General features: G+C 50.9%; 39 protein-coding genes and 1 tRNA gene (2 of these 40 running past the window's edge). 8 read left to right on the forward strand and 32 right to left on the reverse strand.

Features of this window, described 5'->3' with window-relative positions; translation table 11 throughout:
• The 5 genes from LC084_RS17885 to LC084_RS17905 form a co-directional block, all read right to left on the reverse strand.
• Window positions 1–1,360 carry the 5' portion of a sucrose-6-phosphate hydrolase gene (locus LC084_RS17885; protein WP_226572556.1) on the reverse strand. Its footprint begins 59 nt before the window's first position, so the window shows 1,360 of its 1,419 coding nt (coding positions 1–1,360); it begins with the start codon at window positions 1,358–1,360; its stop codon lies off the left edge, out of view.
• Window positions 1,360–2,730, reverse strand: a complete 1,371-nt coding sequence (locus tag LC084_RS17890) for a sucrose-specific PTS transporter subunit IIBC (protein ID WP_226572558.1) — start codon at window positions 2,728–2,730, stop codon at window positions 1,360–1,362. The genes LC084_RS17885 and LC084_RS17890 overlap by 1 nt, the downstream gene beginning before the upstream one ends.
• A 77-nt stretch (window positions 2,731–2,807) precedes the next feature.
• Window positions 2,808–4,343 carry a carbohydrate porin gene (locus LC084_RS17895; RefSeq protein WP_226572690.1) on the reverse strand — a complete coding sequence of 512 codons (1,536 nt, stop codon included), beginning with the start codon at window positions 4,341–4,343 and terminating at the stop codon, window positions 2,808–2,810.
• 188 nt (window positions 4,344–4,531) lie between these two features.
• Window positions 4,532–5,443 carry an aminoimidazole riboside kinase gene (locus LC084_RS17900; RefSeq protein ID WP_226572560.1) on the reverse strand — a complete coding sequence of 304 codons (912 nt, stop codon included), beginning with the start codon at window positions 5,441–5,443 and terminating at the stop codon, window positions 4,532–4,534.
• Between the two features lie 175 nt (window positions 5,444–5,618).
• A complete protein-coding gene (locus LC084_RS17905; protein ID WP_226572562.1) occupies window positions 5,619–7,199 on the reverse strand; it encodes an STY4199 family HEPN domain-containing protein in 1,581 nt (526 codons plus the stop codon).
• Window positions 7,200–7,411: 212 nt separating this feature from the next.
• Here LC084_RS17905 and LC084_RS17910 point away from each other — a divergent pair, with 212 nt between their 5' ends.
• Window positions 7,412–7,963 (forward strand): GNAT family N-acetyltransferase, encoded by a 552-nt coding sequence (locus tag LC084_RS17910; protein WP_226572691.1) that lies wholly within the window; start codon window positions 7,412–7,414, stop codon window positions 7,961–7,963.
• Window positions 7,964–7,991: 28 nt separating this feature from the next.
• On the opposite strand, the gene LC084_RS17915 is transcribed toward LC084_RS17910, so the two are convergent.
• Complete coding sequence (locus LC084_RS17915; protein WP_226572693.1) at window positions 7,992–8,750, reverse strand: SDR family NAD(P)-dependent oxidoreductase; 759 nt, start codon at window positions 8,748–8,750, stop codon at window positions 7,992–7,994.
• Window positions 8,751–8,869: 119 nt separating this feature from the next.
• On the opposite strand from LC084_RS17915, the gene LC084_RS17920 reads away from it, so the two are divergent.
• From LC084_RS17920 to LC084_RS17930, 3 genes are all read left to right on the forward strand, one after another.
• Window positions 8,870–9,775, forward strand: a complete 906-nt coding sequence (locus LC084_RS17920; RefSeq protein ID WP_226572564.1) for a LysR family transcriptional regulator — start codon at window positions 8,870–8,872, stop codon at window positions 9,773–9,775.
• Between the two features lie 158 nt (window positions 9,776–9,933).
• A complete protein-coding gene (gene yhjD, locus LC084_RS17925) occupies window positions 9,934–10,833 on the forward strand; it encodes an inner membrane protein YhjD (RefSeq protein WP_319004415.1) in 900 nt (299 codons plus the stop codon).
• A 270-nt stretch (window positions 10,834–11,103) separates the two neighbouring features.
• Window positions 11,104–12,429: an MFS transporter gene (locus tag LC084_RS17930; RefSeq protein WP_226572566.1), complete on the forward strand. Its 1,326-nt coding sequence runs from the start codon at window positions 11,104–11,106 to the stop codon at window positions 12,427–12,429.
• A gap of 40 nt (window positions 12,430–12,469) precedes the next feature.
• Here LC084_RS17930 and pdeH read toward each other — a convergent pair whose 3' ends face one another.
• Window positions 12,470–13,243, reverse strand: coding sequence for a cyclic-guanylate-specific phosphodiesterase (gene pdeH, locus LC084_RS17935; RefSeq protein WP_226572568.1), 774 nt, complete (start codon window positions 13,241–13,243; stop codon window positions 12,470–12,472).
• A gap of 236 nt (window positions 13,244–13,479) precedes the next feature.
• Between pdeH and LC084_RS17940 the strand changes: the two genes are divergently transcribed.
• Window positions 13,480–14,412 carry a 2-dehydro-3-deoxygluconokinase gene (locus LC084_RS17940; RefSeq protein ID WP_226572569.1) on the forward strand — a complete coding sequence of 311 codons (933 nt, stop codon included), beginning with the start codon at window positions 13,480–13,482 and terminating at the stop codon, window positions 14,410–14,412.
• Window positions 14,413–14,514: 102 nt separating this feature from the next.
• Here LC084_RS17940 and LC084_RS17945 read toward each other — a convergent pair whose 3' ends face one another.
• The 9 genes from LC084_RS17945 to bcsR all read right to left on the reverse strand — a co-directional run bounded on the left by LC084_RS17945 (window position 14,515) and on the right by bcsR (window position 31,286).
• A complete protein-coding gene (locus LC084_RS17945) occupies window positions 14,515–16,005 on the reverse strand; it encodes a M16 family metallopeptidase (protein ID WP_226572570.1) in 1,491 nt (496 codons plus the stop codon).
• A gap of 182 nt (window positions 16,006–16,187) precedes the next feature.
• The gene (locus LC084_RS17950) at window positions 16,188–17,474 is read right to left on the reverse strand and encodes a dicarboxylate/amino acid:cation symporter (protein WP_226572571.1); all 1,287 of its coding nucleotides are present in this window, start codon (window positions 17,472–17,474) and stop codon (window positions 16,188–16,190) included.
• A gap of 275 nt (window positions 17,475–17,749) precedes the next feature.
• On the reverse strand, window positions 17,750–19,750 hold the full coding sequence (gene hmsP / locus LC084_RS17955) for a biofilm formation regulator HmsP (RefSeq protein WP_226572694.1): 2,001 nt from the start codon (window positions 19,748–19,750) through the stop codon (window positions 17,750–17,752).
• A 1,032-nt stretch (window positions 19,751–20,782) separates the two neighbouring features.
• Window positions 20,783–24,289, reverse strand: coding sequence for a cellulose synthase complex outer membrane protein BcsC (bcsC, locus tag LC084_RS17960; RefSeq protein WP_226572572.1), 3,507 nt, complete (start codon window positions 24,287–24,289; stop codon window positions 20,783–20,785).
• Window positions 24,271–25,350, reverse strand: a complete 1,080-nt coding sequence (gene bcsZ / locus LC084_RS17965; protein WP_226572573.1) for a cellulose synthase complex periplasmic endoglucanase BcsZ — start codon at window positions 25,348–25,350, stop codon at window positions 24,271–24,273. The genes bcsC and bcsZ overlap by 19 nt, the downstream gene beginning before the upstream one ends.
• A gap of 29 nt (window positions 25,351–25,379) precedes the next feature.
• Window positions 25,380–27,728, reverse strand: coding sequence for a cellulose biosynthesis cyclic di-GMP-binding regulatory protein BcsB (bcsB, locus tag LC084_RS17970; RefSeq protein ID WP_226572574.1), 2,349 nt, complete (start codon window positions 27,726–27,728; stop codon window positions 25,380–25,382).
• Window positions 27,725–30,355, reverse strand: a complete 2,631-nt coding sequence (gene bcsA / locus LC084_RS17975; RefSeq protein WP_226572575.1) for a UDP-forming cellulose synthase catalytic subunit — start codon at window positions 30,353–30,355, stop codon at window positions 27,725–27,727. The genes bcsB (LC084_RS17970) and bcsA (LC084_RS17975) overlap by 4 nt, the downstream gene beginning before the upstream one ends.
• Window positions 30,355–31,086 carry a cellulose biosynthesis protein BcsQ gene (bcsQ, locus tag LC084_RS17980; protein WP_226572577.1) on the reverse strand — a complete coding sequence of 244 codons (732 nt, stop codon included), beginning with the start codon at window positions 31,084–31,086 and terminating at the stop codon, window positions 30,355–30,357. Before bcsQ (LC084_RS17980) ends, bcsA (LC084_RS17975) begins: the two co-directional genes overlap by 1 nt.
• Window positions 31,086–31,286, reverse strand: coding sequence for a cellulose biosynthesis protein BcsR (gene bcsR / locus LC084_RS17985; RefSeq protein ID WP_226572579.1), 201 nt, complete (start codon window positions 31,284–31,286; stop codon window positions 31,086–31,088). The genes bcsQ (LC084_RS17980) and bcsR overlap by 1 nt, the downstream gene beginning before the upstream one ends.
• A gap of 169 nt (window positions 31,287–31,455) precedes the next feature.
• Here bcsR and bcsE point away from each other — a divergent pair, with 169 nt between their 5' ends.
• From bcsE to bcsG, 3 genes are read left to right on the forward strand one after another with little or no spacing between them, the layout of a single operon-like run.
• Window positions 31,456–33,018, forward strand: coding sequence for a cellulose biosynthesis protein BcsE (gene bcsE, locus LC084_RS17990; RefSeq protein WP_226572581.1), 1,563 nt, complete (start codon window positions 31,456–31,458; stop codon window positions 33,016–33,018).
• On the forward strand, window positions 33,015–33,212 hold the full coding sequence (gene bcsF / locus LC084_RS17995) for a cellulose biosynthesis protein BcsF (protein ID WP_226572583.1): 198 nt from the start codon (window positions 33,015–33,017) through the stop codon (window positions 33,210–33,212). Before bcsE ends, bcsF begins: the two co-directional genes overlap by 4 nt.
• Window positions 33,202–34,869 carry a cellulose biosynthesis protein BcsG gene (gene bcsG / locus LC084_RS18000; RefSeq protein ID WP_226572585.1) on the forward strand — a complete coding sequence of 556 codons (1,668 nt, stop codon included), beginning with the start codon at window positions 33,202–33,204 and terminating at the stop codon, window positions 34,867–34,869. Before bcsF ends, bcsG begins: the two co-directional genes overlap by 11 nt.
• A gap of 256 nt (window positions 34,870–35,125) precedes the next feature.
• Here the strand turns inward: bcsG and LC084_RS23245 are convergent, their stop codons facing one another.
• From LC084_RS23245 to LC084_RS18075, 16 genes are all read right to left on the reverse strand, one after another.
• Window positions 35,126–35,251 (reverse strand): hypothetical protein, encoded by a 126-nt coding sequence (locus LC084_RS23245; RefSeq protein ID WP_264193566.1) that lies wholly within the window; start codon window positions 35,249–35,251, stop codon window positions 35,126–35,128.
• Between the two features lie 490 nt (window positions 35,252–35,741).
• Window positions 35,742–36,743, reverse strand: coding sequence for a glycosyl hydrolase family 8 (locus LC084_RS18005; RefSeq protein WP_404808687.1), 1,002 nt, complete (start codon window positions 36,741–36,743; stop codon window positions 35,742–35,744).
• Window positions 36,744–36,751: 8 nt separating this feature from the next.
• Window positions 36,752–37,231 carry a cellulose biosynthesis protein BcsD gene (gene bcsD, locus LC084_RS18010; RefSeq protein ID WP_226572587.1) on the reverse strand — a complete coding sequence of 160 codons (480 nt, stop codon included), beginning with the start codon at window positions 37,229–37,231 and terminating at the stop codon, window positions 36,752–36,754.
• 2 nt (window positions 37,232–37,233) lie between these two features.
• Entirely contained in the window at window positions 37,234–41,070 is a 3,837-nt protein-coding gene (locus tag LC084_RS18015) for a cellulose biosynthesis protein BcsC (protein ID WP_226572589.1), read from the reverse strand.
• A gap of 17 nt (window positions 41,071–41,087) precedes the next feature.
• Window positions 41,088–43,469, reverse strand: a complete 2,382-nt coding sequence (gene bcsB, locus LC084_RS18020) for a cellulose biosynthesis cyclic di-GMP-binding regulatory protein BcsB (protein WP_226572591.1) — start codon at window positions 43,467–43,469, stop codon at window positions 41,088–41,090.
• Window positions 43,466–45,592, reverse strand: coding sequence for a UDP-forming cellulose synthase catalytic subunit (gene bcsA / locus LC084_RS18025; protein WP_226572593.1), 2,127 nt, complete (start codon window positions 45,590–45,592; stop codon window positions 43,466–43,468). Before bcsA (LC084_RS18025) ends, bcsB (LC084_RS18020) begins: the two co-directional genes overlap by 4 nt.
• A gap of 18 nt (window positions 45,593–45,610) precedes the next feature.
• The gene (gene bcsQ, locus LC084_RS18030; RefSeq protein ID WP_226572594.1) at window positions 45,611–46,414 is read right to left on the reverse strand and encodes a cellulose biosynthesis protein BcsQ; all 804 of its coding nucleotides are present in this window, start codon (window positions 46,412–46,414) and stop codon (window positions 45,611–45,613) included.
• A complete protein-coding gene (locus LC084_RS18035) occupies window positions 46,405–47,154 on the reverse strand; it encodes a cellulose biosynthesis protein BcsO (RefSeq protein WP_226572596.1) in 750 nt (249 codons plus the stop codon). The genes bcsQ (LC084_RS18030) and LC084_RS18035 overlap by 10 nt, the downstream gene beginning before the upstream one ends.
• A 746-nt stretch (window positions 47,155–47,900) precedes the next feature.
• Entirely contained in the window at window positions 47,901–48,908 is a 1,008-nt protein-coding gene (gene dppF / locus LC084_RS18040) for a dipeptide ABC transporter ATP-binding subunit DppF (protein WP_226572599.1), read from the reverse strand.
• Window positions 48,905–49,888: a dipeptide ABC transporter ATP-binding protein gene (gene dppD, locus LC084_RS18045; protein WP_036107130.1), complete on the reverse strand. Its 984-nt coding sequence runs from the start codon at window positions 49,886–49,888 to the stop codon at window positions 48,905–48,907. The genes dppF and dppD overlap by 4 nt, the downstream gene beginning before the upstream one ends.
• A gap of 9 nt (window positions 49,889–49,897) precedes the next feature.
• Window positions 49,898–50,800: a dipeptide ABC transporter permease DppC gene (gene dppC / locus LC084_RS18050; protein ID WP_226572601.1), complete on the reverse strand. Its 903-nt coding sequence runs from the start codon at window positions 50,798–50,800 to the stop codon at window positions 49,898–49,900.
• A gap of 9 nt (window positions 50,801–50,809) precedes the next feature.
• Entirely contained in the window at window positions 50,810–51,829 is a 1,020-nt protein-coding gene (gene dppB / locus LC084_RS18055) for a dipeptide ABC transporter permease DppB (RefSeq protein ID WP_036107125.1), read from the reverse strand.
• A 324-nt stretch (window positions 51,830–52,153) separates the two neighbouring features.
• On the reverse strand, window positions 52,154–53,761 hold the full coding sequence (dppA, locus tag LC084_RS18060) for a dipeptide ABC transporter periplasmic-binding protein DppA (RefSeq protein WP_226572602.1): 1,608 nt from the start codon (window positions 53,759–53,761) through the stop codon (window positions 52,154–52,156).
• A gap of 619 nt (window positions 53,762–54,380) precedes the next feature.
• Window positions 54,381–54,457, reverse strand: a tRNA-Pro gene (locus tag LC084_RS18065).
• Window positions 54,458–54,550: 93 nt separating this feature from the next.
• Window positions 54,551–56,239 (reverse strand): kdo(2)-lipid A phosphoethanolamine 7''-transferase, encoded by a 1,689-nt coding sequence (eptB, locus tag LC084_RS18070; protein ID WP_226572603.1) that lies wholly within the window; start codon window positions 56,237–56,239, stop codon window positions 54,551–54,553.
• A 280-nt stretch (window positions 56,240–56,519) separates the two neighbouring features.
• A protein-coding gene (locus LC084_RS18075) for an L-lactate MFS transporter (protein ID WP_226572605.1) crosses the window boundary here: on the reverse strand, window positions 56,520–57,671 show its 3' portion. 63 nt of this gene lie beyond the right edge of the window; 1,152 of the gene's 1,215 nt are visible here — the last part of the coding sequence; its start codon lies beyond the right edge, outside the window; the stop codon is at window positions 56,520–56,522.

The raw sequence follows: 57,671 nt of genomic DNA on the forward strand, positions 1-57,671 counted from the left end.
AAAAAGAGAGTGTGGCAGGCTGTGCAGGGAAATAACGGCTACTCATTACGCCTTCACCCTGGTTAATAAAAATCTCAATGCTTGAATGGTCACACAGAATCTGCAACCCGGTGGCTGCGCCATTCCAGTAACGGTACTGCCACTCACCATTTTCCAGGCTACGCCGGGCCAGGCGCAATTCAACATCATTCCAGCTCAGCACCAGGTCGTCATTGCCAAAATGCAGGGTGGCACTCTTCCCTGGGGCACGGGCCAACAACATTTCCAGCCGCTCTGCAGGAATTTCTGGGGCCTGCGACGCCTGCCCGTGCCAGTTATGTTCCGTTTCACGCAGCATCTGCAATTCAGTGACTGGCTGTTGGTATAACCGCCCCTGCTTCAGAGAAAGCTGGCGCAGGCAGGTCATCTGGTGGATCCACCCTTGTTTTATGGTGGGCTGGCGCATTTCTTCACCGTCCGGCACGCCCATCCAGCCAATTAACAACCGCCGCCCGTCTTCCGCCAGTGCAGTTTGTGGGGCATAGAACTCAAAACCAGCATCCAGCTCTTCCAGCGGGCCATGCTGGAAAGATGCACTGCCAGCATGCAACGTACCGCACAACCATGCGGCTGGGTACGTATTCAGAAAGCGCTTTTCCTGCTTTGCGACACCCTGTGGACAGGCGATTAACACATCCTGCCCATCGAGGTGAAACAGATCCGGGCATTCCCACATATAACCCGCTTCGCCCAGGCCACCCAGGCCACTGCCAGCAATTTCACCGGCCAGAGCCCAGTCAGTGAGGTTACAGGAGCGGAATAACAACACTTTGCCTTGCTTGTGTTTATCCTGGGCCCCCAGCACCATGAACCAGGTTTCCCCCTGACGCCAAACTTTAGGGTCTCGCACATGGCCGGTGTACCCTTCAGGCAACGACAGTACCGGGCCGGTTTTATCAAACCCACCCTGGGCATTTTCTACCGCCAGGCACTGCCAGGCAGTACGGCTGCCGTCGTCAAACTTCACGTTACCGGTGTAGCACAGGGTTAACTTGCCTTGGTTATCCACAGCACTGCCGGAATAACAGCCACTGCGGTCATAGTCTTCACCTGGCATCAGCGCGATGGGAGCATGCTGCCAGTGCAGCAAATCCGGTGAACGCCAGTGCCCCCAGCTTTTATTCTGGTGGCTGCAACCCAGAGGGTTCCACTGGTAGAACAGGTGGTATTCACCCTGAAAATGGATAAACCCGTTTGGGTCGTTCATCAGCCCGGTGACTGGCGCAAGGTGCCAGCCCGGGTAATGCGGGTCTTTCAGTGCCCGGGGCTGGCCCTGCATAACTGCCTGCAAAAATGCAGGCAGCAGAGAAGAAGAGGTCATTATTTTGAGTCCGTTTTGTATTTCAGTAACAAGGACACCAGGAATGCACTAACAAATGCGATAGCCATCCCAATAATGTAATTGAGCAAAGAACCAGCCTGCACAATTGCCATCCCCGGCAGCCCGGTCAGGCCTACAGCGGTCATATAAACATGCACGGAGACTACCCAGGCACCACCCAGCGCACCGCCAATTAACCCGGCAATAAACGGCTTCACAAAACGCAGGTTAATACCAAAGATAGCCGCTTCGGTAATCCCCAGGATAGCGGAAAAAGCAGAAGGAAGTGTGATGGCTTTAATTTTTGCATCGCGGGTTTTAAACCACACTGCAAGGCACGCCCCGCCCTGAGCTACATTGGACATCGCCCAAATGGGCAACAGGAAGTTCACCCCAACAGACGGGTCGCCTAACAGGCCAGCTTCAATCGCGTGGAAACTGTGGTGAATACCGGTAATAACGATGATGGAATAGAGCCCACCGAACAGTAAACCGGCCAGCCACCCGGCATGGGTTATCAGGGTACTGAGGACGAAAGTAATACCGTCACCCAGGGCGCGGCCTGCAGGGCCGATAAGCAACAGCGCAACAAAACCCGAGATAATCACGGTCAGGAAGGGCGTGAGAATGAGATCCAGTGCATCTGGAATCACCCGGCGTAACTGTTTCTCCAGCATACTCATAAACCATACTGCCAGCAGTACCGGGAACACGGTGCCCTGGTAGCCAATCATGGCAATTTCAAGGCCGAAGAAGTTCATGGTATGGAAACCGGCAGCCACACCCCAGGCATTGGTGAGCGCCGGGTGAGTCAGTATCCCACCAAGGGTTGCCCCCAGATACGGGTTGCCGCCAAATTCACGGGCTGCGGTAAAACCTATCAAAATCGGCAGAATGATAAAGGCGGCAGAGCTGAACATATCCAGCATGATATACAGCGCGTTATCGGGCTGTACCCAGCCGTAGGTTTTCACCATCCCCAGAAGCCCCATCAACAAACCTGAAGCGACAATGGCCGGGATGATAGGCACAAAAATATTGGATAACAGGCGGGCAATACGCTGGAAAGGATTCAACTTTCTGGCGGCCAGTGTCGCGGCTTCCGATTTGCTGGATTCACTGACTCCGGCAACGACAACAAATGCGGCATAAACCTTGTTGACTACCCCAGTACCAAAGATTATCTGCAACTGACCGGCATTGCGAAAACACCCTTTTACACCGTCAATTTTTTCAATTGCGGATGTATCTGCTTTGGCGTCATCAGCCAGAACCAGACGCAGGCGTGTTGCGCAATGGGCCGCGCTGGCGATATTTTCCTTGCCGCCGATCAAGGGTAATAACGACCGGGCAATCTGTTCAAAGTCCATGATGACCTCTGTGTTTATTGTTGTTAATCGTGGTTTAAGGCCTTCAGGCTGAGTGCCATCCCGAAGGCCCATGCCTGTCAGAACCAGGTTTCCATCTGTACGCCGAAGTTCCATTCACCACCGGCGGTAAATCCATTGCTGCCAAAGCTGTCGCTGCTGGAGTAGTTATCCAGGCGATGATCCCAGTCCATCCAGGTTGCGAACAGGCGCAATTCAGGACGTTTGAGGAACTCACCCACATCACTGGCTTTCAGCGTTGGTGCCACTGTCAGTTTGTAGAAGTTGCCACTTACTGCATTACGGCTGTTATAGCCTTGCGGGCGTAAGTCCATGTACTGGTAAGTCGTTTCATACTGCATTTCAAAGTTTTGGGTAATTTCCTGAATAAAGCGCAGGTTCAGTGTGGCCCACTGGTAGCTGTCGCCTTTGACATAACGGTCTTTACTGGTTTGCGCCAGCACCGCAGGCGCAACATGCCAGCCATCACCCAAAGGTGTCATCCCGTAACTTGCCAGCCGCCAGGTATTGGCTTCTGGCAACAACGCACCGTCAGCCCCGATGGTTTTCACTTCCGCACCCAGGCCGTGGCCGTACAACAATGCCGTTTTGGATGTGCCATCACGCAGGCCGTAGAAGCTGTCGTTATGCAACCCCAGTAACGCGTGGACACCGGTATTGGCGGCGTCTTTCTTCACCAGGTTATCGTCAATATCGCGCCGTTCATCATTGTCTTTTGCCCGCATACCGCTAACCATTAACTGCACCGGGCCCATATAGTTATTCAGGGTCAGGATATAGTTCTGTGCGGTGTTTTCGCTGTTCTCGATATCGCCGAAGGTACGGCCATACAACGAGAAGTTACTCCGCGCATTGTCGCTCCATGCCATGTCATAAATACCGGCACCGGTCCCGGCCAGGAACACGACATCTGAGTCAATCCAGTGGATGTCAAAGTTATCGCGGTCAAAGCGTTTACCGGCCCACACCGTGCTGTCTTTGAACGCACCACTGAACGTGGGCAAATGGCCGAGTTCGGTAAAGGCCTGGCGCACGTTGAGGTCGCTGGAAGAGGCGGTCCAGTCGTTATAGGTTCTTTGCCCGTCTGCCAGCATCACTTTAAAGCGAGTGGTTGCGCCATTGGCCAGGGTCTGCTTGTGTTCCAGGTTCATTTCCAGGTAGGTGTCTGGTTCATTACCAAGACGCCCTACATGCCCACCCGTTTCCCCGGCTGGCGTAAAGGTTGGGCCACCCTGGGTTTTCGCAGCCGAATCGTTCATCAACAAACCGGAACGTGCATAACCATGAAATTCAAAGCCATCACTGGCATTGTTTTTTTCTTCCAGCCGGGCGGTACGCTGCTCTGTTTGTTGAGCAACCGCCTGAGCCTGCACAACTGTTGCCTGGGTTTTTTGTTGGGTTGCCGCCAGGTTTTTCACCTGTTGTTCTGCGGCTTCCGCCCGGTGTTCAGCAATATCTGCACGGTGTTCTGCCGCTTGTAACCGCTGCTCCATTGCAGCAAGCCGTGCTTCAATGCTGGTTAAGTCAGTATCGGCAAAGGCGGTCTGGGAGCCGATCAGCAAGCCAATGCTTATTGCAAGAATGCTTTTTTTCATCATGGTGAGGCTTTCCTGAAAGAGAGGTATCATCATTTTTTGCTAACTTGCTAAACCGGTTTAGGCCTGAATCATAATCATGTAAGAATTTGCCATGCAACAAATTCTGCTAAACCGTTTTAGTCATTGTGACAAGCCTCGCAAATCGGGCTGGTTGGCAGCCCGTAACATTTTCAGGAAAACCAGGATCAGAGGCTCTGCTGGAAGGGTAATGCGGTCATAGCCCCTTTGGCGGTTGTTGCCAGGGCGCCGCAACGCTGCGCTGTTGCCATTAGTGGTGCCAGTTGTGGCATCTGTTGCGGGAAACCATCGCGTGCCAGCCCCCACAGTAGCCCGGCAACAAACGCATCACCTGCACCAGTGGTATCAATACTGTCCACAACCTGGGCAGGGTAATGCTGAACTTCCCCCCGGAGGCAGGCTACAACACCAGCCCGGCCCTGAGTCACCAGTAGTAGCGGAATGTGGTAATACTCAGCCAGTGCTTCCAGGCTTGCAGGTGCGCCGGGTGAACCCAGCATAAATGCCAGTTCTTCTTCTGAAAGCTTAACCACATCGGCCAGTGCTAACGCTTTACTCAGGCAGTCGCGTAATAAAGCCGGGTCAGACCACAAGTCTTCACGAATATTGGGATCAAAGCTAACTTTCCCTCCTGCCTGGCGAATTTGCGCCATTGCCGCAAATGCTGTGCTACGGCTGGGCTCAGCGGAAAGTGCAATGGAACACAGGTGTAGCCACTCACCACCAGCCATCACCGGTAAATTCCCCTGCAAGAGGAAAAGATCGGCGCTCGGCCTGACCATAAACGTAAAAGTGCGCTCGCCCTGCTCATCCAGAGCAACTACAACGGTTGAAGTGCGTTGTTGTGGGTCGAATGTGAGGTACTGGGTATCAACTTGTTCTGCCTGCAGCGTTTGCGCCATAAAATGGCCAAAGGGATCATCACCTACCCGGCCAATGAAAGCACTGCGCCCGCCAAGCCTGGCAATGCCCACCGCAACGTTGGCAGGCGCACCACCCGGGCACTGTAATAAATGCCCTGCTCCATCAGGCAACAGGTCTACAACCGCATCGCCCAGCACCCATACTTTTCCAGACATGTTTTATCCTCATAAACTGTGCTGGCTAAACATTAAATTAAACCGGTTTAGCAAATCAATTCATTTTTAGTGAGGCCTGCCAGCAGAGTTAACTGAACATCATGAGCATTCAAGGAAGTGGAAACACAGTAAGCAGCGAAGCGTGCTATTCACACGCCTCACCAGAGAGTAGAAATTACCGAATGGTATCGTAAATTTGTTCATGAATATCTGACCACTTAACAGAACCACCCACGCCTGATCTTTCACGTTGCAGTGCCTGAAGCCATGCCTCGCGCTCCTGCTCTACAACATCACTTTGCCAGCAGAAGGTTTCCAGGAAGGTTTTACGCATAGAGGTTAGCGATTCTCCCCGCGCCATCGCATCACTGATGGTGCTAATCATCCGGCGGCACGGTTCTGGCTCATCCATTTGCGAGCGAAAATTGATTAACAGCTCCAACATGTCGCGCTGGTCTTTTGCCAGTGGTTGCTCAGCCCATGAAGCCTGCCAGGTCATCCCCCCTTCAAGAAACCGCCGAACAACTTTGCGGTCACCGCGCACAATAGCCGAACGGAAGTTTTCCCGTGTCCAGTCTATACCCTGGTGTTGTAGCTCCAGACGTGGGCCGGTGACATCGCCAGAAGGCGCGTTTTTCATAAAGCCCACGTAGCGCTCGCCCATCAGCTTGCCATCGTTCGGGTTATCACGGTTTAGATGGGTAAGCAGATAAATCCCCACCCCCAGTATTGCCACCAGCGCAACCGCGACAGCAGACCACAATACTGTCGCCAGCAAGTTGACTGGCTCAGATGCAACATCCGGGGCTTTGTATTGCTCTTTTTGCAGGCTGTCCTGCACTGTTCCGGTATCTTCTCCGTTCTTTTGGAAGAACTGCCCAAGCTCTGCCGGGTCGGCATGTTGAAAGGCGGAAGGGTCCACCTTTGTACGGCCTTCACGGTATGCCTTCTGTACCGGCTCAGTAATTTCATGCACATAATTTTCCAGCAAGGCAAGCTGGACGGCTGACAAAGGCTGGCGAGCGACCACCTGGTTGCGCATCAGGCGGATTTCATCAAGAAATGCCTGTAATGTTTTGCGCTGGTCCACCAAAAACCCCTGGGAAGATGCATTAAAAACCGAGGCATAAAACCGGTTAAATTCCCGTTTATCCACCAACACAGACGCCAGTTCGCTGAACATCAGCCCACTAATAATATCGCCCTTTTCTCCCTGTGACTGGCTGCGTTTCACGGCACTCACACCCAGCAACGTCGTCAGATGCGTGGAGAGTTTCACTTTGTCCGGCCAGGCACGGTTTATTAGCTGGCGTAATGTGAGTTCCACTGCGCGAATCTGGGCCTTCCCCTTAAACTGGCTTTCTGCATCGCTGGCAGGTAAAGACGCCGTCCATTTCAATGCGGGTTGCTTCTCGCGCATTTTCTCCAGCCAGGAAACATAACGCAGGGCAGCAATCACCTGGTGCGAAGTGGCCGATTGCGCACTTTCATTGTTGGGCACCAACTGCTGGAAATGGCGCAGTAGCAGTGTGAACTGAGACATCCCGGCATCGTTAAGCTTCAGGCGCTTACCGATTTCCGCCCAACTCCCCAGGCTGGCGCGCGCCTGCTCCAGCTGTTCAAAAAACCACTCAGGGCCACTACCAGCCTGGGGGGTGTAATTCAACAAAGCGAGGATTTGCATCGCCGCTTCGTCAGAAATTGCCAGGCAGCTTCCGAGTGTGTTTTGCAGCGCTTGTGGGGATGGGGTTGTCATATTCGTCCTTATTTTAAAACCATGGCCCAAGAGAGGCTTAAATAAGGGTTATCGGTATTTATTCAGGTTTATTCAGCTTCAAACGGAAAAACTGTGGCACCAAGAGCACTATTTGTGATGGGCAGAGCAGCACCGTGTTGAAATATCACCAGAAACATGGAAGAAGAAGTAACATGCCTTTCACCAACCCTCAGGAAAAAGGTGCATTCGCTATGCCATATTCCCCTTCTGAAACGCTGGTACTTACTACGCCCAGGCTAATGATGCGGCAATTAAATGCTGCCGACTGGCCATTTTACTTGTCCCTGCAATCCCATCCGGCAGTAATGAAATTTATTAGTGACCCCAGGGCTGAAGAAGATATTCGGGCAGGTTTTGAATCCCGCCTGCCCGTGTGGCAACCAGGCAGCCAACACTGGTTGTGCCTTGTGATTACGCATCAGGCGTCAGGCCAACCCATTGGGCTTACCGGCTTTTTACCTGGTGGGGAAACGCAGGCCGAGGTGGGTTTTATGCTAAGCCCGGACTGGCATGGGCAGGGTTTTGGCTATGAATCACTTCTGGCAGTGGTGAAATACGGGTTTACGACTCTGCGGTTACACAAGCTGACCGCAACGGTTACTGCGGGTAACCAGGGGAGCCGGGCATTATTAGAAAAAGCAGGATTTCACCTTGAAGACACTTTGCGGGAAAGCTACTGGCTAGGTGGTGAATGGCGGGATGACTGGCTTTTTAGATTGCTGGCACAAGAGGCAGCCCTCTGAGTATTACGCCAGAGGGCAGTGCCATTAATTACAAGTACATACCGCCAGAAACTTCAATGCGTTGCGCAGTCATCCAGCTTAATGAATCACTCAGTAGAGCAACAATCGCATCACCAATATCATCGGGCAACCCTACCCGGCCAAGCGCTGTCTGGCTGGCAATAAACCGGTTCATATCGCTGTTATCGCGCACACTGCCACCTTCAAAGTCGGTTTCAATCGCACCAGGTGCAATACAGTTAACACGAATACGGCGCGGCCCCAGTTCTTTCGCCATATAGCGGGTCAGCACTTCTATCCCGCCTTTCATCGTGGCATAAGCGGAATAGCCAGGTACGGAAAAACGTGCCAGCCCACTGGAAACATTCAAAATAGCGCCACCATCACGAATAACCGGTAACAGCGCCTGGCTCAGGAAAAAAGGGCCTTTCAAATGCAGTGCCATCAACCCATCAAAAACGGCTTCGCTAAACTCACCAAAGGGCGCGCTACTGCCGGTTCCGGCATTGTTGATTAAATAATCGATTTGTGAACACTGCCACTGTGAGTTCAGCGCCTCTTTAAGGATGTCAACAAAGGCAGGGAATTGAGAACTTTTGCCAACATCTAATTGAATAGCTTTAACTTTGACGCCTTTTGCTGCTATTTCCTGCAAAGTATCTTCAGCAGCCTGTTGGTTACTGTGCCAGGTAAAAATAATATCAATTCCGGCACTGGCAAGCTTCAGCGCAGCGTTTTTCCCCAGCCCACGGCTGCCACCGGTAATCAAAGCAATACGTTGTGTCATCATAAACCTCATCTTTATCTGTCATAGTGTCGAAACACAGCTTATTAGCTGCTATAAAAACAATAAAGATAATGAAATACACATCACTGTTTCATTGATAACAACAATAGAGAAAAAACATGGATAAAATTCACGCAATGCAATTGTTCCTGCGGGTTGCAGAACTCGAGAGTTTTACCCGTGCCGCAGACACACTGGGTTTGCCTAAAGGTAGTGTATCCCGCCAGATTCAGGCGCTGGAAAATCAACTGGGCACGCAATTGCTGCACCGCACAACACGCCGTGTGAGCCTGACCCAGGACGGCATGGTTTACTACGAACGTTGCCGCGATATTCTGGCGAATCTCGATGAGATGGATGGCATGTTCCAGCATGATCCACGCAGTATTAGCGGGCGCTTACGCGTGGATTTACCCGCAGATATTGCCAGTAAAGTCGTCATCCCTCGCCTGCCCGCGTTTTTACAACAGTACCCCGGTATTGAGCTGGAACTCAGTAGTAGCGACCGTCTGGTGGATGTTATTCGTGAAGGGTTCGATTGTGTATTACGGGTTGGCGGGCTGAAAGATTCCGGTCTGGTCGCTCGCCCATTGGGAAAAATGGTGGTTGTTAACTGTGCCAGCCCGGATTACCTGACGCGTTTTGGCTACCCTTCAGCGCTGGAAGACCTGAGCAACCATGCATTGATTCATTACACTGTGAACCTTGGCACACGCCCCACCGGGTTTGAATACATTGATGATAAGCAGGTGCATCAGGTAAAAACAGGCGGCATTTTGACGGTAAACAGCACCCAGGCATATAAAGATGCCTGCCTGGCTGGTCTGGGAATTATTCAGGTTCCACGGGTTGGGGTCCGGGAGTTTTTACGCCAGGGGAAATTAATTGAGATTCTTCCACAATACCGGGCAGAACCCATGCCAGTGTCCTTGATTTACCCGCATCGGCGCAACCTTTCACGCCGGGTACACTTGTTTATGAACTGGTTAAGCGAAGTTGTGAAAACCTACCTGGAACAGCCCTGAGCTATACTAGAGCCAATGAGCCCGACCGGCCGGGTTCACGCATTTAGTGATTAATTGAAGGGAAACGCATGTCTGCACCGGAAAACCGCCCAAATAATGGCGATTCATCTCACCAACAATCTTCCACGCACGCGGTAAATGGCGCTGTCGATAAAGCGATGTCGGCAGTAAACCAGGCGAGCCGCAACCCGGTGGTGGCGCACTTTCTGCGTGCGGCAGAACGCTTTAATGACCGCATGGGTAATCAGTTTGGCGCTGCTATCACCTACTTTTCTTTTTTATCGCTGATTCCTGTGCTGATGGTCTCGTTTGCAGTCGCTGGGTATGTACTGGCTTCTCATCCAACACTGTTGGAGGATATTTTTACCCGTATCCTCAATAATGTCAGTGACCCCACGCTGGCCAGCACGCTGAAAAACACCATCAGAACCGCCGTGCAACAACGCACAACCGTGGGTCTGGTTGGGTTGTTGATTGCGTTATATTCCGGGATTAACTGGATGGGTAACCTGAGAGAAGCGGTAAGGGCCCAGTCGCGGGATGTTTGGGAGCGTAATCCGCAAGATAAAGAAAAAATCTGGGTGAAGTATTTACGGGATTTCACCGCATTGACCGGGCTGATTATCGCGCTGGTCATCACACTGTTTATTACATCCGTTGCAGGTTCAGCACAAACGTTGATCATTCGCCTGTTGCACCTGGATGCGATCACCTGGCTGAAACCGGCATGGCACTTGATTGGTTTAGCCATTTCAATTTTCGCCAACTACTTGTTATTTTTCTGGATATTCTGGCGTTTACCTCGCCAACGCCCTCGCCGCAAGGCTTTGATTCGCGGTACGCTCATCGCAGCCATCGGTTTTGAAGCCTTGAAGATTATTATGACCTATACCTTGCCAAAACTGGTCAGTTCACCTTCCGGAGCAGCATTTGGTTCTGTGCTGGGCTTAATGGCATTCTTCTACTTCTTTGCCCGGCTGACACTGTTCTGTGCCGCATGGATAGCCACAGCACAATACAAAGATGATCCTCAAATGCCGGACAAATCACGAAATTAATGCTGCTTTCCCCACCATTTTTAGCAAAAAATGGCGGGCAGCCAGAAAAATAGCATATAACTCCAGTCCGTAACTTTTATTTAACCAAAATCCAGTTTTTTATTCCAAGTTTTACAAAATGATAAGCATGTAACATAAGTTTTATTTCCAGCCTAAACATTATCCACTTTTCGCCTGGTTTTTCACCAACAACACACCCTTTACGCCGTTGAAATGTCACTTTTGCTGTGCGTAATATTGCGGTTCACACGTCGTAAATAAGAAAAAATTATGCAAGCTTCCGTCACAACAACTATCGATACTGAAAATCAGGAGACTCCGGTTAACTCACGCGGCAAAGTGGTCATCGCATCACTAATTGGTACTGCAATCGAATTTTTTGATTTCTATATTTATGCCACCGCAGCCGTTATTGTCTTCCCACATATCTTCTTTCCACAGGGCGACCCGACTGCAGCCACACTGCAATCACTGGCAACGTTCGCCATTGCGTTTATTGCCCGTCCTATTGGTTCCGCTTTGTTTGGCCACTTTGGTGACCGTGTAGGCCGTAAAGTAACGCTGGTTGCATCGCTACTGACTATGGGTATTTCAACGGTGCTCATTGGCCTGCTACCCAGCTATGCCAGCATTGGCGTTATGGCACCGCTGCTGCTTGCTTTAGCGCGCTTTGGGCAAGGCCTGGGGCTTGGTGGGGAATGGGGAGGAGCTGCGCTGCTGGCGACAGAAAACGCCCCCGCGAAGAAACGCGCACTTTATGGTTCTTTCCCCCAGTTAGGTGCGCCAATTGGCTTCTTTTTTGCCAACGGTACTTTCCTGCTGCTTTCCTGGTTGCTTACCAATGAGCAATTCATGGCCTGGGGCTGGCGTATTCCGTTTATCTTCTCTGCCGTACTGGTACTGATTGGCCTGTATGTTCGTGTTTCATTACATGAAACGCCGGTATTCTCAAAAATTGCCAAAGCCGGGAAGCAAGTAAAAGTTCCACTGGGACACCTGCTGAGCAAACACTTGAAAGCAACCATTCTTGGTACTTTCATCATGCTGGCAACCTACACACTGTTTTACATCATGACAGTGTATTCAATGACATTCAGCACTTCACCGGCACCAACAGGCCTTGGTTTCCCACGCAACGACGTTTTGTGGATGCTGATGATGGCAGTAATTGGTTTCGGCCTGATGATTCCCATTGCCGGCATTATTGCGGATAAATACGGGCGTCGGAACAGCATGATTGTCATTACCAGCCTGATAATTCTGTTCGCACTGTTTGTTTTCCCGAAATTATTGGGTTCTGGCAACGAATCATTGGTCATGCTGTATTTGTTCCTTGGGCTGAGCCTGATGGGCTTAACCTTTGGGCCGATGGGTGCATTGTTGCCTGAGCTGTTCCCAACAGAAGTACGTTATACCGGCGCTTCGTTTTCCTATAACGTCTCATCTATTCTTGGCGCATCGGTTGCACCTTATATTGCCACCTGGTTACAGGCTAATTATGGTTTGCTGTATGTGGGGTTCTACCTGGCGACCATGGCCGTTCTGACACTGCTCGCGTTGATCCTGACTAAGGAAACACGCCACCAGTCACTCTGATAGCAGGCAGCCGCAGCAGTCAGTTCAACGCTGCGGCTGATCAAACTAGTTGCAACAATACATGTTCCAGATTGCTAAAGGATTGCGGGCGAGAAAGAAAATATCCTTGCGCTGCCATTGCTGGTGAAGCCTGTACCGCACGCCACTCCTCTGCCGTTTCGACCCCTTCAACAATGACACCATTGCAGTAGCGATTCATCAATTGCAGCAACAGCGTAAACAGGTGACGCCCTTCTGCTGTTTTGCGCAACATAATAAATAACTCACGCGCCACTTTGATGTAGTCATAACGGACTTCACTGAGTGAAGAGAAGTTTGCCATCCCGGTGCCAAAATCATCGAGCCACAAAGGGCCGAATTCCGACATCCCGGCTAAAGAAGCATTACTGGGTAAACGAATATGCTCAACCAGCTCGAAACGGATCCACGGCAGGCGGGCTATGCGCGCCAGCATAACGGGCTCCTGGCGAAGAGCCAGCAAGGTAGGCCCATCAATGTTAACTGAAGCCAGAATATTAAATTGCAGGAAAAGGCTCTCCAGATGTTCCAACAGGCTCAACTGTTCCCGCACGACTTCAACTCGCTGTGCTATGGTAATTGCAGCAAAATAGTGGTCAGGACGCACACGCTTTGATATGTCTTCCCGGTCAGTGACTGCCGTTAACATTTCGACCGCCATCAACCGCCCGGACGTTCGGTAAATCGGTTGAAAGGTGTAAGCACGTTCACACGCCGACCACAAGCGTTGAGCCTGTCCGCTTTCTATATTCGCTTCAGGCGTATACAGCCGGTGGGTGATTTGCTTTAAATTCATTGCTAATGACATCCTGTATAGACAAGTATAAAGGCAAGGCCTTGTCACTCGGTTATCGGCGGGCAATGGGATAACTTTATGCGCGTTTGCCAGGCAAGTGACACAGGACACTGATGCGCAGTAGTCTCAATACTGTGCGACGTCAAATTTTTATCGAAACGTCGTTTTAAAACGTTTGACTGATTTTCAATCGGGCCGCACACTAAAGGCAGTCCCTTCAATCAGGTTCCAGAATTATGCCGACCCCAAAAATTGCCGTTATTGGCGAATGTATGATTGAGTTGTCGCAAAAAGGCGCTGATGTTCATCGCGGTTTTGGCGGCGACACTCTGAACACGTCTGTTTATATTGCTCGCCAGGTTGATGATGCAGCATTGTCAGTACACTATGTCACCGCGCTGGGTACAGACAGCTTCAGCCAGCAAATGCTTAATGCATGGCAGCAGGAAAATGTAAAAACGAGTCTGATCCAACAAATGGAAAACCGCCTGCCTGGTCTCTATTACATCGAAACCGATGAGACTGGCGAGCGCACGTTTTACTACTGGCGCAACGAAGCCGCAGCCCGTTACTGGCTGGAGAGCGACCAGGCAGATGCCATTTGCCAGCAACTGGCGCAGTTTGACTACCTGTACCTGAGCGGTATCAGCCTGGCGATTCTTAGCCCAGAAAGCCGTGATAAATTGCTGAATCTGCTACGCCAGTGCCGTGAAAATGGCGGAAAAGTTATTTTCGATAATAACTACCGCCCGCGTTTGTGGCGCAGTAAAGAAGAAACACAGCAGGTTTACCACCAAATGCTAACCTGCACAGATATCGCCTTCCTGACACTGGACGATGAAGACGCTTTATGGGGTGAAAAACCTGTAGAAGAAGTGATTCACCGCACCCAGGCGGCAGGGGTACGTGAAGTGGTGATTAAACGTGGCGCAGATAGCTGCCTGGTTGCTATTCAAGGTCAGGCAACGATTAATGTCCCGGCAGTGAAACTTCCTAAAGAAAAAGTGGTTGATACCACTGCGGCTGGCGACTCCTTCAGTGCAGGCTACCTTGCAGTTCGCCTGACGGGAGCCAGCGCGGAAGATGCAGCAAAACGTGGGCACCTGACAGCCAGTACGGTTATTCAATACCGTGGGGCAATTATCCCTCGTGATGCGATGCCAGACTAACACTGGCACACTCTCCCGGGCCCCGGGAGAGTGTTATCACACCATTTCCAGCTTTTCTCAGCCAGCTTTCATTTAACTCTGACCAGCCGTTTTCACAGCAGTTTACTTCACTGATGTGCTGCCCGCAGCAGGCGTTTCTGGTGTGTCTGACGCTGCAGACGAAGCTGGTACTTCAACCGGCATATGCTTACCCCAGATTTCACGTAATGTCTTCGGGTTAACCTCAGCTTCCCCTTGAGGTTGCAGTAATACCAGCGCCATATCCTGAGAGAGCATCTGGTGCAGCTCCTGGTTTATCTCGCCAATGGTTACCGAACTCAAAAAACCTTCACGTAATTTTTGATACTGTTCCGGCGCAATATCCACCACCTGGTTTTGAAGTGAACGCAAGCGCTGATTCATCAGTACCCCGGTATCTGTACGGGCATAAGTGGCAAACAGTGTTTGCAGCTCTTTGCGTTTTTGCTCTATCAGCGCATCCACACTTTCTTGTGGTAGCCCTTTTTCTTTAACATGCGCCAGTTCCTCACTCAAAATCGCCATGTTTTTATCCAACGAGGCGCCTGGTGAGTCCATGTTAAGCCCGCATTGAGCGCGTTGATAAAGCACACGGCAATCAAAGCCAAGGCCAATATCTTTCACTTTACGCTTTTCCATTGCCTGCTGGACATGCCAGAACAGCGCTTCGCGGGCAAGGTCAGCACGCCAGTAATGAAGCAGTGCTGCTGAATCACGAATAGGCTCCCAAGGGGTATCCCACATGACAGAAAGCCGGTCCTGTTGCATATTGCTGTTTATCAGGCTCACCGCATCAGACTTCAGCGGTTGAAGTGTTGGCAGGGTCGCCGGAGTTGTCCGTTTCCCGGTGAGAGAGCCAAAAATTTTGGCAATTTGCTCAGATACACTGCGACTGTCGACATTACCGACAATGATCAGCGTCATAGCATCCGGGGTGTACCACTTTGCATAAAAAGCTTTCAACGCAGCCATATCAACAGGCTGAGCTAATGAGGCACCTGGTGCATGAGCCAGCATAGCGGAACCCTGTAAACGATAACGCCACCAAGAGTCCTGTGGGTTAGCGGGCCAGGTTTTAACCATATCTTCTGTTGCCAGCGCTTTATCAATACTTTCCGGCGTAATAGCCAGCTTACCACTGGCATCTGCCAGCCAGGATAAGGCTTCTTTCAGCAAATCGTCGCGGTTATTTGGCAGGCTCATGTCGTACATCGTGAAGTTATACGACACCAGCGCGGGGGGCGCGGGGCGATTTGGGTCAATACTTTGTTGCCATAAAGAGCGAGCCTGAAGCGCTGGCAGGCTACCACTCTGAGTCAGAGCAATACGCGGGATAAATGCTGTGAAGCCACTCTGCTGAGTGTTTTCAGTTAAAGACCCCGTATTGATTGAGAGACGAACTTCAATGCGGTCGCTGGGACGCTGAGGTGTCTGAAGAATTTGCCATTTCAGGCCATTAGGCAGTTTTCCTTCCTGCCATGCGGGATCGGGCTGTAGTGCATCCGCCTGCGCAAAACCAGTGGCTGTTATCATTAACAACCCACTGGCTAAAAGTCGAATTCTGGTGCCCTGCATGTATACCCCTGCTCAACATTCCTGGTAAAAAACACTGATGGCCTTCGCCATCCAGACATAACGTTCAGGCATGTTGCTTAGACAGCGAAAAAGGCCAAACGTCACGCAATAATGTGAAATTAAAAGCCAATTATGCGCAAGAGCCCGCGGCAAGGGCAAGTCACCGCGGGGAATTAAGCCTGTCAGGAGGAGATTTTTTGTTTTTTGACCTCTGTTACCGTACCTGAGAGCACATCAGCAAGCTGTTTTTTATCCAATTCATTCACGCGTTTGGCAACAAAAATGGTTGCCACACCGTTACCGACCAGGTTGGTCAGCGCCCTCGCCTCCGACATAAAACGGTCAATCCCCAGAATTAATGCCAACCCTGCAACCGGTAAATGGCCAACCGCGGAAATAGTGGCAGCCAGAACGATAAAACCACTACCTGTTACGCCAGCGGCCCCTTTGGATGAAAGCAACAACACCACCAGTAACGTAACCTGATGCATAATATCCATATGGCTGTTTGTTGCCTGGGCGATAAATACCGCCGCCATTGTCAGGTAAATAGCGGTTCCATCCAGGTTGAAGGAGTAACCGGTAGGAATAACCAGGCCGACAACAGACTTGCGGCATCCCAGTTTTTCCATTTTATCCAGCATACGTGGCAATGCGGACTCAGACGATGACGTTCCCAGAACAATCAACAATTCTTCTTTAATATATCGAATAAATTTAAAGATGCTGAACCCGGTGTAGCGGGCAATACTTCCCAGCACCAGAAAAACAAACAGCAGGCAAGTGATATAAAAACAGAGAATCAACTGCCCTAATTGCAGTAGTGACCCCACGCCATATTTGCCAATAGTAAATGCCATTGCACCAAATGCGCCCACAGGAGCCAGACGCATAATCATATTGATAATGCCAAAAATCACGCCTGAGAAGCTTTCAATTACATTAAAAATCAACTGACCTTTTTGCCCCAGCCGGTGCAAAGCAAAACCAAACAGCACAGAAAATAACAACACCTGTAAAATATTGCCGCTGGCAAATGCGCCAATCACACTGTGAGGGATAACATCCAGCAAGAAAGGAACCACTCCGGTTTTTTCCGCCTGCTGGGTCCAGGCCGCGACAGCACTGGCATCAAGCGTAGCCGGGTCAACATTCATACCGGCACCAGGCTGCAATATATTCACCACCACCAGACCAATGATTAATGCAACGGTGCTCACCACTTCAAAATAGAGCAAAGCCACAGCGCCAGTACGGCCTACAGACTTCATGCTTTCCATCCCGGCGATTCCCGTTACCACAGTACAAAAAATAACTGGGGCGATGACCATTTTGATTAATTTAACAAAAGCGTCACCAAAAGGTTTCATCTGCGCACCCAGCTCGGGCCAGAAATGCCCCAGAATAACCCCGACGGCTATTGCGGCCAGAACCTGAAAATAGAGGCTTTTAAACAACGAAGTTTTCATAAGGTGTCCTTGAAATATAATCCGCCAGAGGGATGGAAAACCGACGAGGGAAATTAACACCAGAGAAACATTTTAAAAACTAATGCGCATCACACATTCAACAAGACAAGGGCCGAAACGCAATAACAATAGTTACATAAGGGCCTGTTGCACATTTCTGGCAGTAACCAAACATTCAGGCACAGTAAAAATTAAAGCCCAAGGAAAGGAATTATTGGCGAGAATAGTCTGACTGCCGGAATAACCGGCAGAATGGTCAAACGGACTGAATATAATTAGCGGGCGTCGTTAGCCGCCAGATAGTCACGGGAAAATACTTCTGGGGTAACGGCTTTACCAAACAGGTACCCTTGCCCCACCGCAACGCCTGCGTCTTCCAGCCACTGACGCTGTATTTCCGTTTCCACGCCTTCAGCTACGATTTTTAACCCCAATGTCTTCGCCAGGGAAAGGATAACGGACACCATATTGCTGTCATCAGGCAAGCTACTCACAAATCCTTTATCAATCTTCAGGATATCAATCGGTACAGCTTTAATATGGTGTAAGTGATTCAGGCTGGCATAGCCCATACCAAAATCATCCAACGCAATCTGGAGCCCTGCATCATGAAGAGGCCGCAGAATATTGACTGCTTCTTGCGGGTCATCAATACGGCGGCTTTCTGTTATCTCAAGAATCAGGGTACCAGGCTGAATTTTGTAGTGGCGCAGCAAAGACAGCATATTGGGGATCATATTACTGTCGAGTAACTGCAGCGCCGAAAGGTTCACACTTAATGGCAAACTAATCCCACGGTTTTGCCATTGAGCAAGCAGTGCCAGTGATTCTTCCATTACCCAGCGCCCAACTTTCACCATCAAACCACAGGCTTCAATGCGCTCAATCAGGCCTTCGGGCAAATCCCAGCTCCCATCAGGCTGGCGAACCCGCAGCAAGACTTCTGCACTCAGTACAGCCCCGGTGCGCATATCAACCTGGGGTTGCAACCAAATAGCAAACTGCCGGTTTTCCATGGCATTGAGAATATCGTTTTCCTCGGTAAGGCGCTGTAACGCAATTGCATGCTGGCCTGGTTCGTAGAACTCTACCTGGTTTTTCCCGGCACGGCGTGCACTTTGGCTGGCAGACAACGCCCGTTGGTAAAATAACTGCGCGTCATGCTCACCTTCTTTTTGCATGGCAATACCAATACTGGCTGAAGGGCGTAACTGTAATGGGCCAAGGTTGAGGGTATCATTCAACGCATTCAGCACCTGGTTGCTTAACGTCATCGCAACCCAGGGCTTATCCACACCCTGAACCAGAGCGACAAAATCTGTGGCATTAATTTGCGCCAGAAAAGCGTGTTGCCCCAGCGCACTGCGAAGTTTATTCACCAACATAAGCAACAACATTTCCCGCTGCGCCTCATGCAACACGCCATCGGAGTCCTGCAGTGTTTGGCAGGAAACAGCCAGAATAAAGCATGGGCGAGGGTCGCTCATCTCATTTTCCAGTAGCGCCAGGAAGAGGTCTTTATTAGGTAATTCACTTACCGGGAAACGTGTACTGAGCCGGTTCATATGCTCGTGAAGCTGTACTATTCTGTTTTGATTACGGTTATAGGTTTTAACCAACAAACCGATTTCATCGTCAAGATGTCGTGTTGGCACGGGCAGTTGGTGCTCAATAGATTCAGATTCAGCAGCAGAAGCCAATGAACTGGCAATATCCCGTAGCGGGTGCACAACCAGTCGATTGATACACCAGGTTACAGCGACAGACAGCATTAACGACAAGAGCAAAAAGGTAGTCACCAGTGTTGAAATAACACTGATGATGTAACGATACATTCGCCAGGCATCAGACTGTATCACCAGATAAGCCAGGGGTTGTGGGTTGGCCGGGCGCTCCAGTGAATAAAGTGGGAGCGAAATTTGTGCTGGCAACTCAAAGACACGGGTAATCCAAAGGGGGACGCTTTTTTCCGGTTGAAATACTACCCGTAATGCCTGAAAGCGGTTAGGCAATACCACATCTGCTCGGCTAATAATGCCAGATGGCGTTATATGTTTAAGAATTGACTCAGCTTCTGGAATATCTGCTCTGAGAATAGCCTCTGACAATGGCTGGCGCACGGACCTGGCAATATTTTCCATTTGCATAACGGTATCATGCCGGTGCTGCTGCACCAGATGGAACAGTAAGACAAGCGTAAAAACAGCAATAAAAAATATGGAGACAGAGGCCACCATCGCCATTTGTTTTATTGTTAATGACCGGCTAACTCGCAAATTCACGCTTTATTTTTCCCACCTGATTATTCTCATTTAGCTTGCAGATTATACTGCATTGTTGTGACTTTTAATTACTCATTGGTGGATGATTTAGGGGTATTCGGTGAGTTTGAGTCTGAAAAGTGGTGGGGATGGGGTGGTTGGTTCTGTTCACTTTGCGCTGATGTCAGTGTGGTGACACTTTGCACTGATGCCGGTTTGGTGAAAGTTCCGTTCACTTTGCACTGATGTTGGTTTGGTGAAAGTTCCGTTCACTTTGCACTGATGCCGGTTCGGTGAAAGTTCCGTTCACCTGAAGTGATGTGCTCAATGTGGTTTCACAGCCGGTGAACGTGTTAAGGGGCCCGCCCCTTAACAATCCGGTTTTTCGCGGGCAACCGGTGCTGCGCACTGCGTTCACCTCCGGGCAGTCAGCCTGCGGCCGGCTCGACTCGGCATCCATGCCTCGGTTCGCCTTATTCCGCCGTCCGGGCGGAATAACCTTGTCTTCCTTTCTGCGGTTCACCGGTCTTACGCGACTCAGCCAGCGCTGCAGGTGCGGGAATGCTTGTGCTGTTCGGTGTGGCTGTGAGTAAGTCATTCGATATGTTTTCTTTGTGTTTTGCTGGAACTTACAGGCACAGGTTTTAGTTTCGTGGCAACCCGTTAGCCAGCGCTGTGAATAGCGAATTTTTTGTGTGGTTCTGTGTGGCTGACACGGCGCGCAACATGCGCTGTGCTGACAAATACATGACAGGCAGCCCCTGCACTGCAAAAATACCCCATCGCCTGCGCTAAATAATTCGTGTTGCAGCAAGGCGGCAACGAAGCAAGTCCCCGGGAGCTTACACTAGTAAGTGACCGGGGCGCGCTGAGGCGGCCAACACCGCTGCAGCGCAAAAATACCCCACCGCCTGCGCTAAATAATTCGTGTTGCAGCAAAGCGGCAACGAAGCAAGTCCCCGGGAGCTTACACTAGTAAGTGACCGGGGCGCGCTGAGGCGGCCAACACCGCTGCAGCGCGAATTATGACGCGCAGTGGCGCGCAGATTACCAGTCAGCATATGGCACTAAAGCCTGCGGCGGCATATTCATATCGCCTTGCCACCCGGCCAGTGAGTAACGTGCAAAGAGCATGGCGTGGCTTGGGGTGTAATCTTTCGCTTCCTGAATGTCGACACCTAGCCCCAGTGACCAGTGAGAGGTCAGGCGACGCTCTACAACCGCCCGGGCGGTGTACCCGATGCCGTTACTGCTGCCACCACTGATATCGTCATATTTATCGGCATAATTATCGGGGATCAGGCCGCTGATGGGGTAGCGCCGTTGGGAATTAGACTGTGAATGGGACCAGGAGACTGAACCACCCAGTTCCCAGGACCAGTTTTCAGTACGCTGGCGCCAGGTAACTGGCAGGGCAAAAGACACATATTTTTGAGGACTGTAGTAGCCGCCCTGGCCCAGGGTGTAAGCACTGAGGTCTTTATCGTAATGCCAGAGCATGTTGGTGAGGCCAACTGTGACCCGGCGATTATCTTCATTGATAAGTTTGTAGTAATAGCCTGTCATCCAGCGAACTCGCCAGTTATCTGCGACATTTTTACCCGTGAGCTGGTCTGTGCTCAGGCTGGACCAGACACCGTTCGCTTCCCCCTGGTCGTAGCTCAGGCTAACGCCGCCGCCATTAGCACGCACACCGCCCCAAGTGACGCCGGTATTTGGGTCTTTTTGCCCGGCAAATGCCAGCAAAGAGCTGGATATCGGACGCCGGTGCGCATCTACTGTATAGCCAATTACGCCTACTTTATTGCTGTAACTCAGGCTCCCAACCACATCCACTACAGGGAAGCCCATTGGCGTTGTCCCCAGATCCATCGCCCAGGTATCGTTACGCCAGCCAACAGCCACACTGACACCGGTAGCTGTTTGGTTACGGCTACCATGGCAAGGCAGCAGGCTGTCTGCATAACTCAGAGTAGAATCATTACTGCGGGTATCACAAGTCCCCCAGCGCGGGTCATAGTTACCATTTTCATCCGTCTGGAAACTACCGGCATCCATATGGACCATATCGGTACGGAACAGCATCCGCCCGTCAGATAAGGGCGCATCCACTTGCAACATCGTGGTGTGTGCCGTCAGGTCTGAATACCCGGGCGTACCACTGGAACCCCAATAGTCATAATCCAGCGAAACATTCACATCCTGCTGGCGATAAAGGTCCGCCGCGTCACTGCGTACACCACGCTTGAGCCAGTCATCACTGGCATTGTTGCGAGTGAGCCGGGTGAAAGTGTCGTTATCCTCAGGCCGGGCTGGCGTTATATCCGCCGCCACCATCGCATCACCCCAGGTATCAAGGGCCTGGTCAGGCTCACCATTTTTTGCCTGAGCACGCGCAGCATCACGCAGCACCAGGGCACTGTCTATCGAAGGCGGCAGGGATTTTGCTTCTGGGATGATTTTTTGCCACAGTGCGCGGGCTTTCGCCGTTTCATCCGTCGCATCCAGCGCTCCAGCCAGGCGGCGCTGGGTATTTAAAGATAACGGTGCCGTTTGTTTCGCTTGCTCTACAGCAGTAATTTGTTGATGTGCCGCTGTTTTCTCACCTTCACTGATAAACAACTCTGCCAGGCCAAGGCGGACATCCAGGTTATCTGGCTCTTGCTGAATAAGGCTTTCATAGCGGCGTTGCGCTTCTGCTTTGTCTCCTCTGGCTGCCGCCCATTCGGCCAGAGTCAAAGAAATTTGGGGTGAAGGTGTTTGCTGTTCAAGTAGGGCTACCGCCTGTTTTTCCTGGCCGTTATCCCGCAGGCGATTAGCATCCGCCATCACTTTATTGGTATTCAGCCTGTCTGCCAGTTCGTGGATATTGTCTGTCCACTGGCTACGGGGCAGCGTATCAAGGTGAGCCAGTGCCGCGTTATCCTGGTTGTTGGCAGACAAGTAAAGCCCCATGGCATAAACCTGCTCCGGGTCACTTGGGTGGCGGCGAGCAAGGTTACGAAACAGGGTATCAGCTTCTTCGTGCTGGCCTGCCGCATACAAGTCTTTCGCCAGGCGGTAAGTTACCCAGACACTTTCAGGGTCCATTGCCAGGCGCTGGCGCTGGAGTTCCGCCGCCTGGTTCCATTGGCCTTGTTCTTCAAATGCCTGAGCACGGCCAGCCAGTTGTTCATCGCGCAGGCTACGTTCAATGTCATCCACACTACGGCGTTGTGCCGCTGACAGGCTATTGAGAAAGGCACTGGCTTTTTCTGGCGACTGGCGGCGGTAGATATTTGCCAGGCCGCGCACCGCGTTACTGTTTCCTCTGTCCATACGTAACGCCTGCTGATAATAGCGTTCCGCCAGGGCATCATCTTTACGGGCAGCAGCAACATCCCCCAACCCCAGCACAGCATAACTGTCTGTATTGTCGGTATTACGGGCTTGCTGGTATTTACGCTGCGCCAGGTCGGTGTTCTGCGCCTTAAGGGCGTCATCCCCTTGCTGAATCAACAACCAATAGCGGTTCATAGAGAGCAACCCTTTCCAACGGTCACTATTTGGCCCATCGGGCTCCAAACGCAGCGCCTTTTCGAAAGATTGTACCGCTCTTGCCCGGTTGCCTTTTTGCGACCAGGCTTCGCCCAGGGCTCCCATTACTTCGCCATCAGATTGTGGCTGCGCTGCGGCTTTCTGTAGTGCAGGCAATGCTTTCGCCGCATCGCCACTGTTCACTGCAGCCAGCGCATTAGCTCGCTGGCGAAAAGCTGGGTCTGCCAGTTTTTGCTGCATATCCGCCAGTTGGCTGCGTGCTTTATCGGCGTTATCACCATCAGTAAAAATGGAAAGGTAACGTTGTAGTGCTTGCACGGTACTGTTCGATGGGGGAAGTGACGATATCTGGTCGTACCAAAGGCCTGAAGCTTCACTTCGCCCATCCCGTGAGCGAGCCATCTGCTCCAGCACTTTGAAGCCTTCTTCACGGCGGCCATTGGCGAGTAACAGTTGCGCCAGCTTGCTACGCAGTTGGGTGCTGGGATACTGCTGATTAAGTGCACTTAGCGCTTTGATAGCCTGGTTACGTTGCGCTGGGTCACTAGAGACGACACTCCAGTATTCCACGGCCATATCGCCTTGTGGTGGGTGGCCATTAAACAGTTTTTTATAGGCGGCAATGGCTTCACTGGTTTTTCCAGCCACTGCCAACAACCGGGCTTCTTGCAATTGCTGACGCCCTACACTCCCGGCCAATGTCATGCTATTCACGGCCTGATAATACACATCAGAACCTGGTGATAATTTTTCCAGCCTGTCCAGATCTTTTTTTGCCGCTGCGCTGTCGCCCCGGCGCAATTCATAGCGCATTTTCGCCGCAATAACTTGTGGGTCGTCGGGGGCGATAAGTTCAAGGCGGTAAAGTGACTGGCGGACCAGTTCATCACGGTTTGTCGCTTCGCCAATTCGTACTTGTTCCAACAGTTGCTGTTGTGCAGATACCGCCGCCTGAACCTGAAAGGTCAACGCCATCCCTAAAGACAGCGCAAGAAAATTTAGTGAGAAGTTGCGCATAACCGCCCCCAAACAGGTGATAACTCACCTTGCGAAGTAAACCGGAAACGGTGCTGATCCCATCCCTGACCGAACAGCGTCAGCACATAACTATAATAAGCATCCGCGCCTGGAAATGCGGATACAGTCCGCTGGCGCTGTACATCCTGAGCATCGCCAGACAGAAATGGCAGCAACGCCGCCGAAAAACCGACAGGCCCATTGCCCGAAGGCTTGCCTGTACGGGTATTAATACTTTCTGGGGGTAACGCGCGCTGTTTCATGATGTCAGCGACGGGCGAGAAATGGGCGAGCAACTTTTGTTTCCTTGGGTCTTCATCGCTCATCATACCTACCCACAGATAAACCCGAATCGCGTTATATTCGCTGTTTTCCTTTGGTTCACCAACGGGTTGCCACCCTTTATCTACCACCCAGTCAACCCAGTCTGGAGCGATACCTGCTGGTGAGCTTCCTTGTAAAAAAGACACCATGCTGGCGCTCATCGAACGCCATGGTTCGCCATAACGGGCGAAGCGTTGAATCACTTGCGGCGGAAGATAACTGGGGTTAAGTCGCCAGCGATTATCACTGGTAAAACCATCGTTCCCGGGTAATAACAGAAAACCAAAACCGGGCAGCCAGGCGACCTCGTCATCGGCAATGCGACGCAACAAAGCTCTTCCCATTGCCGAAAACCTGGGTTGTTTCCAGAGACGTCCCGCTTCAAGTAATGCCCAGGCTATCCAGAGGTCAGCGTCAGACGCTGCATTACGGTCCAGAACGCCCCAACTACCATCCTCTTTTTTGCCCCATAGCCAGGCCGGTAAACGGCGCGTTAATGCACCGTCAGAGAGGTTATTTTGTGTCCAGTTAAGTACCTGGCTAAAAGTCGCGTGATCATTAGCAACCAGAGCAAAGAAAAGTGCATAACTTTGCCCCTCAGAAGTGGTAATTTTCCGGGCATCACTGGGATCCACAACGCGCCCATCAGCACGAATGTAGTCTTGTTTAAATTGCTCCCAGGCTGGCCACTCACAGGCCGCATAAAGCGGCCTGCAGATGAACAATACACTGGCCATCAATAATCCCAAGAATGGCCTGGTGAACATTATTCGTTATCCGGTTCCAGGCGTTTACGGCTCATAATGCGCAGCAAGCGCCACAATACCCAACCGAGTAACAACACACTGATTGCGGCAAAGATAGCCAACAGGATCGGGTGGTTCGACAGCGCAAACCAAATGCGTTCAAACCAGGGTAAATGGCCAACATAATAGACATCGCCCACACGCAGGCTGTTCACCCCAGATTCACGAATCACGGCAACAGAGCCAAACATTGCCCCACGTTTGCCACTGTCATTCAACGCGTTATTAAGAAGCGTGTAACCGCGTGGGCCATCGGCCAGCATTGCTACCACGCTACGCTGTTTGTTAAATGGTGATTCAAACCCAATAATGGCAGCCATCGGCCCCGGCGACGAAATATCGGTTTTAACACCAGCCGCACGGTCATCTTCATTATAAATGAAGCCATCCCGGCTATTACGCCGCGGTGTTTTCACCCAGCTTTGGGTGGCTTTGACCAGCAAATCGACCTGCTTATCGTTATTGAATTTATCCGGCAAATGGCCAATCAGCAGAATATCAGCATCTGCCTTACTCAGGGTGTTGGCATCATCAGTCAGGCTCACATTCACTGCGGGCAACCCGGTTTGCGCACCAACTGTACCCAGTGCATCCAACAATGTAGTGACCTGTTCCGGTGTTGGCTTAGCAGGAACAAACACCAGGGTTTGCGAGAGGTCAGCCATACGGCTGAACGGGAAGCTGGCATTAGCAAATGCTCGTAAATCTGGCATCGCAAGAAAATGGTAGTAGTGGGAGAAATCGATGGTGGAGTCATCATCGATAACCACGCTGTTACGCACTGGCTGGAAGGTAATACAGTTTTCAACTGACCCGCCAGGAATAGGGTTCATGTACTGGAAGTCAAACCGCAACTGGTTAGTCGCCCCCAGTTTTAACGCCGGAATAGAGACATCTTGCGAACGGTCCAATAACCCCTGAACAACGGGCAAACGCAGCAGCAACTTACCGCTCTTATCTTTTGGCTCAAGGTTAAAGGCCTGCAGGAACTGGTTATTCAGGCTGATATCCATCCGTGAGCTGTCCTGCATGGGTGGTGCGGTATAACGATATTTCAGATCCATATCAATACCGGTACTACGCAACAAGTAAAGATCAGGCGGCAGGTTGAGATTAACTGTTACCGGCCCAGGCTCAATGCCAGTCGATTGCAGTTGCTCATCGTAGCTTTTCAGTTCACCAAATGTGACCGGGCTGTCAGTGCGCACCCAGTTAGGCGCGTCATAGGGTTTGCGCGGTAGCAGCGGGGTTACGCCATCAACCACAACATGTTCGCCACGGAACAAGAGATTCCCCTGAGCAATACCTTTCGCCGCCAGCAATAAGTCTTTATCGTCGCGGCCAAACACCACCAGCAGTTTGACATAAGGGTTATCTGGGTGATTGATCATTTCAATCACTGGCGCATTCACTGGCGGGTGATCTTTCAGGAAATCCGGCCGGTCTTTATTGGTGGCAAACACAATCGCGTTTCTGTCAGGCAATGTGTTATACAGCACCGGGAAGTTATTTCCCCGCCAGGCTGCACGTGTACCAAACCAACTGGCGATAATCCCGGCGGCCTGCTGTTGGGCAATATCCGGCGTATGGGCAAATACCATTGGCAAGTTCAGAGGGCGGCTATCCCGCGGGTCAAAGAACGGCACGGGGAAATGTGACAGATCGTTTTGCACAGCCAATTTTTGGAACGTCAGATCAAGATAGCTGCTTCTGGCAACATCCAGCCACAAGGTGGTATTCGCCGGGTTTTCACACACATCACGGTAATGACCAATGAACTCAAGACGTACCCGGTTAAAATCGGTGATAAACAACGGGTCGACGGGCACAACAGCCTGGGTCTTTTTACCAAGCTGCTCTTTCGTGATGGGTAAAACATCCATCAGTTCATCATTCAGGTACACCTTAACCTGTGACTGAACCGGAATCAGCGACGGTGATGGCGTGTACTCAAGGTGTAACATCGCCTTGTTCACCACTTCGTCACTGCGCATACCAAATTCGACAGAGCCATCAGGGCTGACGCCACGGAGCACCATGCTGCCCGGCGGCGGTGCAATACGCGCAAAATCCAGTTTGACGTCTCTCGTTGGTGCATTAATTGCGACAACCGGTGCGCCTGCATGGTCAACACCAGGCTCAACTACACCCACTGTTTCCGGCTGGCCGGCATTATCCATTACTGCCGGAGTGTTACCTTCAATACCAGCCTGAACAGGCGTTTCACCAGGAGCCGCCTGTGCGGTGAACCCGGGTAACATCCCTATTCCGACGGCCACTGCATACAGCCACGATAGTTTTCTTTTCATCGCATTGTCATCATTGTTGAGCCAGCAGAGTCCTGACGCGCGTCCTCATTTATCGCGTCGGGGCGACGTGGAATAAACGACACAATCCAGTCAACCAGCGTAGTTACAGAACGAAATACCACCTTCATCCCTGACGGAGTAAACTCCGCCAAATGCCTGTACCCGCGAAACCCTAGTTTGAGGATGTCCAGCAAGCTTTCCATCGGTTTGTCCTGAGGAAAACTATCTTGCCAGAGGGCCCAGGTATCAGCGCGGGCAAATGTGCATTGAATAAAATCGATATGTTGTTGTGTTGTCAGGTCGCTGAGCTGTATCCCCAGCTCCTGACCATTCACCCGCACTACCCGAGCCGGGAAGAAAAACTCCTGGTCTCCACGGTTAAGTAACAGGTTCACTTTTTGGTCTTTCAAAAACGCAGCTGTTCCTTGCAGGTGAATACCTAACCCACCGCCAGAATAATCGCGTACAGTACAGGAAAATAAATGCCCGTCATCCCGGGCAATAGCCGCGGGCATGGCAATTTCAACACGATGCGCCCGGCGAATCTGCTTACTTTCAACCGATACGGCTACCGCTCCGCCCAAAATAATCAGGTTATAGAAAACCCAGGCCAGGCTGACCACCACGGTCAGTACCTCATGGTCCGGGCCATAGAACATACGCCATATCCCGACAGCCACCCCCAGCAAGTTAACCATCACTAACCAGAGATAAGGCCGGGTAATTACCCAGTCCACATATTCTTCTTCCACCAAACCACCTTTAGCGGTGACGTTGAACTTCCCTTTATGCGGGTTAATCAATGCCACCACCGTTGGTGGCGCAATATACCAGGCCAGAACGGTTTCATAGATTTCGCTCCAGAAAGAATGGCGATATTTCCCCTGGATACGCGAGTTAGTCAGGCTGGCATGCACCATGTGGGGCAGAACAAAAAGTGCAATCATTAACGCTGGCGCAAAAATGATGTAAGCATGGAATAGCAGGAATGCCAGCGGTGCCGTAAGGAAGATTAACCGGGGGATACCCGATAAAAAGTGCAACATGGCATTGGCATAACATAACCGTTGCGCCAATTTCAGGCCTTTACCGAACAACGGGTTATCCATACGGAAGATTTGAATCATTCCCCGAGCCCAACGAATACGTTGCCCGATATGCGCCGATAAACTTTCAGTTGCCAGGCCTGCTGCCTGAGGTATACGCATATAAGCGGAGGTATAACCCCGGCGGTGCAGGCGCAATGAGGTGTGGGCATCTTCCGTTACTGTTTCAACAGCAATGCCACCTATTTCATCCAGTGGCCCACGGCGGATCACCGCACAGGAACCACAGAAGAACGTCGCGTCCCACATATCGTTACCATCCTGCACCAACCCGTAAAACAACGTGCCTTCATTTGGCGTTTTACGGAAACGGCCCAGGTTACGTTCAAACGGATCAGGCGAGAAGAAATGGTGCGGGGTCTGCATCATGGCGAGTTTTTTGTCTTTAAAGAACCAGCCAACGGTTAGCTGCAGGAAAGAACGGGTCGGTACGTGGTCACAGTCAAAAATTGCCACAAAGTCGCCTTTGGCATACTTCAGTGCATTGTTGATGTTCCCGGCTTTAGCATGCTCATGTGATGTGCGGGCAATGTACCTTACACCCACTTTCTGAGCAAAGGCCCGGAATGATTCCCGCCCGCCATCATCCAGAATCCAAATATTGAGTTTATCTTTCGGCCAGTCTATGCCCAGGGCGGCATAAATCGTGCCTTCCACTACGTTTAAGTCTTCGTTATAGGTGGGGACAAAAATATCCACCACCGGCCACTGGCTTTCATCTTCCGGTAACGGAACGGGGTGGCGATTAAGCGGCCAGGCTACCTGGAAATACCCCATTACCAGCACTACCCAGGCATAGGTTTCGGCAAACAACAAAATCAGGCCGAACATCAGGCTTAACGGATCGTTCCAGTTAAGTGTTGAGGTATAACGCCACCAGATGTACCGGCACGAAACCGTTAATGAAAGCACAATCAGCATCAGTGATGGGAAACGGCCCGGAATACGCCTTACCACTAAAGCAATACCCCAGAGCAATAACAAAAAGACAAACTGGGCCTCTGGGGTAAAGGGCTGGGTGATACACATAATAGACAGCGCCAGAGACAATACGACCACCACGCCCAGCACAATGCGACGGATACGCGGAGAAATATACTTTAACTCATGCCGCTGAGATTGAGCTTCAGTTCTGGCCTTTACTCGGTTGGGTAATGCCGTTAGCCAGTCATGATAGTCTTTGCGCCAGGCAGCGGCCCGCCCCAGGTATTTCTGAACAACTTTCCCTGACAAGTGCCTTGGCAAAAACACCACCAACCAACACCCCTGAATTAGGATACGGATAACATCCAGTGGGCCGGGCTTATCTGGGTTAATGTGTGGGAACCAGTGACGAAAATTGCTGCGCACCGCTTGCCAGTTGGCATTTTCCAACGGTAAAAAAAACCACGCCAGGCTCAACCAGCAACATCCCAAAAAAGCACTGAAAGGTGATGAGCGATGTAAGCGATAATGGCGATACTGGGCGCTCAGGGCTCCTGCCACAGGCGTGGTCAATACGCAGCGTAACAGGCGGCTCATCAGGCGCTCCCGGAAAAATTCAGCAGGCACCAGTTCGCCAGGGTGTTTAACTCTTCGGTGATAAGTGCTTCCTGGCGGTATTCGCCCACCGGCTGTTTAGCCCCCAGTGTTTCCCCCATGGCTTCGTCACGGTGTAACACCATCGGGACCAGTGCCAACTGGCTTTTCAGCCACATCTGCCAAATGTCATCCTGTATCTGGCTGGCAACCAGTAAGTTGTTCACCAAAATATGCGAACCATCAGGCACTGCCTGCTGGTGCAGCCGCACATGGCAGTTCATTTCGGGGTTAACAACAACGAGGTGGTGATCAACACGCGCAGTCAGCGCCTGAGTGAATGGCGTATCAGTAGCCGGTAAATCGAGCAAAACCCAGCGCCAATCGTTCTGGCTTACCAGGCTGTCAATAATCTGCCCGGCAGCCTGCGCATAAGCCGGATGCGCGAACAGTTGTTGTTGTTCTTCACGTGATAATTGCCCAAACGGCAAAATATCCAAATGGGAAGTGTAACGCCAGGCCGTTTTTGTCCACGCGCTTTTTTCCAATAAAGCACGAGCCCAACCTTCTGGACGGGTAAATTCCACATTAAAAAACAGGCGCAGCATATTGTCCGGTGAACAATCGATCACCAGTACAGATTCTTCAAGTTGTTGTAACGCCCACGCAAGCCCTGTAGTCACAGAGGTTGTACCGACGCCACCACGCAAACCTTGTAAGCCAATAATGGCCATCAAACACTCCCGGTTTGTTTCGCTAATTCCGCAAGCAAAGGCCAGCGCTTGATTGCTGCTGCTAAACGTTCCTTTTGGGATATATCAGCGTAATCGAATTCAGGTAATGAAAAAGTTTTACATAACGACTGAATATCATTTTGAAACGCATTAACCTGATACTTTTCTTCTGCCTCACGGCCTTGTTTGCCTGGACACACTTTTTGTATTCCCCAATTGAATGTTCTGGAAAACGTGTTAGGTAATGACCACAGAGAGACATTGAATTACAATGCTAAATCTGATGCCATTTATTTTCAATGTTAGGTTTATTTTCAGGCCTGCGCTAGTACACTCTGAAGGTAGCCACTTCGATTCAAGAGAGACGCCATGGAATCAATATTTTCATTTGGCATACATGCACTTTGGGATGAGTTGCAACAAATGACCACGGGTGGAATCTGGTGGGTAAATACTGATCAAGCAGAAGATGCGCAACTTCTTGCCAATAGCACCCTTGCTGCGCAAAGCGATCAAGCTCTTGCGGCCGTTATCACTATGGGTGAAAACGCGTCGTCAGTTATTGAATTGGATCAACATCACGGTCCTGAAAGAATTCAATTATTCAATATGCCAGAAAATAAGAATAGTCTATACTCATTATCTTCTGATCTGCTTTGTTCGATTACCCCTGATAACTACTTATTCATTTTCCTTGTGAAAGAAGGTTTTTGGCGAAGTATTTCTGGCGATGCTATTAAGCAATGGCTTTCCAATATGAAACGCTGGGTAAAAACCAATAATTGCACAATCCTTATCATTAACCCAGACAATAATTCAGATAAAGCCACTTCGTTACTTTCCAATCAACATCAAAGCCTTTCAGGAATAGCATCTGTTCGCCAGGAGCAAGGAGAATATATTCTTGATGTCACTTTTTGGCTAAACAAGATGGGTGTGAGCGCCAGGCAACGTATTGCGCTGAATAAAGGCGAGCGTGGCTGGTCAGTGAAACTCACAGAAAAACATGAGCCACAGCAGCGCAGTGATGAGCGCCAGATTCTGAGCCATAGCGCAGTTTTAGAAGGTGCGCCCATATTATCCGAATACTGGTCACTGTTTGCAGACAACGAAGCGGTATTCACCGAAGCCCGTCAGCACCATGCTGCTACTGCTATCTTTGCTCTGGAAAACAACCAGCAAATTGATCACCTGGCGAACTGTATTCATACCTTGCGCAAACAACGTGGCAGTGTAATGAAACTCGTTGTTCGTGAAACCCGGCCAGGTTTGCGTGCCACCGATGAACGCTTATTAATGGCCTGTGGCGCGAATATAATCGTGCCTTACAATGCGCCGCTTTCCCGCTGCCTGAATATGATAGAAAGTGTTCAGGGGCAGTTTTTCACCCGCGATGTACCCGATGACATTTCGTTACTAACAGCAAGCCTGCGCCCGCTGAACCTGCGTGGCTTTCAACCATGGGATAAATTCTGTGACGCAGTAAAATCCGCCCTGAATAACCCAATGGCACCGAAAGACAGCAAAGGGGTGTTGGTTGCCCTGCGCCCAGTTCCAGGGTTGCGGGTTGAGCAGTTGTTAACTTTGTGCAAAACAAACCGCATGGGCGATTTTGTGACTCTGGGAAACAACCGGCTAATGTTGTTTTTATCCTATTGCCGTATCAACGATCTGGAAGTTGCCTTGCGACATATTTTCCCGTTACCTGTTGGCGATATTATCTCTAACCGTGTGGTTTGGTTTGAAGATAACGATATTGCCGCAGAAATGACGCAAATGCGGACTATCCCTGAAACTGACTGGCAAACACCAATTTCACCTCAGGACAACGACCCACTGCCTGTTAATGCAGAACACTCTGGCCGTGTATGGCGGCGGGTTCCTGTGCCATTGACCCTGTTGCAACCCAATGCGGAGGGGCAGAACCCGTGATGAGTCTCGCCGATATTCTTCAATTAATTGTACTGTGCGCCATCATCTTTCTCCCTTTGGGCTATAGTGCCAGGCGCTGGTTACCTGTTCTTCATTTACGCGTGCGCCAGATTATTGGTAAACCGCGTTACGTAAAACCCGCTGGGGTCTTACGCCGTAATGCATCTGTCAGGGCAGACAAACATGACAAATAAAATACCATCGTCCCCTTTTTCATCTTACTGGCAAGCATGGCGAGGGCCGGGTGCCTGGAATTTCTATTTTTTAGTCAAATTCGGTTTGTTATGGGCGGGCTACCTTAATTTCCACGAACTAAAAAACCTGGCATTCCTTGTTTTTCTATTGCTTCCCATTAAATCTGAACGCCTGCACCGTATTCGCCAGTGGGTTGCCATTCCTATTGGGTTTGGTTTGTTCTGGCATGATACCTGGCTACCAGGCCCGGATAGTATTCTTAGCCAGGGCTCACAACTGGCAGGGTTCAGTACCGATTATATTTTGGATCTGGTGACACGCTTTATTAACTGGGATATGGTCGGCGCGATTTTTGTGTTGTTTGTTGGCTGGCTTTTCCTCTCCCAGTGGGTTCGCGTCACTGTGTTTGTGGTACTGGCGATGGTGTGGCTGAATGTGCTGAATATTGCCGGCCCTGCTATTTCATTATTACCGGCAACAACAGCGAATACCGCCGCAGCGCCTTCTGCTTCAGGCTCTGCCAGTGCCGCAGCTTCCGGCGCGCCAATATTAAATGGCGAGATTCCGGCACAAACGGCACCAGCCAACTCTGCCAATATCAACGAATGGCTCAGCACGTTTTATAGCAGTGAATCAAAGCGGAAAACACCATTCCCGGAATCGTTGCCAGAAGACGCCGAACCTTTCCAGGTGTTAATCATCAATATTTGTTCTCTGGCATGGTCAGATATTGAAGAGACAGGGCTTACTTCCCATCCGTTGTGGTCGCATTTCGATATCCTGTTTAAAAACTTTAATTCTGCTACTTCATACAGTGGGCCAGCCGCAATTCGTCTATTACGCGCCAGTTGCGGGCAGAGTTCCCATAAGAATCTGTACCAGCCAGCAGGTGAACAATGCTACTTGTTTGATAACCTGGCGAAACTGGGTTTCCCAATGCACCTGATGCTTGACCACAATGGTCAATTTGGCGATTTCCTGAAAGAAGTTCAGGTAAATGGCGGGGTTTCTGTCCCATTGATGGACCAAAGCAAACTACCGGTCAACCTGCTTTCTTTCGATAATTCGCCTATTTACGATGACACCGCCGTACTGGAGCGTTGGATGAATACCGTTCCCGGCAATGAGCGTAACGCCACCTTCTTCAACTTGCTGGCATTACACGATGGGAACCACTTCCCAGGTAATAGCAAAACTGCAGACTATAAACTCCGTGCCAAGAAACTGTTTGATGAGCTGGATGCGTTTCTCACTCAATTAGAGAAATCAAACCGCCGGGTAATGGTTGTTGTTGTGCCCGAACATGGTGCTGCATTAAAAGGCGATAAAATGCAGGTATCCGGGTTACGCGACATTCCCAGCCCGTCAATTACCCATGTGCCTGTGGGCGTGAAGTTTATTGGAATGAAAGCGCCACATCAGGGTGCGCCAATCGAAATTAACAGCCCCAGCAGTTATTTGGCTATTTCCGAACTGGTGGTACGTTCCGTCGATGGCAAAAACTTTGTTGCTGACCAGGTTGACTGGAATGCACTAACCAGTGGGCTGCCACAGAGTGCGCCAGTATCTGAAAACGCGAATGCGGTTGTGGTTGAGTACCAGGATAAGCCATGGGTCAGGTTGAATAGTGGGGATTGGGTGCCTTATCCGCAGTAAGTGGATGGGAGGTTGGTTCGTTGAGTCTGATGTTAGTGTGGTGAAAGTTTCGTTCACTTTGCACTGATGCCGGTTTGGTGAAAATTCCGTTCACTTGAAGTGATGTGGTTAATGTGGCTTCACAGCCGGTGAACGTGTTAAGGGGCCCGCCCCTTAACAATCCGGTTTTCGCGGGCAACCGGTGCTCCGCACTGCGTTCACCTCCGGGCAGTCAGCCTGCGGCCGGCTCGACTCGGCATCCATGCCTCGTTTCGCCTTATTCCGCCGTCCTGGCGGAATAACCTTGTCTTCCTTTCTGCGGTTCACCGGTCTTACGCGACTCCGCCAGCGCTGCGAGTAACGGGATTGCTTGTGTTGTCTGGAGTGGCTGTAAGTAAGTCATTCGGTATGTTTTCTTTGTAATTTGCTAAGAGCTTACAGGCGGTGGGGTTAGTGGCCTCGAAATCGTTGAGGCGTGTCTGGCGGGCCGGGGCTGCCTGCAGGGATGCAGGCAGAGCGACGGGAGGCAGGAGGCCGACTCGGAGCGGTACCCGATAAGCCTGCCGGGATAAGCCGAATGTCCGCGTAGCGGCGATTTTGCCAGCCACCCACGGGGGTGCAGGGGGGACGGTCCCCCTGCGTGCGCCGGGCGCTGTTGGTGAGTGAAACCTGTGTGGCTGACACGGCGCGCAACCGGCGCTGTACTGGCAAAATGTGGTTCGGGTTACATTCGCTGAACCGGATGCCGGTTCGGTGAAAATTCCCTTCACTTGAAGTGATATGGCCAGTGCGGCTTCACAGGCTGCGAGTAGGTTAAGGAGTCGTGCCCGGCTAAGCGGGCACGTAAACTTGCGGTGGTGGTAACCAGTTAAAAATAACGGGTTACCTTGTGGCTACATCCCTTGCGCGGCCATTGCAGCCAGCAATTTCAGGCTGGCAGAGTAGTAATCATCCTGACTGGTGACTTCTGTTTCCATACTAGTGAGAGTTCCCATTGTCAGATCACGTATTGCCAGTAATCCACCTTGCATATTGTAAGTGGCCTCCTGGTTATCATTCACATTCACCCAAGCTGGGGTATGCAAACGATCATAACGGCCAAACCAGGTACGCCATGGCTCCAGTAACACACTGTTAGGCTGGTCCCAGCCAATATACATTGGGATACGGATAGCATCGTAGCTCATACGTGCAGGCCACTGTTTGGCAGGCTCCATTCGCCCATCGGCATACAGTGAAACCCAGTCTGTAGGCAGGTTAGCTTCACCCCAACCCATTTTTTTCAACAGACTTTGCCCATCATTAATAAGCTGAGTCCACACCGCCAGATGGCTGCGTTTGGCAAATGCGCGCCAGGCCGGGAAAACGAAGTAAGACGGGTTAAGGTTGACGTAACTATTGAGGTTGAAGCCACTGGCACCGGGCAACATGATTTTCTTTCCGGCAAAATCAATGACGGTATGTTTAATCAGTGCATTAGTAATGGCATCAGAAGCTTTAAAGTACTTAGGATCACCCCATTTTTCCCCGGCTTTCAATAACGCCCATGCAATCAAAACATCACCATCAGAGGCATCGTTTTTATCCTCAATGGGATCAGGTGCCACCGGGTTATAACGCCAGTAAAATAACCCGTTTTTCGTGTTCTTAAGGTGGGTATCGGTCCAGGTCCACATTTTATCGAAACTGTCCCGGTCATTCCCTGCCAGAGCGAATAACATACCGAAGCCCTGGCCTTCGGTATGGCTCACATTGTTATTTCCGGTGTCAATAATTCGACCATCTGCCATTAAAAAACGCGCTTTAAAATGCCCCCAGTCCACATCGGCGTGTGCGAACGACGACATCACCAGTGACGCCATCAGCGCCACCAGTGCTAAACCCCGTTGTAACATAGTTTTCCTTAAAAGCGTCCCTGATAACGGAACTGAACATCGGTCAATGACCAGGACTGGTCACGCCACAAGGCTACACTATCTTTGCCACCCTGCTGGCGCATCCAGCTCGCATATACGCCTTCCATCATAGCGCAAAATGCGTTACACCATCTGTTCTGTTCGCGATTGTTACGTGCTACCGGCAGCGCCTGGTGGTGGATAACCATCGCGTTATCCTCCACATCGATGTCAACAATCCCCCAGTTAAATTGCGCCAGGCGATTATTGATATGCGCTTCCAGCTCACCAACAGTCTCCGCTTCAGGCAGGGGGAATGCCTGCCCAAAAGAGATGCCCATTTGTGTCAGGAACGGATGGCTGTCTTTCTCACCAACATTACGCACCATGCCATCAACCATAATAGTCAGCATGTCGAACCAGCCTGCCGGTGTCTGCTGTTGCTGGAAATATCCCAGCACAGCAGGGTTGTTCTCATTTAACGCCATTGTTAACGGTCTCCCAACATATAGCGGAACCACACCTTAGCGGTGCTTTCGTTGTAATCGCCGAAGGTGTCGTAACCCACACGACCGCCTACGGTCATATCTTTATTAATGTTGTAATCGACACTGGCATGCAGGTTGTAACCCATGCCATTTTGGCTCTTACCACCGTAGTAAGCTTCTTTCGCCTCCCCTGCTGCCACATAGCTTTCCAGTTGAGACTGCAAGTCCGGGTCATTCGGGAAGTATGCGCTATCATCCTGGCTGTAGGATTGATAACCCAGAGCAGCCCCTACGGACATTTTCCAGTTACTGAACCGTTGGGAATAATCTACTGGGAAAGAAACACTGATATAGTTTTGCGGACTGAAGTACCCGCCCTGACCATAGGTGTAGTAACTCAGGTTTTTGGAGAAATCCATATACCCGATATTGATCCCTGTTTTCAGCTCACGGTCATCTGCGCGCAGTGGCCGCAAGTAGAAACCGGCAGAACCTTCAACACTGGTGTTGCTGGCAACATTGGTACCGATATAGCTCCAGCCACCGCCACCAAAATAGAAGCCCACATCGCCGTCATCGTAGCTCAGTTGTACCGTGCCACCATTTTTAGTGACCTGCCCCCAATGCTTACCTGAATATTTATCCTCCACCCCAACATAAGACAGCAGACTGTCTGTCATGGCGCGTCGTTCGCCTTTAAAAATGACTTTCAAATAATCCGTCAATTGCGGCGACCATTGAATACCACCCACCACCGTATTCAGGTCCGGCCCCAGTGGAGTAGTGCCTACATCCAGCTTATAGCTATCACCACTCAGCGCCATACCCACTTCTACACCAGAATCACTCTGCGAGCCCTGAGAGGCCACGTCTGGCAGGGTATCTCCGGCAAGGGATGATGTCCCGTTTGCTTTCGCAACTTGCCCCTGAATTAACGCACCAGTACCAAATCGGCGGCTGGCATCAACAGATGAGCTACCTGCATTCAGAGAAACCGGCGTGACGTTCAAATCAAGACGGGCATCGCCGAAAGGCGATGTAGACCACTGAAGCGGAGCTTTCACTTCAGTCAGTTTACTCAGGCCGCTTTCCCCATCCCGCCCGCGAACAGCCAGCTCACCTTGAACCCATGTGGCAGTTTTTTCATCAAGCCGTCGCATCATTTCATCAACTTGCCTCAGTGTACTACTTTGTGCTGACTCCACGGGTAAGTCTGGGCGCACAGTATTCACTGGTGCAGTCTGAGGATTGCGACTCATCTGCGCGACCTGCCATGGCATCACTGAACCATTCTGCAATGAAGAAGTGCGGGAATAGGAGGTTGGCGAAGTCCCGTTAAACGGATTATCCGCCAGTACCAGACCGCCTATCATTGGCGATGTCGACGTCGTACCAGGCTGTAACCCAACCAATTGCCCACGGGCATTTCGCAGGTAGGCCAGCGCTTGTTGGTGGTTACCTTCGGCTTCTGACAGCCGTGCCATTAACAACAACCGGTCAGGTGTTTGCGTATCATGTAATCCATTTGCCAGCGAACGTGCCTTTTTAACATCGCCACTGCTCAGTGCGACATCAATAGCACCAACACGCGCATCCTGCTGCGGGGTATCTCTGGTCATCAGGTAGTCATAAACCACACCCGCTTCTTTGTTCATTTTGCCGGACTGGTATAACCGCGCCATAGCGAACATCAGATCGGTGTTCTGCGGATCCTGTTGCAGGGCACGGATCAGCTTGTCATAAGCCGCAGCATAATTACCCTGCTCACGTAGCTTATCTACTTCGTTGATAACATAGCCATTGCGGATCCCGGCCAGTTGCGTTGGTGTACTGTTCGCCTGCAGTTCAGGGTTAGATAACAGAGTTTGGGCTTCGCTACGCAAACCCGCCTGGTTTAATACCGCAACCTGATCGGCATAATCACCCGCATTACCTTTAATACCCTGGGCAATGTTGCCACGCACAACCGCGACGGCCGAACTCATATCTCCACTTTGAGCCATGAGACGCGCCAGTTTCCCGGCATCTGCCGGGCTGTCTGGTACCTGCCCCGAAAGCGCTTTCAAGGTGTTAGCCGCGGCGACCTGGTTACCTGAAGCCAGGTAACTTTCTGCGGTCGCCATTTGCAGGTTAAAGTTAGCGCGCTGCGATAAATCCCGCATCTCGCGGTTACGTGCCGAAGCCGGAACACGGCCTATCAAGGTTTGCACCTGTTGCCAGGCCCCCTGATCGCTGGCAAATAACGCAGCAGCATACAGAGACTCGGTACCGGATCCCGCACGGTATAATGGAGCCATCACATCGCTTGCAGCCGCGTTATTACCTTGTTTATTGAGAATTCTGGCCAGATCAAGCCGCAACCAGGGGTTAGAAGGCAAACGGTTGATACCCTGGCGCAAAGTAGAAATGGCCTGAGTAGTATCACCCCGCGCCAGCGCCTGCTGTGCCTGGCGGCGAATTGGGTCTGCGGGTGAGCCATACCCACCTTTAGGCTGTAGTTTCGCCTGAAGTGATGCCGGCAGGCTTTGCAGCATCGCCTGCGCTTCATCGGTTTTATTCTGATCACGCAGAACGTAGTAAAGATTTTCCCTGGCTGATGTGTTGTCCGGCGCACTGGTGAGAATATCTCGCAGTGTCTGCTCAGCCTGAGCATAATCTTTAGTACGGCGTAAAACATCGGCACGGAAAAGCTTCGCTGCAGTCCCCTTGTCACCGCTCTGTTGTGCCAGTGGCGCACTCAGTGCCAACGCACGGGAGGTATCGCCCTGTTTAAACGCCTGCTGAGCTTCAGCAAGTTGACCATAAAACGCCGCATCTTCACCCTGCTTCTGGCGTTCTGCAGAAGCATCTCCGCCTTGTTCAGCGGCCCGTTTGAGGTATTGAGACGCAGCCTGGTAATCCCCTTTACGCTGAGCAACATACCCCATCCCGGCCAGTGCATCGGCATCAGCCGGGTTGGCCTGCAGCACTTTTTCAAACTGGCTTTGCGCAGAGGCCAAATTTCCGCTGTTCAAATCAGTAAAGCCAGCGCCTTTCGCCGCACCGCCAACATTTTTGCGGTAATAGGCCAGCACGTCGGCATCTTTCGGGTGGCGCTGCATCCAGGTTTGATAATAATGTTCGTCGCCAGGTTTTGGCCCCAACCACAATAGTGCCTGGCGCAGGCTACTGTCGGCGTCTTTGTTGCCGCTGGCCATCTCTTCGAGCAAATCAATCCCGTTACGGCGTGTATCATCACGGTAAGTCAGCACCTTACCCAACGCCACACGTGCGGCGTTGTTCTGCGGGTGCTCAGCAGTGAGCTGGCGCAAACCATTAAGAGCTTGCGGATACAGTGATTTGTCCCCTGCCATTGTCAGGTAATACTCTGGGGCAAGGCTTACTGGCGGTTCACTCCCATTAAATAAGCCGCGCCAGGTGGATAAAGCCGCAGAAATATTGCCGCTGCGTGCCTGCTGGCGGGCTAATGCCAGTTGCCCCTGAGGGACTTGCTGTAACTGGCGGGCATTATCCAGCGACTGCAGTTGTGGCGCAGCAGGGTTGGCTTTCGCCAGCCGGGCACGCCATTGCGCAGATTCTTTCAGGTTGCCATTTTGCTGGGACCATAATGCCATCAGATACAGTGCCTGAGTGTTGTTGGCATCCACCATCAACACTTTATTCAGCGACTGCATTGCCAGTTCATCATGGGATTTTTCATGCCAGTAATTGGCTTGATCAAACAAGGCTTTTAACGCCGGGCTGTCGGCATCAGCCTGTGCCTGCCCTACAGCCATACCGAGGCTTAGCACCCCGGACAAGCAGAAGGTCGATAGCACCTGGGCTGTTTTATGGTTCATTTTTTTACCCGCTGTTTTCACGACTCTGACTCCGGATTAAGACGTTTACGAGCACGGCGTTTCAATACGCTGTACAGCGCAAGTCCCACCACCATACTCAGAATCAACCCCAAAATGGCCAACATGGCGCTATGCTGGTTGGCATACCAGATAATCATCATGTACCAGGGTAACTGGCCGCTCGGGAACTGAGGCCCGACACGGAAGCTGCGCACGCCATTTTCATCGGTAATCACTGCCGCATCCCCACGAATAGCAGCGTTGATTTTTGCCGACATCAAATCAGTATGCAGACGGGAAAGTTGATCATCGTTGCTGCCAATCGCCATCACCACAACCCGCTTATCATTCCAGGGGGAGCGATAACTCACAAACCCACGCCAGGCTTCGTTTGAAGAGAAATAGCGGTCAGCTTCCAGGCCATTCAGATTCCAGTTGCCTTCTACCCAGCGCTTAATTTTTTGCCAGTGGGAAGGTTCACGAACACCAAAGGTATGTTCACTGGTCGTAAAGGGTGAATCCGTCAATATTGCACGGTTAAATGCCTCTTCACCCAGTGTTGAAACAGCCAGAATATCCCGGGAATCAAGCCAGGCTTTATTCGCACCACCTTCCGGCAGGCCAAACAGAACCCGGTTCTGGTTCAATGCCGTACCCGTAGCATTCCCTGAACGGGCAGTCAGGTCTAAAAGTGTTGCGATTTGTGCATCATCCGGGTGAGCGGGAAGCAATAGGGCTGTTTGCGAATAATCCGCCAGACGCGTGAACGGGAAGGAAGCACCAACGAAGTAAGAAAGATTGGGTAACTGCGCGAAGTGGCGAGTATGGCTCAAATCAATCCATGAATCTTCGTCAATACGGCTCTTGATATTGTTATTTAACAACACACCACAAGGCGCACTGGCTTTCGGGGTGATATTAAAATAGAGCGATAGCTGGTTATCCCCATAGATCATATAAGGTTCCAGCGGAATATCAGCGTGCTCCTGGCGTGCATCCCCACCCAGTTTGTGCCACAAGCTTTCCAGGATCCCCTGCTTGTTAACTGGCAGATTATGCAGGAACGTGTTGTTGAAGGTCAGGTTCAGGTAAGACTTGTCTTCATCAATCCAGTTCTCGGATGGGAAACGATAGCTGATGCGCATTGGAATGGTCTCGCCATCCCACAGGAATAAATCCGGAGCAGCACGGAAAGCCACCCGCAACACATCATGCCAAATACCGGTAACTGTCATGCTCTGATCTTTACGAATCAGTTCACTCAGGCGCACAGGGCGTTCAGTGGTTATCCAGCGTGGTGCGTCATAAGGCTTACTGACCGGAATCGCCTGGGGTTTAACAGCCAGCGATGCGGTTTGCGGTTTGAATTGCCCGCGAGTCAGACGCCAGGCGGCGGCTCGTAATTGTGTATCGTCTTTCCCCACCACCAGCAACAGTTTATAAACCGGGTTGCCTGGGTTATCGATGATTTGCAGAAGCGGGCCGTTACTTTGCGGCAGTTGTACCCCGGCGATAATATCCCCCGGCGCACCAATCAGAATGCCGTTTTTCTCTGGCAAAGTTTTAGTCTGAACATCAAAAGAAACACCACGATAATCCGCCTGAATCCCCATCCAGGAGGCAATCAATGCCGCCGCACTCACTTCATCCGGAGTAAATTTCTCCGGAAAAGCAATAGAGATAGAGGCTGGTGTCATTTGCATCGTATCGAAGAAAGGACGTGGGAAGTGGCTTAAATCCGAACCAATATTCAGTTGCTGCCCTTCCAGTTCCAGACGCGTTGTTGGCAATACTGTGACTTGATACTTGTCCGTCAACTCACGCTGGCATAACAGTGCATCACCATCATTGATTTTAAAGCTAAGGTTGTTACTGGACACCACCAGAGCAGCCGGAACTTCCATCTGGTATGTTGTGTCATCAGACTGTGCTGAACCCAATGGCACCGTGCCCAGCGGTTGTCCATTCATCATCAGTTGCAAAGTGGTGTTACGCGCAGCCAAAGCTGGCGATACTTTCAGGTTGAGCACCAACTGCGCCGTAGTAATCACTTCATCACTGGGAAGTGTGAAATTAATCCCGGCCTGTAACTGCCCACCGCTCAAAGCCAGCCCCAAAGGCTGCCCCATTTGCGCAAGAGTAATACTGCTGGCTGTCGCCTGAGTAATACTGCTGGCAACCATATCAGGCGCATCCGTTGTGGCTGGCGGGGGTGCAGGCAAATCCAGTGGTAGAGACCCCGCATCAGAGGCAGCTGAATCGGTGGTGCCAGATTCAACCGTCGCTGGGGTGCTCTCCGCTGATGAGGGCTCAGAAGGGGCGGTCGTTTGTTCGGCCGCGCGCAACGAACCCGATAGCGCTACACACAGTGAAAGCGCATACCATCGCATCCATTTCATACTGCGCTCTCCTCCTCATGTTCCGCCATTCTGGCCAGTCTCTTCTCCCGGCGCATTTTTTGCCGGTCTTTCCACGTGAACCAGAACAAATCGAAGACACAACGGGCAATGGTAGCCAAAGAGCGGAAGGGGTTATCTTGCGGTTTCGGTGGCTGTACCCAGGCATCTGCACGGGAAAGCACAACCCGCACCAGCTCACGACGGCGCGATAGCGGAATATCATCAAACATCAGGCGAATATCATTATCCTGGTGGTCTTCAGACGAAATCATATTCACCGGAATACTTATCGCTCCAGAGTTCAACTGAAGTTCAACTTCCTCAATTTCATCACTCAGATGTCGGTCATCTGGAGCAACAAGGCGGCAGCCCCCCATGGAAAGATCACGGGTTTCAGTACGGGAAGAAACACCACTGGCATAGTGAATAACTGCAGGAATAGCCACATCCAGGCGAATAGTTTTACGTGTTTGGCGTGTTTCACGCGCAACGGCAATCGCCCCCATCAGGAAAAACAAGCTGTATAAACCCCACCCAACGTTCAGGGCGATAACGTTCGGATCAACAGCAAAGTAGTTAAATGCCACGGCGCGAACAATACCCGCTACCACAGCAATCGCCAGCAAAATAGCCACAATTACGTGAGGGCGAACAATGCTGAAATCGAAATAACCGACATTCAGCAAACCGCCTTTATCCGTTACGTTGAATTTGCCGCGTTTGGGGAAAATCATGGTTATCATCGTGGGCAAGGCAATATGGAACGCCAACACCAGGTCGTAAATTTCACCCCAGAAGCTATAACGGAAGCGGCCATTAAGACGTGAACTGACAAATATAGAAATCAGCAAATGTGGCAGCGCATAGGCAAAAATAAGGCCGGCTGAAGAGTGGATAATATTCAGGTTAAACAGTAAATAAGCCAGTGGTGCCGTGAGAAATGCAATACGCGGAAGCGCAAACTGGAAGTAGAGCATTGCACTCAAATAACACAACCGTTGTTGCCAGTGCAGCCCACGCCCCCACAGCGGGTTATCCATCCGGAAAATCTGCGTCATACCTCTAGCCCAGCGTGTACGCTGAATCACATGCAGAACCAGACGCTCTGTTGCTAACCCTGCAGCAAGGGGAATACCCAGAAAAGCTGATTTCCAACCCAACCGCTGTAATTTCAGTGCCGTGTGAGCATCTTCGGTAACGGTTTCAACAGCAAATCCACCAATTTCTTCCAGCGCACTGCGGCGAATAACCGCACAGGAACCACAGAAGAATGTCGCGTTCCAGTTATCGTTACCTTTTTGGATAGGGCCATAAAATAGTGATCCCTCGTTCGGGATATTCAGTCCGCGCGACAGGTTACGTTCAAAAGGATCGGGCGAGTAAAAATAGTGTGGAGTCTGTAACAGCGCCAATTTTGAATCCTGCAGGAACGCGCCAACTGTTGCCTGCAAAAATACACGGGTAGCAACATGGTCACAGTCAAATACACAAATCAGCTCACCGTTGGTTAGCTTCATTGCATGGTTCAGGTTGCCCGCTTTTGCATGTGCGTTATTTGTACGGGTGATATAGCCCACACCAACATCTGCCGCAAACACCGCAAACTCACTACGCTTCCCATCATCCAGTAAATATATTTTTATTTTATCTTTCGGATAATCAAGGCACTGCGCAGCCAGAACGGTATCGCGTACTACATCCAGACTTTCATTGTAGGTTGGAACATAGACATCAACCGTTGGCCACAATGATTCATCTTCTGGCAACGGCACAATTTTGCGCTCAAGGGGGAACATAGTTTGTAAATAGCTGAGCAGCAACATAACCCAGGTATAAAGTTCAGCCAAAAACAGGCCAATCCCTAATATGGCTTCAATCTCAGAATTAAAGTGCAACGTTTGCGTCGCACGGAAATAGATATAACGGGTGGACATCAGGATAGATGCAAGAACCAGTACAATAGAAATACCGCGTTTCTTGCTAAACCACCCTAAAACAAACAGGCACGCCATACTGATCAAGCCAAAGATATACTGCTTCTGGCTATCCATAGGCGTAATAATGATCAGTACCGCTACTGGTGCCAACACAAGTAGCAGCAGATAAAACTGGAGCTTTTTCATGGCAAATCCCGAGGGTAATTAGTAGCCCGATAATTTGGGGCTGGCGTGGACTTCACCATCCCCGACTTTGACACCCAAAATACTGGCGACTTTTTTACTAATGAGTTCGATATCAAACGCTGCCGCCGATGCCGGGCTGAAATCAAAAATCGATTTTTGCGCTGCATGAGCTTCCACAACACTCTCATCACGGTGGACCACACCCAGTAAACGCTCACCCAGGCGCTCTTCCATAAACGCAGTAACATCACGGCTAATATTGCGGCGAGTATCTACCTGGTTAATTAAAAAATAGTGGCCAGCACGGTGGTTCAGCGGCCCGCCGATCATCCGCTGGTTTTCAACCTGAGGAAGCAGCGACAATGAGGCGGTATCCGCGAGCATGGTGACAAGGTTAAGGTCGGCGATAGAAGCAATCGCTTTCAATGCAGGCCCGGGGCCTGGCGGAAAATCGGCAACGACCACAAGGCCTGGGTAATTCAACAGAGTGCTAAGGCCGCGTGCTAAAAAGTGTTCGTCATTCGCCAGACGGTCTTCAAATGCAACGCGTTGCTCTTCTGTACTGTCGCCATAAGGCAGCACGAAAATGTTTCCACCCGTAGTAAGCACATACTGGCTCCAGTCAGGGTTTTCCATCGATTTGGCAACATAACCGCGCCCGTCAGACAATGGCACGCCAAAATGCAGGCGCAGCGCATTTTGTACGTCAAAATCAATAGCCAGAACTTTGATGCCTGAACGTGCCAGGGCATAAGACAAATTCGCTGCTACGGTGGTCTTACCGACACCGCCTTTAGGTGAGCAGACGCAAATTAACGGCATGAGGCAATCCTTTCCAGCAAAGGTTTTAATGGCATTTCTTTAACCGCTGAGCGTGGTGCATTACCCGCAGAAGAGGGAGCAAACAGCTGAGCAAAGTTAATCTTCCCATCAGAGGAAGGGGGAGTAGAAACCGGTTCGGGGCGGCGGGCAGGTTGCTGTATAACCTGGGTCTCAGGCACAGCTTCAGGTATATCCAGCACCGTATTACCCGGTGGTGTGGCCGCCAGGGCAGCCATAATGGGGGCTGCATTTTCCAGTGGTTCAACCGCTTTTGTGCTATTCGGCAAAAGCGCGTTGCCCTGTGGGGGTGCTGCAGGTTTGGCTGGTACAACCGAAGATGTTGAGTTAGCAGGCACTTTTACCGAAATGACTTTAGGCATCATAGCCATCTCTTTCAGTAAAGAGGGTGCGGCTTCATCCACCGGCTGGGGCGTTGTCTTGATAACTTCTGTTGTCCATGTTACTGGCGGTAATGAGTTAGCCTGTGCAGCTGCGGAGCTGGTACCAGGCGGTACATCAAATGTACCCGGCTTAACTGCATCCGGTGCAGTCACGGATGTATGGGCGGCACCGCGAAACGGCGAATTTTGCTCATCGCCATCGCCCTCCTGGCTAAGCTGGCTAAAAATCAAACTGCTTCCCACGCCGAGTCCCTGTTTCTCAGCCGACATATCTTTAAATTCGATAGAACCGGTATGGGTTTTATCCTTAAACCGCTGCAAATCATCATAGCTGTTCATAGGAGTACTCTAAGTTGCAAGTGTGTTCATGTCAGGATAACAACTAAACCTGACATACATATTATGATTATGAGTAAAGCGCAGAGAGGAAATATGCGTAATAACCCGCGTTATTTTGATCAAAACACGTTGCTCAAAATTTGCGCCGATATTTATTGTTAATATATCGACTCTCACTGTCATCACGCTATCTTTTTTTTAGCACAAAACATACAAATTATTTATAGCTACAAAATTGAAATATTTATGAATATAAATTCATGAAAACACAAATAACCAACCAATAATACTGGATTTTATTTTTTAAACGATATATTTATCTATAATCATTTACTGCTATTTACATAAATTATTACCCGGAGAAATATTTAGAAATATATTTTCTCTATCAATAAAACATGTCAGAGCGGATTGGGTAACAATTTAATTACTATTGCACACCTTAACCTACCAGTTTTCGTAGGTACTAATTCAGATAAACCTCAGAAAGGTATATTTGCCAGAGCAATTGCCGATAAAAGCACATAACCTGCCTTGGTAAGCATGGCAAAAATAACAACCTACTGTTAGCTATAGATAACCGCAGCACAAAATGCCAGAGGAGCAAGAAGATTTTTTGAAGGCAAGTGGCTCCATACCCACCAGGCGTAAGCAGGCGTTGTTAGAAAAGAAATTGGGGTAATAAAGGGAGGTTATCTTCGAATATTCAGGCCCGCCTGTACGGCGAGCCTGAAGGTTGCGCGGGCTTACACTGCTTGCGCGTTTTCATCCTGGTCCACTGCGAAACAGGCAACCAGCTGGCCACGATAATCTTTCAGATGTGGCTGTAGCTGTGTGCACTGCCCAAAGCGGCGGGTGCAACGCGCATTAAACGCACAGCCCGGTGGTGGGCTGAGTGGGCTGGGTAGTTCACCCGTCAACTTAATACGCTCACGCCGTGATTCCGGGTTAAGGCGCGGTGTCGCAGACAGTAATGCCTGAGTATAAGGGTGCAGCGGGTTGTCAAAAATGGCGTCTTTACTGCCTTTTTCCACACAACGGCCAAGGTACATCACCATCACTTCATCAGCAATGTGCTCAACCACGGATAAATCGTGGGAAATAAAGACATAAGACAGCCCCATTTCCTGCTGCAAATCCATCATCAGGTTCAGTACCTGCGCACGCACAGAAACATCCAGTGCAGACACAGGTTCATCAGCAATCACTACATCTGGATCAAGCATCAGGCCACGGGCAATCGCAATACGCTGGCGCTGGCCCCCTGAGAACATATGCGGGTAACGATCATAATGTTCGGTTTTCAGGCCCACTTTCGCCATCATCGACAGGGCTTTTTCACGCCGTTCCTGCTTTGACAAATCAGTATTGATAAGCAAAGGCTCTTCCAGAATCTGCCCTACTTTCTTACGCGGGTTTAACGATGCGTAAGGGTTCTGGAACACAATCTGAATTTTCTGGCGACGTAACTTCTGCGCATGAGGGTCTGGCTTAAGTAAGTCCTGCCCTTTATAGAACAACTGCCCGCCAGAAGGCGTTTCTATCATGGTCAGCAGGCGGCCAAGGGTGGATTTCCCACAGCCTGATTCGCCGACAATTGCCAGCGTTTTACCTCTTTCCAATGTGAAAGAGACGCCATCAAGCGCTTTAACCAGCTGCTCCTGAGCAAACATCCCCTTCTTCACCGGGTAGTGTTTTTTCAAATCGATGGCCTGCAACAAGTGCTGTTGCGTGTCGGCCTCATGGGTACTCATACTGTCGGCCTCCCGGCATCATCAAGGGGATAGTGGCATTTAGACTGACGCCCATGCTCCAGCGCGTGTAACGCAGGCTCTTCTGCCCGGCATTTGTCCGTGGCATACGGGCAACGCGGGTTAAGCAGGCAGCCTTGCGGGCGGTCATATTTGCCAGGCACCACACCCGGGAGCGATTCAAGGCGCGCTTTATCCTGAGCAAACTCAGGTAAGGCGCGTAATAACGCCTGGGTGTATGGGTGACGGGGAGCACGGAAAATATCCTGCGCACTGGCCGCTTCCACCACCTGGCCGGCATACATCACAATGATTTTATGCGCCGCTTCTGCGACCAACGCCAGGTCATGGGTGATAAGCACCAGCGCCATATTTTCCTGTTGCTGCAATTCCAGAAGCAGTTCAATAATCTGTGCCTGAATAGTCACGTCCAGTGCCGTTGTTGGCTCATCTGCAATCAGCAGTTTTGGCCGGCAGGCTATCGCCATGGCTATCATTACACGCTGGCTCATCCCCCCGGAAAGCTGGTGCGGATACACATCCAGGCGTGATGCCGGGTCGGGGATCCCTACCTGATCCAGCAGGTCGATGGCCCGCTGGCGACGGGTTTTCTTATTACCCCCTTGATGCACCTTAATGGCTTCCATTATCTGGTAGCCTACGGTGTAGCAAGGGTTCAGGCTGGTCATCGGATCCTGGAAGATCATCGCCACTTCAGAGCCTACTAACTGGCGGCGCTCGCGCTCGGAAATTTTCCGTAAATCGCGGCCATTAAACTCCAGGCTGTCTGCCATTACCCGGCCAGGGAAATCAATCAGGCCCATAATCGCCAGAGAACTGACGGATTTGCCCGAACCGGACTCACCCACAATCCCCACGACTTGCCCCTGGTCCACACTATAACTAATGCGGTCAACGGCACGGAATGGCGCATCTTCTTCACCGAAGTGCACCGATAAACTGTCTACATTCAATAACGCCATCGGGTGCCTCTACTGCTTGAGTTTGGGGTCAAGTGCATCACGCAGGCCATCACCCATCAGGTTGAAAGCCAGCACGGCCAGCAAAATCGCCAGCCCCGGGAAGGTCACCACCCACCAGGCGCTTTGCGCAAACTGCAAAACGTCAGCGAGCATGGTGCCCCATTCTGGTGTTGGCGGTTGCGCACCCATACCCAGGAAGCCCAACGCAGCCATATCCAGAATGGCGTTAGAGAAGCCCATAGACGCCTGCACAATTAACGGTGCCAGGCAGTTAGGGAAAATATTGACAAACATTTGGCGCACCGCACCCGCACCAGCAACACGCGAAGCGGTTACATAGTCGCGGTTCACTTCAACCAGCACTGCCGCGCGGGTTAAGCGCACATAGTGTGGCAATGCCACAAAGGCCAGTGCCATGGAAGCGTTAACTATCGAGGGGCCGAAAATTGCCACCAGCACCAGTGCCAACAGCAGGCTCGGCAGGGCCAGCATAATATCCACCACACGCATGATAATGGTATCTACCGTGCCGCCGAAATAGCCAGCCACCAGGCCCAGTACAATCCCCATAATCAGAGACAGTACCACCACCATACAGCCCACCAGCAAGGATAAGCGTGCGCCATACATCAGGCGGGAAAGAATATCGCGGCCCACATCATCGGTGCCGAGAATAAACTTCCAGCTACCACCATCAGCCCAGACAGGCGGATGCAGCAGCGCATCGCGAAACTGCATAGCCGGGTCATGGGGGGCGACAAAGTTGGCGAACAGCGCTATCAGCAGCATCAGGGTGACGTAAACCAACCCAATCACTGCACCTTTGTTACGTTTAAAGTAGTGCCAGAACTCCTGGAACGGTGTCATTGGCACCGGGGCTGCCACCACGTTGTTTTCAGTTACTTGCGTCATGATAACCCCTTACTTCTTATGCCGGATACGCGGGTTCACCACGCCGTACAACAGGTCGACAACCAGGTTAACCAGAATGATGAGTGTCGCGACCAACAACACACCGCCCTGCACCACCGGGTAATCCCGTCGTTGCAGTGCTTCAATCAACCAACGGCCAAGCCCAGGCCAGGAGAAAATGGTTTCAGTCAGAATGGCCCCGGCCAGCAAAGTACCCACCTGCAGACCAATAACGGTCACTACCGGCAGCATGGCGTTACGCAAAGCATGGACCACAATCACGCGCAGGCGGCTCAGGCCTTTAGCACGGGCGGTACGGATATAGTCTTCACCCAGCACTTCCAGCATGGCTGAACGGGTCATACGTACAATCACTGCCAGTGGAATCGTCCCCAACACAATGGCAGGCAGAACGATATGCGCAAGGGCATCAAGGAAATCGCCCGGTTCACCCCAAATCGCGGTATCTATCAGCATAAATCCGGTCAGGGGTAGCGAGTCATCAAGAAAGACTGTGTCGCCTATGCGCCCGGAAACCGGCGTCAGGTTCCAGTGCACTGACACCAGCATAATCAGCATCATCCCCCACCAGAAAATCGGCATGGAATAACCTGTTAGTGCCAGGCCAATCGCAGTGTGGTCAAAAATAGAGCCACGTTTTACTGCCGCCAGTACCCCAACAGGAATACCCACAGCGATAGCAAAAATCATGGCACATACACCCAGTTCAAGGGTGGCCTGGAAACGAGGAACAAATTCTTGCCAGACAGGCAGGCGGCTTTTCAGGGAAATACCTAAATCCCCGTGCAATACGTTCCAAATATAAGTGACATATTGCTGCCAGAGTGGTTTGTTTAACCCTAATTGAGCCAGCAGTTGAGCGTGGCGTTCGGGGGAGATCCCACGTTCACCCGCCATGATCATAACCGGGTCACCCGGAATCATGTGGACGAAAGCGAAAGTAACAAGGGTTATACCTATAAACGTTGGGATAACCAATCCCAGACGTCGGAGAATGAACTGCAACATTAGCCGGATTCTCTATCATCTTTCGCTACCGGGGCAGCGAAATGTATTGCTCACAACGTACATCGGTTCTGCCGCAACGGGGAAATCAGCCCACATTACAGACAGCAAGGGTGAGGTACATGATATATGTTCCCTCACCCTGACCCCCTCCCACCGGGAGAGGGGTGCTGGCAGAACAAGTCCGGTCTTATACCCTTTATATTTCAGGAAGCTGGCGCACATGCGTGTTTGGCTGGCTGAAATATCAGGAATACATCCGGGCCTTTCTGGGAACGGGTGAACAAGCCATTGGCACCCATTTCTGCAGAAAGGCACGCGGGTATATCACTCTAAGGATACGTTCTCGAAGTGATGTTTGCCCAACGGATCCACCACATAGCCTTTAACTTCTTTGCGCACCGGCTCGTAAACCGTGGAGTGAGCAATAATCAGAGCAGGAGCCTGATCATGCATCACAACTTGAGCCTGCTTGTAGAGTTCCACACGCTTGTTGTGGTCTTCTGTAGCACGTGCTGGCTGGATCAAGTCTTCAAACGGCTTGTAGCACCAACGAGAGTAGTTAGAACCGTCTTTCGCCGCATCACAGCTGAACAGCGTGGCGAAGAAGTTATCCGGATCCCCGTTATCCCCGGTCCAGCCCATCATAACGGTCTGGTGTTCACCGGCTTTGGCACGTTTGAGGTACTCACCCCATTCGTAGGTAACGATTTTGGCTTTCACGCCAATTTTCGCCCAGTCAGCCTGGATCATTTCTGCCATACGGCGGGCATTCGGGTTATACGGGCGCTGAACCGGCATTGCCCACAGATCGATGCTGAAGCCATCCGGCAGACCCGCTTCTTTCAGCAGCTCTTTAGCTTTAGCCGGATCATACGGGTAATCTTTCACCGCATCGTTGTAGCCCCACATGGTCGGCGGGATCAGGTTTTTAGCAGCCTGGCCAGCCCCCTGGTAAACAGCTTTGATAATCGCTTCTTTGTTAACAGCCATGGTCAATGCCTGGCGTACTTTCACGTTATCCAGCGGTTTTTTCTCAACGTTGAAGGACAGATAGCCAACGTTCAGGCCTGGCTGTTCCATCAGATTGATTTTGGGGTCTTTCTTCATGCGTTCAAGATCAGCCGGGTTCGGGTACGGCATAACCTGGCATTCATCTTTTTGCAGTTTTGCGTAACGAACAGAAGCATCAGGCGTGATAGAGAAGACCAGGCGATCAATCTTCGGCTTGGTGCCCCAGTAGCCCGGGAACGCTTTATACAGAATACGGGAATCTTTCTGGTACTGAACCAGTTGGAACGGGCCGGTACCGATTGGGTCCAGGTCCACTTTTTCCGGGGTGCCCGCTTTCATCATGTCGTCAGCATATTCTTTAGACATAATAGAGGCGAAGTCCATTGCCATATCAGCAAGGAAAGGGGCTTCAGGGCGAGCCAGTACAAACTGCACGGTGTAGTCATCAACTTTCTTGATGTCAGTGATCAGGTCCGGCAGGCCCATACCTTCAAAGTACTCGTAGCTGCCGCCAGAGACATTGTGGTAAGGGTTTTTGGGGTTTTTCTGGCGGTCGAAGGAGAATACAACGTCGTCGGCATTCAGGTCACGAGTCGGTTTGAACTCTTTATTGCTCTGCCATTTAACGCCTTTGCGCAAATGGAAGGTATACACTTTCCCGTCAGCGCTTACATCCCACTTTTCAGCGAGACCCGGGATCACTTCAGTGGTGCCAATCTTAAATTCAACCAGGCGGTTGTAGATGGGCACTGAGCTGGCATCGTAAGTCGTACCGGAAGTGAACAGCTGTGGGTTAAAGCCTTCTGGCGAGCCTTCTGAACAGTAAACCAGGGTTTTTGCCTGAACACTTGCTGCAACCGTCAGAGCCACCAGGCTCAGACCAAGCTTCAGCATCCCTGACTTCTTCAAGGAAATACTCATTCTTCTGCTCCAATGTGATATGTGTTGTGTTAAACCGGCGAACCTTTCTTATTTGTTACCCGGTTCGCTCGGGCAAGCCTGTAAAGCTTGATGAGGATGGGGAATCCTTCCACAAGGGCCACTGTCTCGCAGGACAGACTGTCCGTAAATGGCCTCTCACGCCCTACAATCTGTCAACTGATGAGCCAAACGTCAATATACGTAACGGGTATTTACACGGAATGTGAGAAAGTGAAAACAAAGGTGAAAAAAAGGAGATTGTGTTATTTACAGCACATAAATTTATGCTACGACAATAAAACCAAAACAAAAACCCAACAAATTAATCACAGGCAGTGCAATAAACCAATGTGATTTATGACAACTTTTTGGCTGAATGGTGAATATATGAACAAAATATAGGGCGAATAACAGACATTTCAGTAAAAAATGCTGCCGTTATCCATAAGACAATAAAAATAACCACGCGGTAAAGATAACAAAACGTGATAGGAAACCGGGGAAAATAGGGCGCTTGTGTGTTGTGTTATGGCAAAGTCATTATTTCAGAACTTTTCTAATGCATTAAGATTGTTTCAAAAACAAAAAACCCGCAGTGATAACACTGCGGGTTTGAATTTGGTCGGCGAGAGAGGATTTGAACCTCCGACCCACACGTCCCGAACGTGTTGCGCTACCAGGCTGCGCTACTCGCCGAATGCGGGGCGCATATTACTGCCGGCATTCCATCGCGTCAATCCCTTATTTAAAAAAGACTTCTGTTCGCCTGAAAAGCCAGCATAACCCGCACTACTGCGCTGAAGTGCTCGCTTTCTGGGGTGCGCACCAGTTAAGCGCATTGTTTACACCCCCATCAGAAGATGTGATCCCAAGGCATCCCAAAACAGAATCAAACAATTCGCTGTGTTTATGCACCACTTCCGCCTTTGCCTGTTGCTGCAATATTGCAAACCGTTGTTCGTTTTCTGGCGTTTCCAGGAACTTATCAGAAGCCCAGACCAGTAACGGCACCCGGAATTGTTCTGGCGGTGCAATGTTGCGCGGCGTACCGTGTAAATGCAGGCTGTCGCTAATCGATTCACCATGGTCGGCGGCATAGAACACAATCGCGTTTTTATCCCGCAACTGGTCTATCACCGTGCTGATAAAGCTGTCCACATAGCGCACCGAGTTATCGTAAGCGTTGATCAGCGTTTGCGCCGAACAGTGCTTGTTAACCCCCATACATTCTGGCTGCCAAACAGCAAACTCACGGGGATAACGCTGAACATACGAATAATGTGACCCTTTGGTATGCAGAATAACCAAGTGCTTACCCTGCGGATGCTGCGCCTGTGAGCGGACCATCTCATCCACCAGCAACATGTCATCCACGGTTTTGCCCTGATTATGCCCTTCCGCACCAATTTGTTCCCGCCAGGCAATGGTATCGGCCATCGTGTTGCTGTAGAACCACATTTCGCTTTGCATCGCATACAAATCACTGGTGAACCCCAGTTGTTTCAACACCGCAAAGACATTTTGTTCCAGTAAGGTTCGTTGTGGGTTATCCATCACTCCGCCCTTACCCACAAACATACAACGCAATGACAACTTGGTTGCGGTATCGCAAGACTCACCACGAAACGCCACCAGGTTTTTCTCCTGTTCCAGTTTTGGCGTTGTTTCACGCGGGTAACCAAACAGGCTCATATGGTCCCAGCGCGTAGTTTCCCCAATAATAAACACCACCTGCACATCATTCAGGTTTGATGGTACGTTCCAATGGTAGCGGGTGGCCGGGTTGATAAGCGAACGGTGATCCAACGTTTCATCTACTTTAGCCCAGGCATACAACCCCAGAGAAGACAGCCAGTTCGCCGGTAAATAAGCACTGGTCACCACACCGCCGTAACTGGGTAAATCTTCCCGGGAACCTTTTTCGTGATGTTTTTGAACGTTTCCCAGAAAACGAATGGGTGCCCACACCACCAGAGCAACCAGCAGCAATACACCGAGTTGACGCAGAGCTGTTTGCCGGTGAGAAAGCTGCCTTATTAATGAATCCTGCCCCTGGTTGCGCCAAATAAACCACAGTGGCGGCAGCCCCATTAGCAACACCCATAAATAGAAACGAAAGCCCACCACTTCTTTGGTCAGATCGATGTCGGTCGTCATTACAGACGCAATAATGCCGTAACCAATCGTGATGTTCATTACCGCCATGTAGTAACTGGCTGCAACTGAACAGAGAATCAAGAATGACGCCAATACCTGCCAGGCACGCCGGCCAGCAAGGGAAAAAAGGCGCAATACAAGAAAACTCGCCAGAACAGTGGCTACCACTTCTGTTGTCAGCGCAAAAACTTTGAAGAACGGTGTGATATCCATAGGCTCATGCAGACGCCGCCAAAACACCGTACAGTTAAGGAATAACCCAATATAAAGCGCCAGAAAGCAACTAAGTTGTACCTGAGTAATACGACGAGAAATCTTCATTCAACAATCCAGACTAGCCATAATCAGGAGTCAGACAGGAGAACGGGTCGCGAAGTTCAGCACTAATTGATAATAACCCGTGCATAAAGACACCCTGCTCCACAAAGTCGGATTGTTCTGCCACGATGTCTGGCAGCCAGAAGAGTAGTGAGAGGTGAGTCTGCGGAACTTTTGGTGTGAATTAGCGGGCTTCAATAAATGTAACGACAACCGGGGAAACCCGCGGTTGTCGTTGTTCTCAACTATAACAATTCTCAGCGATAACAATTAGTTCATCGCATCAGGCGTGGGAATGTGCTGCATCGCCTTCATACTCATCTGCTTTAGGCTGGCGAATAGTTGAAGAGAGCGCCAGGGATACAATCAGCAGTGCGAAAATCACCAGGAAAGTCACATGGAAGCCACCAAACAGCGATGCAATGATGGAGCCACAAATACTGCCGATACCGAAGCCAAGGTAAATCACGCCATAGTTTTTCGCCAGGTTGTTCAGGCCAAAGAAGTCACTGACCAGTGAAGGGTAAACAGTGATGGTGCCACCAAAGTTAAAGGCGATGCAGGCAATGGCGACAAAGAAAGTCACCGCATTCAGTGGAGCGAACAGCAATGCCGCCATACCCACCAACGCAATCACCTGGCCAAACGTAATCACACGGATACGCGTTACTTTATCAGACAAGATGCCCATAACCAGGCGGCCACTCAGGTTGGCAATCGCTATCACTGTTACAGCGTTGGCTGCAGTCATCACATCCAGATGCGCCAGGCTTTGGGCAATATCTTTCGCCACACCAATCACATACAGGCCACTCATACAGGCGGTCAGGAACATCAGTGCCAGCATCCAGTACTGAGGTTTGCGCATGGATTCTGCCAGAGTGAAGTCGCTGTTACTGGTGCCATTACTGCGGGTTACCGCCTGAACTGGGGCATCTTTCATTAACAGTGCGCCAAATACAATCATGCCCAGAGCAATACCGCCCCAAATCATGAATGTTTTATCCAGGCCCCAGGAAGCCAGTAACTGTGAATCAATAAATTTAAACCCAAGGCTACCCAGCCCATAAGCACCAATAGAGAAGGCGGAGATCAGGCCTTTACGTTCCGGGAACCATTTCACACAGTTCGATAATGTCAGCAAGTAACCTGCGCCGTCCGCCAGGCCAACCAGCACACCCGCGCTCAGCCAGAGCATCATCAGGTTGTTAGCATGTGCAGTCAGGAACAGCCCCAACCCTAATAGCACCCCGGAAGCGATAGTGACACGGCGGACACCAAAACGTTCCTGGAGTTTACCGGCAACGGAAGAAGCCAGCGCCAGGCCAAGGCTTAACAGGCCGAAAGAGAATGCCACCTGGCTAACAGGTTCATTAAGCTTTTCAGAAAGCGGGCCATTAAACAGGCTCCAGGTATAAACCGAACCCAGTGCAAA

It is taken from the genome of Mangrovibacter yixingensis (genome assembly GCF_020523985.1).
Lineage (GTDB): Bacteria > Pseudomonadota > Gammaproteobacteria > Enterobacterales > Enterobacteriaceae > Mangrovibacter > Mangrovibacter yixingensis.

Bases quoted from the DNA above. Each gene is read 5' to 3' on its own strand.
- LC084_RS17890 (WP_226572558.1), bottom strand. From the start codon at position 2,730: ATGGACTTTGAACAGATTGCCCGGTCGTTATTACCCTTGATCGGCGGC.
- LC084_RS17895 (WP_226572690.1), bottom strand. From the start codon at position 4,343: ATGAAAAAAAGCATTCTTGCAATAAGCATTGGCTTGCTGATCGGCTCC.
- LC084_RS17900 (WP_226572560.1), bottom strand. From the start codon at position 5,443: ATGTCTGGAAAAGTATGGGTGCTGGGCGATGCGGTTGTAGACCTGTTG.
- LC084_RS17905 (WP_226572562.1), bottom strand. From the start codon at position 7,199: ATGACAACCCCATCCCCACAAGCGCTGCAAAACACACTCGGAAGCTGC.
- LC084_RS17910 (WP_226572691.1), top strand. From the start codon at position 7,412: ATGCCATATTCCCCTTCTGAAACGCTGGTACTTACTACGCCCAGGCTA.
- LC084_RS17915 (WP_226572693.1), bottom strand. From the start codon at position 8,750: ATGACACAACGTATTGCTTTGATTACCGGTGGCAGCCGTGGGCTGGGG.
- LC084_RS17920 (WP_226572564.1), top strand. From the start codon at position 8,870: ATGGATAAAATTCACGCAATGCAATTGTTCCTGCGGGTTGCAGAACTC.
- yhjD (WP_319004415.1), top strand. From the start codon at position 9,934: ATGTCGGCAGTAAACCAGGCGAGCCGCAACCCGGTGGTGGCGCACTTT.
- LC084_RS17930 (WP_226572566.1), top strand. From the start codon at position 11,104: ATGCAAGCTTCCGTCACAACAACTATCGATACTGAAAATCAGGAGACT.
- pdeH (WP_226572568.1), bottom strand. From the start codon at position 13,243: ATGAATTTAAAGCAAATCACCCACCGGCTGTATACGCCTGAAGCGAAT.
- LC084_RS17940 (WP_226572569.1), top strand. From the start codon at position 13,480: ATGCCGACCCCAAAAATTGCCGTTATTGGCGAATGTATGATTGAGTTG.
- LC084_RS17945 (WP_226572570.1), bottom strand. From the start codon at position 16,005: ATGCAGGGCACCAGAATTCGACTTTTAGCCAGTGGGTTGTTAATGATA.
- LC084_RS17950 (WP_226572571.1), bottom strand. From the start codon at position 17,474: ATGAAAACTTCGTTGTTTAAAAGCCTCTATTTTCAGGTTCTGGCCGCA.
- bcsC (WP_226572572.1), bottom strand. From the start codon at position 24,289: ATGCGCAACTTCTCACTAAATTTTCTTGCGCTGTCTTTAGGGATGGCG.
- bcsZ (WP_226572573.1), bottom strand. From the start codon at position 25,350: ATGGCCAGTGTATTGTTCATCTGCAGGCCGCTTTATGCGGCCTGTGAG.
- bcsB (WP_226572574.1), bottom strand. From the start codon at position 27,728: ATGAAAAGAAAACTATCGTGGCTGTATGCAGTGGCCGTCGGAATAGGG.
- bcsA (WP_226572575.1), bottom strand. From the start codon at position 30,355: ATGAGCCGCCTGTTACGCTGCGTATTGACCACGCCTGTGGCAGGAGCC.
- bcsQ (WP_226572577.1), bottom strand. From the start codon at position 31,086: ATGGCCATTATTGGCTTACAAGGTTTGCGTGGTGGCGTCGGTACAACC.
- bcsE (WP_226572581.1), top strand. From the start codon at position 31,456: ATGGAATCAATATTTTCATTTGGCATACATGCACTTTGGGATGAGTTG.
- bcsG (WP_226572585.1), top strand. From the start codon at position 33,202: ATGACAAATAAAATACCATCGTCCCCTTTTTCATCTTACTGGCAAGCA.
- LC084_RS23245 (WP_264193566.1), bottom strand. From the start codon at position 35,251: ATGACTTACTTACAGCCACTCCAGACAACACAAGCAATCCCGTTACTC.
- LC084_RS18005 (WP_404808687.1), bottom strand. From the start codon at position 36,743: ATGTTACAACGGGGTTTAGCACTGGTGGCGCTGATGGCGTCACTGGTG.
- bcsD (WP_226572587.1), bottom strand. From the start codon at position 37,231: ATGGCGTTAAATGAGAACAACCCTGCTGTGCTGGGATATTTCCAGCAA.
- LC084_RS18015 (WP_226572589.1), bottom strand. From the start codon at position 41,070: ATGAACCATAAAACAGCCCAGGTGCTATCGACCTTCTGCTTGTCCGGG.
- bcsB (WP_226572591.1), bottom strand. From the start codon at position 43,469: ATGAAATGGATGCGATGGTATGCGCTTTCACTGTGTGTAGCGCTATCG.
- bcsA (WP_226572593.1), bottom strand. From the start codon at position 45,592: ATGAAAAAGCTCCAGTTTTATCTGCTGCTACTTGTGTTGGCACCAGTA.
- bcsQ (WP_226572594.1), bottom strand. From the start codon at position 46,414: ATGCCGTTAATTTGCGTCTGCTCACCTAAAGGCGGTGTCGGTAAGACC.
- LC084_RS18035 (WP_226572596.1), bottom strand. From the start codon at position 47,154: ATGAACAGCTATGATGATTTGCAGCGGTTTAAGGATAAAACCCATACC.
- dppF (WP_226572599.1), bottom strand. From the start codon at position 48,908: ATGAGTACCCATGAGGCCGACACGCAACAGCACTTGTTGCAGGCCATC.
- dppD (WP_036107130.1), bottom strand. From the start codon at position 49,888: ATGGCGTTATTGAATGTAGACAGTTTATCGGTGCACTTCGGTGAAGAA.
- dppC (WP_226572601.1), bottom strand. From the start codon at position 50,800: ATGACGCAAGTAACTGAAAACAACGTGGTGGCAGCCCCGGTGCCAATG.
- dppB (WP_036107125.1), bottom strand. From the start codon at position 51,829: ATGTTGCAGTTCATTCTCCGACGTCTGGGATTGGTTATCCCAACGTTT.
- dppA (WP_226572602.1), bottom strand. From the start codon at position 53,761: ATGAGTATTTCCTTGAAGAAGTCAGGGATGCTGAAGCTTGGTCTGAGC.
- eptB (WP_226572603.1), bottom strand. From the start codon at position 56,239: ATGAAGATTTCTCGTCGTATTACTCAGGTACAACTTAGTTGCTTTCTG.